Source organism: Amycolatopsis sp. NPDC059657 (genome assembly GCF_042734395.1).
Lineage (GTDB): Bacteria > Actinomycetota > Actinomycetes > Mycobacteriales > Pseudonocardiaceae > Amycolatopsis.
This window is the reverse complement of record NZ_JBHWEB010000019.1, coordinates 40,171-93,591: the sequence shown is the minus strand read 5'-3', so window position 1 is coordinate 93,591 and position 53,421 is coordinate 40,171. Positions and strand designations below refer to the sequence as shown.

Below are 53,421 nucleotides of genomic sequence, written 5' to 3'. Positions count from 1 at the left end.
GGTCAGCTGGCGTTTCTGCCAGGCGTTGCACATCAGCGTCGCGGTCTCCGACACCTGAATACCGCCGGAAGTCCACACCTTCTGCAGGAGGTCGAGCACCATGACCTCGGTCAGCGGCGCGGCAGTCGCGTTGGTGATCACGTTCGTCTTCGTCGCTTCCAGGATCCCGCGCGTCTTGCGGACCTTCGAGTTGTCAGTGGGCTCCTGGAACGTGCCGGTGATGAAGGTGGCTTCGACATCGCGGCCGATCTGGATCAGCGCCTGCCGGGTCTGCCAGTCCATCTCGTTCGCCACCGGGTTCGTGCCTGGAATCGAGGCGGCATTCGGGTTGGCCGAGCCAGTCGCGGCGAACATGCCCTGCTGGGTCGCCTGGCGGGTATAGGTGATGCCGATCGCTTCCTGGTGGATCTCCAGCACGTTGCGGTCAGTGCCCCGGACACGGGTGTCCGGGCTGGGCGCGTCCGCTCCTTCGAGTCGCTGCCGGTTCGCGTCCGGTGCGCGCAGGTCGTAGACCTGCCAGGTGTGCACGACGGCGTTGGCGCGCTTGCCGCCGGTCAGGCCGCCGATGGCGGACAGGAACGGCGTGTCGGTCGGGGTCAGGGCGAACAGTTCGCCGACGAAGTTGGGGCTGTTGTAGGTGTTGGCGATCGCGGCCACACCAGGCATAAACACTCCAAAGCGTTGGGAAACAAGAAAGAGGGGGATTGCCCGGCGGCTAGCGCTGCTGGGCTTGTTCGGCCAGGCGCTGGTTCTTCAAGGTGATGGCGGTGGCCCAGTCACCGGCCCGCTCGGCCTCGGCGATCCGCGAGTCGTAACCCGCCGGACCGGACTGGCGCGCACCCTGCGACGGGTCCGGCGCCGGACGCCGCACAGCGACGCCGTCGGCAGTCCGGGCAAGGTGCGGGCGCGCGAGCAGGACGGCGGCCAAGTCCGCGGTGATCGTGGTGGTGTCGATCTCCCCGCCCTCGCCGATGTAGCGATCCCTGTCGTCGAGGTAGCGGGGCGCGTCGGTCGGGTCGGCCCAGCCGCTGGCGGCGGCGCGGATCTCCGCATCGACCGCCTTGCGGCGGAGGGCATCAACTTGCTGCTCGGCGGCCTGCGCGCGGGCGGTCGCCTTCTCCGCGTCGCTCTGCTGTGCGGCTTCCAGCTCGTCCAGCCTGGTCGCCTTGGCCTTGTGTTCCTTGGCGGCCTGCTCGGCTTTGCTCAGCTTGCCCTGCGCCTTCTCGTACAAGGCCTTGTAGTCCACGATGGCATCGCCAGCCGGGACCGGTGAGGTCGCGGACTGCTCGGTAGCGGCAGGCGACGCGGCCGGGATGTCAGCGGCGGGCGCGTGGGGATCGGTCACGAATTGTCCTCCGAACTCGGGGGTGAAATGCGGTGCTACGGGGCACCGTCGCGTAGGTAGCCGAAGCGACGTAGCTGGTCGATCAGCTCGTTCTCATCGCGGGCCGTGTCGACCAGCTGCGCCGCTGTCGGCCGGACGACACCGGACGTTCGATACCGGCTGCCGGGGCGCTTGGACAGCTCACCGAGCTGGCGGCCGACGCCGCGCACGGTGGTCGCCTCATGGGTGTACTCGTGGCCTCCGGCGGTGTAGACCGCGCCCTTGCGCCGAGCGTTGACCACGCGGGAGATGTCAGCTCCGGCGCGGATCGCAGCGGCGTCACCCTTGCCGAACGCCTTGTCCTGCTGCGCAGGCGTCATCCGATCGAACAGCGCCCGCGGATTGTTATCGCGTCGGATGGTGCGCCACTGCTCGCGCGTGATGGCCTTCATGCCGCATTCGCACTGCGGATGGCGCTCGAAACCCGTGCTGTAGCGGTAGACCCTGCCCGCGAGCTGGATGCACCGGCCGCAGGCCGGAAGATGCACGATCCGTTCGTATCCGGCGATCTCCGGTTCGACGATCGCCGCCGCAGTCGAGGCGAGCCGTCCGGCGTCGGCGGTCTCCGTCGCCACATACCGCAACAACCGCGCCAGCCCCAGCGCGTGCGCCTCCGACGGCGGCACGTCCAGGGCGGCGGCGCGGCGGTAGTAGGTGTAGGCGAAGTCCACCAGCACCGGCAAGGTCAGGCCCGTGGCGGCGTAGCCCGCGAAAGCTCCGGCCACCAGCGTGGCGAGCGGAGCGGACACCGCCCCCGCCGCCGCGAGAGTGCCGGCGACATAGAGCGGCGCCAACGCGGCCGAGTCGATCTGAGCTTGTTCGATCGCGGCCACGACTTGCGGCCGGACCTCGTCCTGCCAGGCCCGCGGGCCGGAGCCCCTGGCGGGCAGCTGGGCCCACGCGGCCTGCGCCTGGTTGACGGCAGTGCGGAGGATGCGTTGCTGGTCGGCGTAGTAGGCCGCGTCCACGCCCGGTGCGGCCGGTGCTGTCATCGGGTGGAGCTGCCCACGTAGTCGGCCTCACGGAACTGCACGGCCCGCGCGGGCCGCAACCGCGACCCGACCCCCACACTCGGCCGCTCGGCAGGCGTGGCTTCGTCCTCGGTGGCGGGGTCGGGTTTGGTGCCGTACTCGGCGGCGAGATCCCCACCTGCGACTCGGGCGTAGGCGTCGCGGTCTTCGGTTTCCATGTCCCGGATCTGCGCGTCGGAGTAGCCCAGAGCGCGTCGGGCGCTGCGCCGGGGCAGCAGCTTGTCCGCGCTGTAGAGCTTGACCACCCCGTCGGCCTGCGCGGCGAACGTCGGCGTGGCCGGGTCGACCCACTGGGTTTCCACCCGCAGCGCCTCCTCCGGCACACGACCGTCACGCACATGCAGAACGCGTTGGGCGACCTGGTTCCAGCTGTCGCCGAACGAGCGCTGGCGGCGCTCAGCGCGTTTGATGTGGCGAGACTCCGAAGACCGGATGCCTTCGGCGCTGGCAGGGTTTTCGGTGCTGTAGCCGAGGAAGTGTGGCGGCAGGCCGGACAGGCTCGCGACGAGCCGCGCGAGGGCGTTGAGGGTGTTGTGGAAGTTCGACAGGTCCGCCTCGGGGAACTGGCCGACCGCGACCCCATCGTCCTTCGGCGACTTCGCCGACGCCCACAGCACCCCCGCGACGGCCTCCCACGGAGTGAGCGGGTTTCCTTTGCTGTCAACGAAATCGTCTTTGTCGAAACCGAGGGCGTAGCGGCGGGGCATCGCGTGGAACTCGGCGGACACCATCATGTCGGTGGCGATCTTGCACGCCGCGTCCGACAACGGCAGGATGCTCGCCAGCTCCGAACGCCCCAGCCGCGGAACCGCGTTGCGACGCCGCCGGGTGCGGGGCCGGTTCACCAGCGGCACCACCGGCACCACGCCCATGCCGTGACCGTCGCGGTCGGTCTCCTCCCAGACCTTGCCGCCGCTGTCGGAGGAGAACCAGATGGTCTCGTTCGGCAGGTACAGCGTCGCGTAAGCCTCGGACAGATCCCCGTCTCCGTCGTCGGCGTACTGCCGCTTCAACGCCGCCCGCACCTCACGGGTACGCGGGTCGAGATCGACGTGCACGTCGAACGGCGACTCGACCGTCACCAGCGGTGCGGACGGCTTCTTCTCATTGGTGCCGACGATCGCGAACGACCGACCCAGCACCAGCGCATCGATGTGCGCCTGCTCCGAATACAGACCCAGCCGGTTCGCCTGCCAGATGTTCCACAGCTCCCGGTCGGCGGACTGCTCACCGCCGAGCCGGAAGCCGGTCACGTCGAGGCGCTCGTCCAGGCTGTCCACGACGAGCTCTGGCCAGTTGACGACCACCTGGCGCACGCGGTTGTCCAGTCGACGCAGCAGCTCCGGGTGCATGTACGACAACGATTGCTCGCCCTCGTAGTACGAGTCGTATAGCTCCAGCTGGGGGATCTGTGCGTCGTGCTGCCGTGTGATTCTGTTGATCCACTGGCTACTAGTCAGCTCGGCAAGCGACGTCATAGGGGCATCACCGCCGATAGGCTGGAATCATGACGAGCTGGATCACCGCAGTCGTAGGCGCGATAGGAGCTCTAGCAGGCGCGTGGGGAGGTCAGTGGATCGCGGCACGTCGAGACGACCGGCGCTGGCAACGTGAAGCCGATCGCGAGGACCTTCGCTGGGAACGCGAACAGGCGAAGTTGAATCTCGACTCAACGTTAAAGTGGTCCGAGAAAAGACTCGAATTCTACGGCAAGGTCCTTGCCGTTATCGATTCTACATATATTGAGCTTCAGAATTTTGTCGGAATCAGATATCGGCAAGCCGCTGCGTTTTCTGACGGACTCCCCATGATGCCTCGCGATTTCATCGATGGTCACGTTGATGAGATCTTTCAATCGGTGAGGCTCATTGCATCTACTCGTTCGGTTGACCTGGCCGAAGAGCTGCTTTCCAATCTTAAAGTAACAATCTCTAAGCTTCGTCATCCTACGCGCGCAGCGACGCCTACGCACGACATGAATCAGAAACTGGTAAATAACTTTGGGCAACGAATCGAAGAGCTTCGTGAGCAGTTCCGAAATGACCTCGGCGTGAACAAGGTGTCTACCCCATGACGACCATCCTGCTCGATTTCGCAGGCTTTTGGCCACGCAAGCGCCAACCCGAAACCGCCATGGCCGCGGTAGGGACGGCGTCGATGCGCTTGCCTGTCTTGCCACGCTGCGGCTTGTCAGGACGGATCAGATCCGGTTCGCCAGGCGGATGGCGCACTTCCACGGAGTCGAAGCAGAACTCGGCTACCGGGTTTCCGTGGTGCGACCAGCCACGAGAGCGGGTGAGGGTCATGAGTTCGGTCATGCCGTGGGTCATGGCCTTGTACGTCTGCGGCACCGGATACATCGGTACGCCGGTCCGCCGTTCGAGCCGCTGCCGGACAGGTTCGCCGGACCATTCGTCGTAGTCGATCTCGGCGACGCGCAGCAGGCCGGTGTCGGCGGTGATGTCGTCTTCGATGACGTCGTAGTCGATGACCTCGCCGGGCGTGGTGGTGATCCAGCCTTGTTCGACCCAGCGGGAGACGCGGCCGTCGGTGTGCTCGTCCAGGAACGTCACTCCGGCCTCGGGCAGCCAGAACCGCCAGAGCGCGGAGACATGCCCGTCGACGCCGTCCGGCACGATCAGGCAGAACGCCGTCAGGTCCAACTTGGACGCGAGGTCGAGCCCGCCCCACGCCGGGCGTTTGGCGAGCTGCTCGCGTAGTCGAGCGGGTTCGTCGGCCTTGGTGCCCGTGCACAACAGGTAGAGGTGCATCGGCATCCACCGCGTCGACTGCGCCACCCACTGGTTGAGCCGGTACTGCCGGAACGCGTTCTCCTTGGCGGGATCGTTGCGCGCCTCGAGCGCCTCCTCCCGCAGCGCGGCGAGGGACAAGAAGTCCCCCAGGGCGGGGTTGGAGTGGTACCAGTTCGCCTCGTCCCACGGGTCGGCGTCCTCGGGCAGGTTGCGCAGGTACACGAATCGGTGCGGCGCCCGCGCCGGGTCGTCGGCGATCTTGACGCACTCGTCGTGCTCAGCCTTCGCGAAGCTGCTCGGGTCATCCCCGGCGGTCGTCGCGGCGAGCAGGAGTGGTTCGAGGCGGGTGCCCATGCCGGTGCGCATGGCGTTCCAGAAGTCCCCGTTGGGCTGGGTGAGGACTTCGTCGAAGATGACGCAGGACGGGTTGGAGCCGAGGTTGCCCAGGGCGTCGGAGGGGACGACGGCGTAGACGGAGTTGGTTTTCTCGTCGACGATGCGGGCGGAGTGCTCGATCACCCGCAACCGGCGCGAGAGCACCGGGGAGAGGGCGACCATGCGGGAGGCGACCTTGAACACCAGCTTGGCCTGGTCAGTATCGCGGGCGCAGCCGTAGATCTCCGCGGACTCGACGCCGTCGCCGACAAGCATGTACAGCGCGACGAACGCCAGCAGCTCGCTCTTGCCGTTCTTGCGGGCGAGCTCGATCCAGCCGATGCGGTAGCGGCGGACGTAGCAGTCGGCTTCGTCGTCGAAGCGGACTTCGCCGAACAGTGGCCGGACGATCCCGTCGCGCTGCCAGGGCGAGAGCAGGAAGGGTTTGCGGGCCCAGCGGTCTTTGGTGTGGACACAGATTTCGTGGCAGAACGCGACCGCGTGGTCGGCGCGTGGTTCGCAGAAGTGGTCGCCGCGTTGGCGGCACGTCCTGCCGTCGAAAGTGCGTCCGCACTCCGGCAGCCCCGAGCGACCCGGTTTCTGGGTTCGTGGTGTGCGGGGCTTCGAGCTGCCGGAGCGCGGCGTGCTTGACCGCGGGGCCCGCCGCGTGGGCGTGGCTGGCGAATCGGACTTAGGAGAGGAGGCGGCCTGCGCCTTGCGAGGTGTCGCCATCGCCCACCTCGACCTTGATGGACTGGCGATCAGACGGCGTCAAACCGAACCGAGCCGCATACGTCAGGAACGTCCGTTCTGCCTCGGCCTGCACCTGCAACGCCGGGTTCTTCATCAACCCAGAACCACCCTGCACCAGCAACGCTGAGCCGTTCACCAGCTGGGTCGCGGACTTATAGCGGCCGAGAGCTTCGCAGAGCACGAGGAACGCGTCGGTGTCCCAGGCTGTCAGCACACCGCGCTGCTGCAATGCGGGCGCGAGGCGTTCCCAGACGCCGCGCGCGGCGTCGCTGGCCCAGTCCGGGCAGGTGATGTCGGATGCGGGCGGGACGGGTTCGGTGTCATTGATGCGGTCTGCGCGGTCGCCGTGCAGGATCCGAAGAGCAGTGGGTTTTCCAACGGGACCACGCTTGCCCATGAATCCTCCTCGTATCACTCGCTACCCTGGTGAGATGACCACGACAGATGCGGCTATAGAATCGACGGCCGATTCAAGAAAGCCGAGAAAGTCAGGTAAGCCGTTCTCGGCCAAACTTGCACGGTGGCTACTTGGTCCAATTTACGAAACATTGGATACGGCGAGCGCATACGGCCTTGATCGTCGCGTGATCAAGGTGGCCAAGCGTCGGGCCATCACGTGGCATCTATTCATGTATGCAACGACATTCATAAGTGCTTTTGTTGGGCTTTGGATCCACTATGCTATCAAGGCTGTGACTGGAAGTATCTCCGGCCACATTATATCTCCCGTCGGAGGACTGCTCGCCCTCGCAATTTTAGCCGCACCGGTCATGCTTCTGTACTGCCTTTGGGTGACACGAGGGCGAGCCAATCTTATTCCGTGCCGAGCAAGCTCAGCTCTCAATCGTTGCTACGCAAACCTTGACGCTGTCCTGCGGCTCCAAAAAATTGAACTCGAAGGCTTGCGCGACTGGAGAAAGTACCGCATCGCACGCGAGCGCATCCAGCGCCTACTTCGGGTAGATGCTAATGCGCTCACGAAAATTCTTTCGGCTGTGGCTTCACAGCAAGGAGACGACGCCCTTGCCGAGCTTCAGTACCTAGGCAGATGGCTGTGCTGGACATCGGAAAATATCAACGACAACTATCGGGCGACGGTCGCCATGGAATGCACGCTGTCGATGATCGCCCATGTAAGTGGAACTCGACTGCACCAGATTCTAGTTCTCGAAGAACCGCCCGATGAAGCGACATTGAGGCCACTTAAGCGGCGCGAGCTAGTCGACAACGCTATTCGCCGCCTAGAAAGTCGGCTAGGACTCACGCTCGTTGCCGGTGTCGCAGGAGCGATAGCGGCGAGTTTCAAACTGTTCACCTAAACCGGGCGGCGCCACCCTGCACTGCTGGTGCCGCCCGGTGAGGCCGGTCAGCTGCCGGAGGTGCGGCCTCGGCCGGAGCTGGCGGCGCGGCGGCTGAACGCGCGCCGGACGCCCGCGACGGCACGTGCGAAACGTTGACGCATGGGCTACTCCTTTCCGTCGATGGTGTCGTTGTCGGTGGGTAGGGTGATCCCGAGGGTATGAGCAACGGCGTACCCGTCGAGGTACTTGTCTCCAACCGGCAGCAGCCGCGCGGCGGCGAGGAACGCGTCTTTGTCTTCGCGGGTTTTGAAGCAGACGGCGAACCAGTACTCGGAGTCGGTGGCCAGCTTGAACCGCTCGTCCTCGCGCTTGGTCCGCTCCCGGAACCCCTTCGCGAGCGCGTCGAGTTCGGCGTCGGAGTCCTTGGCCAGGTCGCCGGAGTAGTCGACGTCGGCCAGCGGGTCGGGTTCGGGTTCGGCGTTGAGCTGCGCGAGCAGCTCGTCCTGTGAGGTATGTCCGCCAATCGCGGCGCTGGCTTGGAGCTGGGCGAGGAGGTCATCGTGCGAGTCCACGGCGGAACACCTCCAGGTCAGCGAGCGGGAACCAGTCCAAGATCCGTTGGTAGTCGTCGGGTGCGTGCTGGCGGATGGGGTCGAGGAAGCGGAAGTCGAGGCCGTCGAAGGAGCGGCCGAACCACTCGTACTCCGGCGGCAGCGGGCACGCGTGCTCGGCGAGGGCCTGGCGGACGTCGGCGATGCGCCAGTCCCACACGATCGACACCCGCCGCAGGTGCTCGCGTTTCGGGCCGTGGGTGACCATCGCCATCCGGCGGTTGGGTGAGTCCGCGGCGCGGACCCCGTCGGCGTTCCAGGCGCCGGGGTTGCCGGTGTCGTCGCGGACGGCGTCGGCGATCTCCTGATACGTGGGTTCGGGGAACTGGGCGGCTTCGATGATTGCGCACCGCTCGGGTGGCTGGAACACGAACGCGTTGAGCCACCGGTAGAGCGTCGGGTGCGGCAGATTCAGGATCTTCTGCCCGAAGAAGTCCTCGTAGAACTTCAGCGAGTCCTCGATGAAGCGCAGACCGGGCACGAGGTACAGGTGGTACGGGACGACGGCGATGCCGGCCTCGCGCATCGCCAGCCACGCCGCGAGGCTGTCCTTGCCTCGGGAGAACCCGAGCAAAACCGGTTTCCCCTCGGCCGCGATCTCGGCCCGGATCTGCTCCGAGGGCGTGATGCCGTCAACGGTGATCGGCATGAGCACCACCTGCCCGTGTGGTAACCGGGTTTCCATTCGGCAACCTGGTTACCATCGCCAGGTGAGTAACCTCATCGAAAAGAGCGCGGCCGAGCTGGAGCGTGTGCTGGAGCAGATCGAGCAGGCCGCTGAGCAAGCCGCGGGATGGCTGGGTGAGCGGGATCGTCTTATCGTGCAAGCGAAAGCGCTCGGCGGCAGTCACCGGCAGATCGCGTCCCGTTCGGACCTCTCGCACGCCGGGGTCGGGAAGCTGATCGCCCGGGAAACGGCTCCGGGCAGCGGCTCGGCGGACGTGGGTTAGGCGTCGGCGGAAACTTGGCAAGACGGAAACGGGCCTCAGTGGCTTGTGCCTGCCGGGCTGGCTCGGGGGTGGTCCCCCTGGGTGCCTGCCGGGCGGGCCGGTGGGGCGGCTGAGCGGGTCGGTCACGGCTGGTTGAACCCTCCTCGGGTTCGGGGGTCGGTGGCAGTGATGTGGGCATGGCAGCGGCCACAGAGCCCCCGGCCACAGCTCGGGTCATCGGGGTCCAGCCCTGCGGCCACCAGCTCCCGGCGGATGCGCGGCCAGTGATCGGCCACGGTGGACGGCTGACTGCACGGATGCCCGGCATGAGCCGGGCATGTGGCCTGGTCACAGCGGCACACGGGATCGCGGGTGAGCACGGCCGGGCGGAATCGGGAGCGGTGCGCGGCGGCGTAGCCACGGTCGGCACTGGTGCCTCCGGCTCGGCGGGCCCTGGTGCGGCAGGCCGGGCAGCGGCCCCCGGTCGAGGTGATGTTCGGGCATCCCGGACGCGAACACGTGCGGGCGGCGCGGGCAGGCACACGCACCACCCCGATCCCGGTAGGCGCACGGAGCAGAGCCTCACCACCCCTGCGGGTGGTGAGGCTCTGCGGGTCACGGTGCTACTCGGCCGGTGCCGGTGCGGTGATCCACCGGGCGGGCATGTGTCCAGGCCGGAGTACGGCCACCCGGTCCAGCCCTGCCAGCATCTTCACCAGGTCAGTGACACTCAGCTTGGCTTGAGAGCACAGGAACTGGATCTCGGCTACGGCACTGGCCGGGTTGAGCACCACGGCGGCTACCCCGGAGTGCAGCTCTGCGGTGTGTGCGGAGTAGTCGGCCGGGTGAGTCCACTGCCGGGGCGGAAACCCACCCTTGCGGAGCCACTCGGCAAATCCTTGACCCAGCTCGGCCAAGCGGGTCTCATCCAGCGGGCGGCTCATCCGGTGATCGGTGATCAGGTCCCGGATCTCGGCCAATACGGCTGTCGGGTCCATGTCAGGCCACCTGGAAAAGGGTGAAAGCGGCTTCCTTGGTGTCCTTGGCCTTGCCCAACAGGGCCCTCTCAGCCCGGATGCGGGCTGCATTCTGGTCATCGCGGACCGGGGCGAAGTGGTCCAGGTATTCCACCACGGTCTGGTACCCAGACCAGTGCGTGCCCTTGGCTTTCTTGCCTTTGATGTTCTCATTGGTCTCACCCTTGAAAATCCCCATGAGGGTGGTGGTCAACAAGTCATCCCGGTCTTTCACGGCATTGTTCGAGTCCTGGTCCGGGGCAGGCCAGATTTCCCGGCACAGTTTCTCGAAGTCCCGGATGGTCAGATCGGCATTGATCATCTTCTCGGCCTCGTCGGCGAACGCGTCTCGGTAGGCAAAGCTGATCTTGAGTGCTTCTCTGGCCTCAAGGATGCGCTGTGGCGCGTTGGGCGAGTGCCGGACGGTGTAGCGGGACCGGAAGTTGTACAGGGCAGCGGCTTGGGTGTTGGCACACACCACCCGGACCGGGGTGATCAGGAACTCCGAGGACTTGCCGGGCCGGAAGTAGTTGAACCCAGCCAAGTTCAACTCCACCGGGTCAACGCCACCCACCAGGATGCCTTTGGGCAGCCGGGCGGTAATGAAGGTGTCGAGTCCACCCCGCAACGATCCGGCGGTGTCCACAATGGCCCCTGACTCATCCAGCAAAGCTTGCAGGGTCTCACCCATGACCTCGTTCGAGATCGGGGTGTAGTCCAGGCCGCCCACACTGAGCACCTCGGGCAGCCCGGTCACAGGGTGGGTGCGGACCACGGCCCGATGGTTGGGCACCTCCACGGCCATGGCGGTGTCATGCTCATCCACCATCCGGCTGTCATCCTGCCCGTCATGATCCCCGGTGACACAGAGGTCATCATGGCGGTCACCCTTGGGCTTGGAGCACTCCACACACTTACCATTCGGCACAGCGGCCACCATCGGCTCCATGCGGACATCCCAGTTGGCCAGCTTGCCCAACTTCAAAGCTTCCGGAACGGTCATCGGACCGGGGGCAACAATACCCAAACGGTGCCAGGCCGGAGTATTGGCGGACACATGAGCGGCGGTGCCATCTTCAAAGATTTCAATCTCATGAGACATGAGTGGGTTTCCTTTTGCAGAATCCGGTCACCTCGGAGCGGGTGAATCCGGGTGCTTGATGCAGACACCACAGATGCTACCGGAAACTGGAATCTTGTCTAGCATTTCTTTCTAAATGGAACGCAGTTGCTCCGTATTGATTGCTCGCGCGGCGAGAGCAACTCCGGCGAGCAGGAATACTGCACGGAAAAACACGTGAGGCCCGGTGGTGCACCACCGGGCCTCACGTTGTTCATTTCGATATCAGTGTCTGCATCAACCGAAAAGGAACGAAGCCCATTGTGCCCGAACCTGGTAGTCGTGTCGAGTACGTGATCATGGCCACCCCTGGTGGTCGGCGAAGCGACGCAAGGCCTCTTGGGCATCGTGGTCGGTATCGAGGTCGTCCTTGTCCAGCAGCATGGCGAGCCAGGTCAGCGTGGCGTGGAGGTCCTGGCGTTCCACAGAGGTGGCGGGTTCGGGCAGTGCTGGTGGCGTCCCGGTGTCTCCGGTGAGGTGGAAGTACAACTTTGCGTAGGCTTGTTCTGCCGAGGTCACCAGCCCATCACCCGTCGCCACAGTGCTTGGAACTGGGGTTTGCGGATGTGTGGCTCGATCGCGGCTTTCCATTGCCACAGCTGGGCGAAGCCGTCGCGGGTGAGGCGCATGCGGCGGCCGGAGGTGAACACGAGGCCGTCGGTGTCGGCTTGGGTGTGGTCTTCGATGGTGACGTCGTCGGGCAGCAGGCCTATGTCGAGGTCGAGGTAGGCGAGATACAGCACGCGCATGCGACGTAGATGCGTGGAGAGGTGTTCGTAGAGTTCGAGGTCGTGGCGTTGGGTGTCGTCGAGGCCGGCGCGGTAGCGGATGTAGGCCTCCCCGGTGAGCAGGTCGAATTCGGGGCTGGGCGCGGGGTCGGCGAGGGCGGTCATGGCCTGGCCTCGGCGATGAGGTCGCGGTAGTCCTCGGAGTCCAGCGCCCACAGGTCGGGTCCGACCATCCCGGAGCTGACGCGCTGTGCGGCGGCGTGCTCGTCGCACCAGGGTTCGGAGCCGTCGGTGTCGAGTCCGGTGCTGGGTTCGCCGCAGCTGGGTTCGGTGCAGGTGGCGCAGCTCTCGCATAGGTAGGGCCCGACGCGTATTCCCCACAGCGCGGTGTGGACCACGGCGAAGGTGGCCGGGGTGTCGTCGTTGACGCACAACGGTTGTGGTGTCATGCGGGGTTCGCCTGCCCGTCGAGGTGCACGCCGTCGCGGACGTAGCGGGGCCCGGCCCAGAACTGTTCGACGACGAGCCGGGTCGCCACGTCGAACAGTGGCCGTCCGGAGCTCGTGCGCGGCGCGGCGTCCCAGACGGCCCGTTCGATCTGCATCCACAGGTTTTTCGCGGCGGGTGCGCAGTTCGGCCTGTCGATGGTGGCGATCCGCATTCCGATCGGGCTGGGTTCGCCGAGCACGAACTCAGCGGGCAGTCCGCCGACCAGCACGTAGATGGTGTCGTCGTCGATGACGTGGACGCCGAAGACCACGCCGTCAGGTTTGTTGAGGTGTGTCGCGCTGGTGAGCGCGGCGTGGATGAGGCGGGCCGCGTCGGCGATGTCGGTTGCGGGGGCGTGGACCGCCCCGGTGGAGTCGGTCACGCGAAGTCCTTGTCGTCGTTGAGGGTGGTGACGCCGTGGCTGTGGTGGTCGAATTTCGCTGCCCAGACCGCGGGTTGCAGCCAGACGATGAAGCTGAACCAGGGATGTCCGTTGCCGCAGCGTGGAAGGTCACCTCGCACGGTGTCTTCGATCTCGCGGCGTAGCCGCAGCGCCGAGGCGGTGTAGTACTCGGGGGCGAGCTGCGAGTCGGCGGCCTTCTCGGTGTGCTGGCCGAGCAGGAACGTGTCATCGAGGCCGCCGACGGTGATCATCAGCGAGTCGTTGTTGACCACGTAGACCCGCACGTCGGCGTTGATCGGGATCAGCCCGAGTGCCCGGTCCAGTACGAGGACGGTGTAAAGGGAGTCGGCGGCCGCCAGGATCGGCGGCCGCCGATCACCGAAGTCGAGCCGGTTCACCGCAGCCACCTGACCAGCACCTGGCCGAGTGAGCGGACGCGCTCGGCCAGGTGGAAGTGGCGAACCGCGACGCGGCTGGGCTGGTGCGTGGCCTGTTGTTCGTCGGTGAGCAGCACGATCGAGCAGCGGGCGAACCGGTGAACCCCGTTGTGGACCCAGTTGTGGGACTCCACCGTGTCACCGACATTGCAGAGGACCATGTCGCCGAGTTCGGTGTCGATGTGCTCGTCCTCGACGCCGAATACCGCGATGTCGATCAGCCATGGCGACGCGGTCAGGTACCGGTACACCACGGCGGAGAATCGCAGCTGTTCGTAATCGTCGGGCAGGGTCGCGACGAGATGGCGCGCCAGCTCCGGCACAGAGGTCAGATGTGCGGTTTCGACGGCTCGTCGCCCGAAGAATTCGGAGTTCGGGCCTGGCCGGTCCTTCCGGCTCACAACAGGCTTGAGTGGCTTTTTTCTGTCCAGCAAGGCAAACACTCTCCACAGGTGATGGGATGCCCGGAGAATTGAATTGCGGCTGCAATTCGGACGGGCTCCATTCATCCTGTGTCAGAAATGGCCACCAGGGCAATCATTTTAAATGCAGTCATTGTCACTGGAGTAAACGCGGAAAGCGCGGCATCAATGAATTGTCATTACCTGGCGATTCGCGGCGTGGCCATGGGCGATGCGGGGCATGCGCGGGTGGCGGCACGCGGCGTGCCGGGAAGGGGGCCGGGGCCGCGCGCTGCCGGTGCCGTCACCCGGACATGACGAAGGCCCCGCCGCGCCGAGGGGGGAGGTAGCGCGTGCGGGGCCTTCTAGGGTCTATCACACGGCTGGCTGCAGATACAGCTCTGCCGAGCCCGACCAGTATGGCGCTCTCATGATCATGCTGTCAAGGCTATTCGCAGTCCAGGGCGAGGGTTTCCCGTTGCTGGGCCCGGAGAACCTGCCCGAGCCGCTCCCATGTGTCAGCGCTCCACCGGGTTTCGCACGCCGCGCACACGACGTCGACGCGCTCGGTGTTGATGCCGAGCGCGGGTTGGCGGACCCATTCGTCGTCGATCTCGGACCACACGAGGACGGTGGTGTGCCCGCAGGTGGGGCAGGCGTGGCCGCGTAGCCGGAACCGCGGGGGCGGGTCGAGCACGGCGCGGCCGGCGGCCACCCAGCGTTCGGCCTCGCGTGCCGCGAAGACCAGATAGTCGGGGTCGTCGAACTGCCACTGCTCGGCATACGAGGCCCAGACGCGGACCTGCCCGGCGAGGCGTTCACGACGGCTCGTCCCGAACAGGTCCCGGCCGAGCGCGGCCAGCGCGGTCCGCATGGCCTGGCTGATCTGCGCGACCAGCTCCAGCGCGTTGAGCGACGCCGGGGGCCGCGAGCCGGGCGCCGACGTGCCGGAACGTTCCGTGCCCGGTTCGGTGGCCTGCACGAGCTGGTCGAGCAGACACGGCGTGGCGGCGTTCTCGAGGGTTCCGTCGTCGCGGGTCACCGTGACCTGGGCGGGCTGGGTCAGCTGGTCGATCGCGGCGTCGAACGCCAGCCGGGTCATCACCGGGTCGATCGCCTGCTCGGTGCCGAGTGAGTCGAGGGTGTGGGTCATGGCGTGGTCTCCCAGTCGGTCGAGTGGCGGGTGGTGGCGGCACGGGTGAGTTGGGCGCGGCGCAGGCGTGAGGTGTGCATGCGGGTCACCGGGTCGCGGGTGTCGCGTACCCCGAGGCGGTTGCGGCTCAGCGGCGTGCACCTGCGGCCTTTCCTGGCTGGGCAGAACGGGCATGGCACCGTCCGCGCCAGCGCGCGGACGCCCGTCACGGGCACTGTCCCCGGCGGCGGTCGGTGCCCTTGAGCACGACGGTCGTGGCCATCTCGGTGAGCCGGGACGCGACTCGTTCGCCGAGGTGAGCAGCCAGCTGCGCCGGGGGCACGTTGCTGGTGAGCACGGTGGGCAGCGCGTTGTTGTACCGGTGGTTGATCAACCGGTAGTTGATCTCCTCGACCCATTCGCTGGACTTGGCCGCGCCGAGGTCGTCGAGCATCAGCAGCCCGACCTGCGCGTAGCCGGTGAACACCGCCTCGGAGTCGACTCCGGCGCGCGGGCGGAGTTCGGCGTAGAGGTCGGCGGTGGTGGCCACCGAGATCGTGTTGGGGAGCCCGGCCTCGACCAGGTAGCGCAGCGCGCCGAACGCCTGGTGGGTCTTGCCGCGCCCGGTCGCGCCGAGCAGCACCAAGGAATCCCCGTACACCGTGCCGCTCACCAGCGCCCGCCGGGCGGGCAGCAGCCGATCGCACCACGCCTTGACCTGCGGATCGTCGAGCTCGGCGGTGCGGTAGCGGGCCGGGGTGTGCTGTTGGCGGGCGCGGATCCGGCGGTCGCGCTGCTCGGCGTGCCACTCCTCGCGCAGTGCCGCCTCCCGCTCGGCCTGGGCAAGTTCGGCCTGCTCGTCGGTGAGCTCGGGTGCGGCGGCGTGGCGTCCGGACAGCCAGACCGCGGCCGTGTCGGAGATGGGGGTCGGGTTGCGGGTCATGGGTCACCGTTCCTGGGGTGCGAGCAGGGGCTGGTCGTAGACGGACTCGTCGTCGGGGTTGGCATACGGCGTCCATCCGCCGGTGCCGGTGGGGGCGAACATCGGCGGCGGCTGGTCGGTCCAGCGCTCGCCGGAAAGCCAGGTCGCCGGATGCGCGGTGTAGCGCGGGTCCTGGCCGTCACGGGCCGCCGCGTAGGCCGCCGCGCCGGAGATGACCTCCTCCGGATCGACGTTCGTCGTGAGCGCTTTCGCCCACGCTCGGCGGGCTTGGCCTTTGGCGACCTTGCGGGGGTAGGCCGCCCAGAACCGGCCGAACGCCGGATCCTCACCAGAAGTGTCCTGTGTGGACAGTCCGGCCAGGGTAGGCAATGCGATCACGTCGGCGGACGTTGTCTCGCTCTCTCGCGGCGCAGCCGCGAGAGTAGTGAGTTCTTTTGGTAGTTCTATTGGTAGTTCATTGGTAGTTACACCACCTCTGACCTGCGCGTGTAACGGAGTCGGCACCGTTACATGGCTCTCGGAGACCGTTACATCGACCTGCGAGGGCGTTACATCGCGCTCGGACGCCGTTACATCACGGTCTGCGGCAGCGTTACCAACGCTCTCGCAGCGCGTTACGTCACGGTCTGCGGGACCGTTACCAACGCACTCGGGCGCCGTTACGCCCTCGTGCGCGGAACCGTCGCCGCGCATGGCCTCCGCTGCGGTCGCCAGCTGCCGTTCACGGTGCCGCCGCACCCGCGCGGCGGTCTGATGCCGCGTGCGCTCGGCGCGCTGCGCTGCTTCGAGTTCGGCCTCCGGGCCGCGCCTGCGCGAGAGGTTGAGCTGCCACACCACCGTGGTGCCCCAGGACCCGGACATCGTGAGCAGTCCTGCGGTTTCCAGGCGCTGCACGGCTTTGTGCACCGTGCCCTCGGTCAGGTACGTCTCATCGGCCACTGTGGACAGACTGGGTCGTGCTATCCCTGCCTTGTTCGCGAAGGTCGCCAGCACCAGCAGCACATGGTGCGCGACCCGGTCGGCTTTGCCGTCGCTGCGGCGCACCACCGGCACCGCTTTCGCCCAGCGGATCACGCTATATCCCGCCGTCACAACAAAACCCCCTTGAAAGTCGAGTGATGAAACGCGGGCGCGCCAAAGACCGCCCGGACCGCACGCGCGAGCGCGGACAGCACGGGACAGAAACGGGCGAGCGGGTGTGGGTTGAAGGATGAGCCCGGCTTATCGGGTTGCAGGCTCGGCGTCCCCACGCGCTCCGGCAGGCAGAGCCTCAAGATCGAGCGCGTAGATCGGTTGCAGCTTGCCGCCATTACGCCCGGCCGTGTCAGTGCAACGCGCATATCGGCCCGTGGTGACGAGCAGACCGGCCGCGCGCAGCCGGTTGACCGTCGCGCCGATCAGCGGGCGCCGCACCCAGCCGGGCAGCAGTGGTCGCCACCTGTTCGCGGTGGTCTCCCGAAACGGGTCCGCCAGCGCGTCACCGACAATCGCGGTGATGATCTCAAGGACGTGCTCGGTGTTGCGCGGCTCGATGGTTAGCAGTGCCGCTATCGCCGCTGCCGTCTCCCTGTCGCCGGGTGTGCTTGTCGCGCGGGCCTGTGCGGCCATCGCCTCGGCCAGCGGTGCCAAGTCGGCGAACGCGGCGGTCATGCGTCGAGCAGGCGAAAGGTCCACACCTCGGAGATGTCGGTGCATTCCTGCGCGATCTCGGGGTATTTCTCCTTCAGGACGTTCTGGTCGAGCGCGATCCGCAGTGACGGCATGAACGAGACCACCGGCACGCCACGCACGGTGCCGACGCGCGCGCCTGCCGCCCGAAGGTGAGCCTTGAGGGCCGTCTCGTGCTCCTTGCGTTCCTTGCCCAGGCGGGCTTGCTCGGTCTTGATCTGGCGTAGCGACGCCTCCAGGTGCGCGAACGCGTCGATCGGCCAGGACCTCGGCGCGGGGGCGGCTGAGTCCATTCCGGACGCGGCGCGGACGTGGGGGGAAAGGTTTTCGGGCATGAGAAAGACACCGCCTCCTCGACGGTGGAGCTACCTCGGTGTAGATGAGTCCACTCAGGACCGCCACGCTGCGGCCGGACACACCAGAACGGATCAGGCTGTGGCGCTGGCGGTCGTGGTCACCGGACGACGCCCGGGGTCATGTACTCGACGATGGCGGTCTCGGGGATTTCGGGGCGACCCCGGCCCGAACCGACCCGCACCGCCGGGAGCTGCCCGTGCCGGATCATGCGGCGGACCGTCGAGACGCTGCGGCCGATCTGCTCCGCCGTCTGCTTCACCGTTCTTGTTTGCAACTCGGCGGCGACCGCCGGATTGGTACCGCTGACTGCCGCAGCGGCGGGATTGTCCTGCACACCATGCCTTTCGTCCACTGTGGACACATGCGCTGACCTGCTGTCGCACGCGTCCGCGAGCGCCCCCCTCGGGCACTTGCTTGATCATCTCCAAACTTGGCCGACCCGCTGTACGTCGCCAAGCGAAATGCGAGTACTGACCACATATGCCCACTTGTGCTCACCTATTCCCAACTAGACTGTGATCTAGGTCGCTCTTGTTTGCCCGATTGTCACGCTGTGCTGATCGGTGTGTACTCGATAGCCTGACCACGCACTCGGCCATCACTACTCCATTAGGGTGAGCGCGAGGGGTGTGGACGCCTGGGTGGCCACGCGACGTAGCGGGAAACGACTTTCAAGGGAGATCGACGTGTCCGACGGCACCGGGCCGCAATTGCGCTCCACCGAGCACATCGCCGCCCTGATCCGCGGCTACAGCGCGCCCCGCACGGTCGCCGAGGTTGAACGCGACGCCGGACTGAAGACAGGCTCGCTGGCCAACTACGTCAAAGCCTCCACCGCCCCCGCGCGCGTCCCGCTGCTGCCAGTGATGGAACGCATCGCCGACGCCCTCGGAGCCCCGCTGGTCGAGGTCTCCCGCGCGTTCGCCGCCGACTTCGACCTACCCATCTACGACGACGCGCCACTCGACGAAGACGAGTACGAGCTGCTCGCCGTCTACCAATCCCTGCCGCCGCAGATGAAACGCCTCGCCCGCAAAATCCTCTCCAGCCTGCAGGCCGAGAGCTACGTCACCGACCACGACGAGAACTGAGTAGAACTACCCAGTTCCCCCGCGCGCAACTACTCACTTTCGCCCAAATGGGTAACGATCAGTACGCGGTAGGTGATGGTCTGGGTAAGAGACATTGACGAACCATGCACCACCCGTCCGGCTAGGTGAATCCGGCCGACCGGCGTAGGGCCACCTTCGTAACCGTGCGTGTCACAACCGCGCGAGCACGGCGGCGGCAGCAAGGAAAGAGGAGAAAAGCGGTGCTCTACGCGATCGAACTCGGCGCGCCCATCGACGGGCCCTGGGAGCTCGACACCGACGAACAGGACCGCATGATCCTGCGCGTGCGCGCCCGAGTCCTCACCCCACGTCTCGTCGCCTTGATCAACCACCTCAACGCCGACGACCCCGCCCCCGATGAACTCAACCGCGGCCCCGTGCCCCGTCCCCGCGACGTCCCGCCTGAACCGGCACGCCCGACAGGTTCCGTGGGACGCGGCAAGACCAACCTGATCACCAGGATCATCGAGGACGCGTGCCGACAGGGCCGCTCGGTGATCATCATCGGTGAGCCGTCGGTAGAACTACTCACTTAACCGGAGTAGCACTACCCGAAGTGACTGGATACTCACCCGTTGCGCCTCTTCGGGCGTTAGAGTCGTGCGCGGAGGGTTCGACGGCTCCCTTTTTTGGGAGCCGCAGCAGGGGAGCAAGGATTTGGCGAATAGGTTCGCCTTCACCGTGAACACGGTGCAGGCGCAGATACTCGGGCGGGCGCACAACGTCGACGTGCGCCGGTTCCCCTTGGAGTTACCAGGTCTCGGACACGACCCGGCGCACCTGGTGACGCTGGCCGGCGTGGTGTCCCAAGAACTCGACAAGCAAGGTCTGTCGCGGCGTGGTCGGCTGTTGCCCGCCGCGAGGGAAGCGTTCGCCCTGTTCGCTGACGACCGGGTGTCGGTCGCGGTGACCGGGATCGACGGGACCGATCAGCACTTCGCCGCACTCGGCCTGTCCGACGGCGCGCAAGGGATGACCGTGTTCCAGTACGCCGAGCAGTACGTGTGGGAGATCGACCTCATGCCCGACGAATCCTGGATCCCGGACCTGGTGGCGCTGCTGCCGGAGCAACCGGCCGCGCCTCACCGCCCCTTGTCGGTCACGACACCGGCCACCGCCGCCAGCTCCGCCTACGCGACACGGCAGGCAGCCGAGCGCGCGCACGAGGAAGACGAGACCGCCGCGTTCGGCGGCATGCGCGTCCAGTCGGTGGTCCGCCCGCCGGTAAACCCGTTTCACCGCCGTGGCCGCAGCGACGCCGAGATGCTCGCCGACATCCTGAGCCAGCCCCGATTTGGATCCGGACGCTTCCTCATCAGCGCCCGCGACCGGCACGGCCGCAACCATGTCGCGGACCCGTTCGGCTGGCTCGACACCGACGACGGCCGCTACCTCGTGCACACCCACATCGAACCGGACGGCAGCCACACCACCAGCTACGCCTCTGCCGACCACCACGACGTCGCCGACGCCATCAGGACCGCCATCGGCACCGTCTACCAGCCACGCAGGGGAACCGAACGGTGACCCAAAACATCCGAACACGAGGACACCGCACTCGGGCCCCGGTTACGCTGGGCCAGCGGCGCTACACGATCAGGGAGGGATCATGAGCGGCACCACGCCCATCGACGGCCAGTCCGGAGTGTTCTGGGACAGCCTCGCCAGCGCGAACTTCATCGAAGCCGCGGCGACCGGCGGCTTCACCCTCACCAGCGACCACGCGGAAAGCCTCGCCAACGAACTCCAAGCCGGACTCGACACCGTCAACAAAGTCTTGGAGAACACGGCGATGCTGGAGCAGCCCCCGCCGATGACGGCGAGCCCGGCGGGCTTGTTCGTGTCGAAGGTGATGTACGACACGGCAAACGACGGACAGGGCATGCGCACCCAATTGATGAAGGCAAAAGAGGAGTTGCCCAAGTACATCGAGGCACTTCGTGTAGCGGCTAAGCGCTACCGCGAAACCGAACATGCCACAACGGCCGAAATCAACTCTCTTCACCCCGGACCCTAGGAACCATGCGCCGATCACACATCCTCACCAACGCGGGCCTCGCGTCCACGATGCTGCTCGCGCTCACGGCGTGCGGGACCGAGACCACGCCCGGCACGCCCACACCCGTACCGTCGCCCTCAGCGTCTGCCCCGGGAAGTCGTCCTCAGATTCCGACCGACCTTCCGAATCCCGGACCATCTACCAGCGCACCAAGCACCGCGCCAAGTGCGTTGGCGGGCATCAGCCCGTGCTCGGTCGTGCCTCCGACGGCCATTGCCGAATTGGGTGCAAGCGGTACGGGCGAAGAAAAGAAGCTCGGTCTCGCCCGCCACTGCGGATGGTATCCGTCGGGTAAGGAGGCTTTAGGTGTTGGCTTCTTCGATACGGCAGGGATTAAAGACGCTACCGGCCGGGGCGAGAAGACATCCGTAAAGGTAGGTACCGGTGCGCACGAAGCTGTCCAGCAGGATCGTGGCGGCGTGTGTGCGGTATCCATCGCCATCGGTGTGACATCGCGAGTTGATGTGCAAGTCGGGGGCTTTCCGCCTGAGTCATGCCAGAAGGCGAAAACTCTGGCAGACGCGGTGGAACCACTGCTGCCGCCGCAGACTAAGTAGGCGCGAGGGGGCCTGTGATGATGAATGATGTGTTCGGACTGTCGAATTCGGTGTCGGATCCGGCGAGTCCGGAGTACAACCCGCGTAGTCCGTTGTACGTGGTGACGGCTGATTCGTCGTCGAAGTACTACGTGGGCCCGGTCGCGCCTGTGACGGTGTCGGCTGAGCAGCTCCGGGAGCAGATCGCCACGCAGATGAGCGCTGAGGGCGGCTGGTTGAATCAGTTCCTCAGCGGCCTGGTCAACGAGAGCGAACTCGATGCACGGCTGCGGGCTCATCTCGAACGTGATGCCGATGGCCTCGCCCACGACCTACCGCCTCGCCAGCACGGAACCGCGCCGCAGACGGCGTGGGAATCGACCAGCCACGAGCACATGGACGCGGTCGTCAAGACGACGGCCGAGCCAGACGCGGTGGCTCAGTCCGCGCAAGGCTGGACCGAAGCCAGCCCCGAGCTGGCTGGTCACCAAGGCAGGCTCGCTTCCGCGATCAGCACCAGCTTGGAAGGCTGGCGAGGATCCGGTGGTGATGCCGCGCGGGCGCAGATCGCGCAGATCGCCCAATGGTTCAGCACCAGCTCGCGGGGCGCGGCGCTCGCAGGGCGGCAGCAGGATGTGCACGCGCAGGTTCTGGGTGAGACCAAGCAGCAGATGGCGGCGAACCCGCCCGTGCAGTTCTCGGCACAGGAAGCCAACGCCCGGCTGCAGACGATCACCGATCCGGTCGAGTACGGGCGGCAGTTCCAGGCGGACATGGACGCCTACAACCGGCAGAAGGCCGCGCAGGAGCAGGCTGCCCGGTACATGACCCAGTTTGACCAGACCCTCGGCGGTTCCTCGACGACGTCGGTATTCCCGACTCCGCCTCCCGCCGCTGAAAGCAGCGTCGGCGGAACGAGCGGGCCGCAGCCCGGCACGGGCGGTGGCCGTAAAGGCAGTGTCCCGAGCGGGGGCGGGCAGCGAGTGCCGACCGGCGGGGAGCGGGCGCCGAACCCGATCGGCGGGGCACCCGGCGCCGGGCCGAGCGGCTCGCAGTCTGGTGCGCAGGTGCCCGCGGCCGGCGAGGACGGGACCCATTCCGCCGCTACGATCGATTTGCCACACACGCCCATCACGCCAACACCCGTCCCGCCATCGGGACCGGGACCGGTCGCGGGTCAGCCTGGCCCCAACACCGGCACGGGTCCGTGGATCGGCGGCCCCGGCACGGGAACCGGTTCCGGAAGTCGGGTGGGTACTCCTGGTGGCTTCGGCGGCAAGACCGGTGGCGCGCCGAAGATGCCGGGCGGGGAAGGCTTGCCCGGCGGACGCTCCAGCGGCAGCACGCCTCGAGTTGCCGGAATCGGTGAACCGGTCGCCCGCACCGGGCCGGGCTCACCCGGCGGGAAAGGCTCGATGTCGCCGGGTGCCCCGATGGGCGGGCGTGGACGCGGAGGCAAGGAGGAGGACGAGGAGCACACCCGGCCCGCCTACCTGATCGACCACGAAACCCCGCAGATCTTCGAGTCCGACGAGAAAACCACGCCGCCGACCATCGGAGTGTGGAAGAAGACGGACAGGCCCGAGTCTTGACGCGCCTCAGCCGGAGTGGTCGGCGATGGCTCGGTCGATTACTCCGGCCAGCACCGCGAACGAACTCAGCGGGCTGGTCGGGGGCGTGATCCATTCCAGCGGCTGCTCGCCCCACTGGCTGGGCGGCAGCCAGATGAACTCGGTACCCCAGAGATGCGAAACCGTCGCGGGGACCAGCCACTGATCGCGCAGCGCGTTCAGCGGCAGCGTGAGGAACACCCAGCGCGGCGGCGGGCCAGACGAACGAAACACTGGGCACCGCTTGTAGAGCCTGTCCAACACGAGCTGGCCAAGTGATTCCGGCATCGAGATCGCATCGATCTCGTAGCGATGGGCCAGCCAGATCTTCTCCCTGGCCACCGTCACCTGCCAACCCACCTGCTGCTCGTAGAAGTCAGCGGCGTCGGCAACCGTGTCGAACTGCGGCACAAGGGCACCCTCGTCGCCGGGAAACTCAGGTTCGGTCATGAGCGTCGATCACCACCGGCAACTCCAACCGAAGCAACGCCACCACAACTTCAAACAGCTTCGCCAGCTCGGCGTACTTCTGCGGCGAACACGTCCCTTTCATAGTCGCGAACGCCACCTCGCTGACCTGCCACTCCACCACCCGCAACAGCGCCACGAGCTCCTTCTGCTGGCGGTTCATGGTGTGTTTCCAATGCCATCAACCAGCGCATCCCGCAAGGCAGCACGGAGCCTGCCCGCCTGCAAGGGTTTGAAGGAAGCAGTCTCACCGTTCGGTCCGCGCAGGACGATCCGCTCGCCCTGAATCGCGATCACCATGCTGCTGCGATGTCCTGCTGCGTCGCGGCAGCTGACACGGCACCAATTTGTCTCGCTGTCGCTTCGACGTTCGCGTCGGAGGCCGCGCGTATGCCCCATGGCCCACTCCTCAGTTTGGGGGCCCGCCCCGGCTGGGAACTGTGAGATGCCGGGACGGGCACGCAGGCAACATGGTCCGTCACCGCCTGCGCACATCTAACGTAACAGTGCACATGCAGGTTTACAACCACGGTGCCGTGCGATGTAGTGACCGTCCGTGATACACAATGTGCGGCTGGAGGTATGAATGTCGAACAACACGAGCCCAACCGTGCACAAGCGACAACTTGGTCTCGCGCTGACCGAACTCCGTGAACGCGCGGGGAAGGTCCGCGAAGAGGCCGCTGCGGCTTTGGAGTGCTCACTGTCGAAGATCAGCCGTATCGAGCATGGCGACGTTGGCGTGCGCCCGGCGGAGATGCGGGACTTGCTTGACCTCTACGAGGTCGCTGCCGCAGATCGCGTGGAAGTCGAAGAACTCGCGCGGCTCGCTCGTCAGCGGCGGCCACGCACGACCTACGGCTCGGCGATTCCCGACTGGTTCCGCAAGTTCGTCAACCTCGAAGAGGTCGCGTCTGAGGTCCGCACTTACGACAGCGAACTCATAACCGGGCTCCTCCAGATCGACGACTACACACGCGCACTCGTCGAAGCGACTCCGCTGCACCGGCCCGAGGACCTCGACCGGATTCTCGCCGCCCGCAGGGCGCGGCAGAAGCGAATCGCTGGCGACGCGCCGCTGCGTGTGTGGGCCGTGATGAGCGAAGGAGCCATCAGGCGAGTCGTCGGCGGCCCCGACGTCATGGCACGCCAGCTGGCGCACCTCACCGCGCTCGCCAAGCAGCCCCACATCACGATCCAAGTCGTGCCGTTCAGCGCCGGCGCCCATCCATCTACCGGATTCAACTTCAGCTTGCTGCGCTTCCCCGACGACGACGGCGCAGACATCGCCTACCTGGAGAACCTCACCGGCGCTTCATACCTCGACCGTGACCGACCGCAGGAGCTCAAGACCTACGAGATCACCTTCAACGCGCTGTCCGCAGCCGCCCTCTCGCCCGCTGACTCACTGAGCCTCGTCGATACTGTTCGGCGGGAACTGTGAGAACGCAACGAAAGGGGGCGCGGAGCTATGTCCTCCGAGCCGACCCGACTTCTATGGCAAAAGTCAAGCTTCAGCGGCGGTAACGGCGGTCAGTGCGTCGAGGTCGCTCAAGCCCCGGATGGCGGGCGCTACCTGCGCGACACCAAGGACCGGTCCCGGCCCGCGCACTACTTCACCGAGGCCGAGTGGGACGCCTTCCTCAAGGGCGTGAAGGCGGGCGAGTTCGACTGATCCGGTGAGTCAGTAGGTGTTCTCGTCGGTCCAGTCGGTCTGATCGAAGTCCTCGTCATCGTCGACGGGCTTGCGTCGAGGGCGACGTGCCTGCGCGGGCTTCGGCGTCGGTGCAGCGGGTGGCATCACCGGTGGTGTGGTCTTGGCCTCGGCCACGGCGTCACCGGTGCTGCCGCCGCCTTGCGCTTGGGGTTCGGGTGTGCCATTCGGCCAGACGCACGGCGATCCTGCAATCAGGAATATCCCCGCACCGGGGTGGGCTGTGAGTGTCATCTGGAAGGCGTCGGCGTTGTTCTCCACCCACAGGAATTCATTGCGCGGCTTCTCGTCAAGAACGCGAAAGTTATTGGCCAACCACCACGCGCGCAGGCTGTCGAAATACGACGGTATTGCCGCTTGCTGCAAGCCGAGGACCTTGTAGTCGCGGTTGGCCGTCACGCGGTTCTTCGGCCCATGGTCGGTCGGATCGGAGCACGACCCGGCACGCTCCTGGTAGTTCAGTTCCAGCTTGGCCTCGGGCGGAAGAACCTTGACCGCACGGGCGATGTATTCGTCAACTCGTTGGTTGGCTTCGGCGATCGTGATGGTCGGATGCATACCTGCTTCCTTGCTTCCACATGAGACGACTGAGACCAAGAGCCCTGCAAGCAGCGTCACGCGGATCAACCCGGACGTCACTGTCTTTCCCTGTGCCACGTTCCGTCTCCGACGTCAACTCGTTGGTTTCCCGGCAATGATGAGGCCTATGTTGCCCAGCGACTTCGAGTTCGGGTTCCAGTATTCGCTGTGCGCCTCCTTGCTGAGACCTCCCTGATAGATCGGGCCTGAGGTCCCAGCGTCTGATGAGAAGACCTGGCCGCCGAATTGCGCGGTGGCCGGGTCCGGTCCCAGCGCGATGTCGAGACCTTCGTCGCCGACTTCGAGGTTGGTCACCTTGATGATGTCGTGTTCGGCGACAGTGGAGTGGACATGCTGTCCGACCTGTGCTTGATCGACGCCGCGAAGGTGCAGTTCATTGGCGCTGTCCACGCCGACTCCGGGGCTGCCGACGAACGCCAGCTCGTCAGCATTGAGCCCACCGCCTTCACGAGCGGCGTGTCCGATGACAGTGCTGCCATAGCTGTGTCCGAGAACCGTGTTGTGCGACGGCGTATCACCGTCGTGGGTCGCCCGTAGGCCGTCCTGGAACCCGGCTAGCGCGCCCTTGCCGTTGTCCGCGTAGCTTTCACTGCCCGCGTTGGGAAGCTCGTTCGGCGCGTCATACCCCATCCACGTCACCACAGCTGTGGATGGCGAACCGGCTTTCGTCGCTGCGGCCACCATCCGGTCGGAGCGGTTGACATCGTCACCGATCGACGCCAGGCCCGAGCCCGTCCCCGGCACGTAGGTCGCGACATTCTTGGCCGTGTCGGGATTGCCGGAGGACACGATCGCCTTCCCGTCCCCTGCGATGTCCAACCCGATCAGGAATGCTTGCGGTTGGCCGTTGTCGGGCCGGTTGAGTCGGTTGTCGATGTTGTGCAGCCCCTTGAGCTTGGCCGTGATTTCGTCCAGCGCCGCCTTACCAGCATCGCCCAGGTTCCCCCTGGTCAGCTCGGCCTTTTTGGTTTCAAGCTTGCCGATCTCGCGTTGCAGGACAGCCCGGTTCGCCGAGTCCCTGTCGACGACCGGGATACCGTCAAGGTTGCGAACCAAGTCCGGGTTGTCGCGGAGAATGGTGGCCTTGGCAGTGTCGGAAAGGCTCGCCCACCAGGCCTTGTTATCACCCGGCGTACCACCTTCAGGCGGTCCGATGATCGACAGTCCGCTCTGCCGCGTCCCAGCGTCGGCGGCTTGAGCGAGGCTGGTCGCGTCCTGCTCGGTGATCTCCCCGCTCATCGCCTTGGTGAGAATCGCCGCGAAGTCTGCATCCACGTCAGCGGCCCGCCGCAGGATCTGCTCGACCCGATCGGCCAGTTCCACTTTGACTCGCGCCTGCTTCGCCACCACGTCCGGTGGTGGAGGCGGCCCAGCGGTCGGCGGGCGCACGACCGCGCCGTCCCCGCCGACGTGCCATCCGTTCACCCGCGCGAGCTCGTCGGTCTGCAGCACGAACTCGGCGATCCGCTCGACTGCGAGTTGCACCTCGTGCGCCGCGCGCCGGACTGCCGAGGCCTCGGCGACCCGCTGCTCCAAACCGGAAATCAAAGATCGGCCGCGCTGCCCGGCCGCGACAGCTGCGTTACCCATCCAGCCCTCGCGCACGATCGCGCTCTCGACGTCGTCGTTGGTCGCGATCAGCGCCTGGCAGCGCTGGTTGAGCGCGTCCGCCACCCCACCGATCGCTGCGGCGTTCCACTGCCGCACATCACCCCAGGACACCATCAGACCGGCCTCGCCCCGCCGCGCACGAGCACCTCATGCAGATCAGTCTGGGCATCCGCCTCGTTTGCCCGATAGTGCTGGGCAGCGGCCGTCAACTGGTCCGCATAGGAGCCCATATTTGTAACCCACACCGGCAACTCACGCGCCCACATCTCGCGGAGCAGCCGCGCTGCTTCGACCGACTGGCCACCCGGCAACCCCTGCCCGACCCCTGTCAGTGTGCTACCCAGGTCGACCGGGCTGACACTGTCCGCCGCTCGTTTTGCCGCACCCGACGCCTGCTCAATGGCGCCGATGACGACCTTGTACCCATCGCTCACAACGTCCCTCCCTCTGTGACCATCCGACCACAGATAGACGCAAGACGGGAGCCAGCCGTGCCGACGACCAGTGAAAATGAGTAGAACTACGTAGCGTCAGGCTTGCTGGCCTGTCTCCCAGCAAGCCCGACGCCCAGGTCGTCTATCCTCTGAACTGCGAAAACGCGACCTCGTAGTTTGTGAGTTCCAGTCGGACCTTGACTAGAACCGCCCGCAACGCTCACGACCCCAAACTTCGGGCGAGCCCTTATACGGTGGCGGGGTGACCGAGGAAGAGACGGCAGTCGTCGAAACGGTGCGGGAGTTCGTCGACCGCGAGGTCCGGCCGGTGGTCCGCGAGCTCGAGCACGCGAACACCTACCCGGAGCGGCTGATCGAGGGTATGAAACAACTCGGGGTCTACGGGCTGGGCATTCCCGAGGAGTACGGCGGCACGGACGTTTCGGCCGCCTGTTTCGTGCACGTGACCGAGCAGCTCGCGCGGGGCTGGATGAGCCTCGCCGGCGCGATGGGCGGGCACACGGTCGTCGCGAAGCTGATCGCGGAATTCGGGACACCGCACCAGAAACGGCACTACCTGCCCAAGCTGGCGACCGGTGAGATCAGGGCGACGATGGCCCTCACCGAGCCGTCCGGCGGCAGCGATCTGCAGGCCATCACCACGACCGCGCTGCCGCAGGACGGGTCCTATGTGGTCAACGGCGCCAAGACCTGGATCAGCAACGCGCGCCGCGCCGGGCTGATCGCGGTGCTGTGCAAGACGGATCCGCTGGCCGAGAAGCATCGGGGGATCAGCATCCTGCTGGCCGAGCATGGCGACGGGCTGACCGTGTCCAGGGATCTGCCCAAGCTGGGGTACAAGGGCGTCGAGGCCTGCGAACTGTCCTTCGACGGCTACCGGACGCCTCGCGAATCGCTGCTCGGCACCGAGGAAGGCCAAGGGTTCGCCCAGATGATGCGGGGGCTCGAAATCGGCCGCATCCAGGTCGCGGCGCGCGCTTTGGGCGTCGCCACGGCGGCTTTGGACGATTCGCTCGCCTACGCGCGGGAACGGACCAGCTTCGGCAAGCCGATCTGGCAGCTCCAGAGCATCGGTAACCTGCTCGCCGACATGGCCACGAAACTGACCGCCGCACGCCAGCTCACCCTGTACGCGGCCGCGAAGTACGACTCGGGCGCGCGTGCCGATCTCGAAGCCGGGATGGCCAAGCTGTTCGCCTCCGAGACCGCGATGGAGGTCGCGCTCAACGCCGTCCGGATCCACGGCGGCTACGGCTACTCGACGGAGTTCGACGTCGAACGGTATTTCCGGGACGCGCCGCTGATGATCGTCGGTGAGGGGACCAACGAGATCCAGCGGACCGTCATCGCCCGTCAGCTGGTCGAGCGGGGGAAACACTGATGCTGCCGCTGGACGGGATTCTGGTCGTCGCGCTCGAACAGGCCGTCGCGGCGCCGTTCGCCACGCGGCAGCTGGCCGACCTCGGCGCCCGCGTCATCAAGATCGAGCGGCCGGGTGCCGGTGACTTCGCCAGGAAGTACGACGAGACCGTGCACGGCCAGTCGAGTCACTTCGTCTGGCTCAACCGCAACAAGGAGAGCATCGCACTCGACATCAAGGAGCCGAAGGACCGCGAGGTGCTGGACGCGCTCATCGCGAAAGCCGACGTGTTCGTCCAGAACCTCGCGCCGGGTGCCGTCGAACGGCTCGGTCTCACCACGCACAAAAGGCTGATCGTCGCCAATATCTCCGGCTATGGCCCGGATGGGCCGTACAAGGAGAAGAAGGCCTACGACCTGCTCGTGCAGTGCGAAGCCGGCGTCGTGTCCCTCACCGGCACACCGGGAGAACCCGCCAAAGCGGGCATCCCGGTGGCCGATATCGCCGCGGGCATGTACGCCTACAGCGGGGTGCTTTCCGCGCTCTACGAACGCGAACGGACCGGTGAGGGCACGACGTTCGACGTCGCCATGCTCGACGCGCTCGGCGAATGGGCCGGATTCCCTTATTACTTCGCCAAATACGGCGGGACGGAACCGCCGCGCAACGGCGCCAAGCATGCCGCGATCTCGCCTTATGGTCCCTATCGGACCGCGGACGGGACCGTGTTCATCGGCGTGCAGAACGACCGGGAATGGCTCGCGCTGTGCGAATCCGTGCTGGGCCGGGCGGATCTGGCCACGGACGCGCGGTTCGCGACGAACACCGCGCGGGTCGCGCACGACGAGGAGCTGAGCAGGCTGATCGAGCTGGCGCTCGCCGGGCACTCATCGGCTGAGGTGGAACGTCGTCTGGACACGGCCGGCATAGCCAACGCCAGGATGCGCACGATGGCCGAGTTCGCCGCGCACCCACAGCTCGCCGCGCGGGGGCGCTGGGCCGACGTCGGTACGCCCAGGGGTGAGGTCACTGCTCTCCTCCCACCGGTCGACGTCCACGGCAGGCCGCCGAGGCTGGATCCGGTACCTGCTCTCGGGGAGCATTCGGCCGCGATCAGGGCGGAGCTCGGGCTGCCCGAAGACCGGTAGCCGCGGGGTGCTGACGTTCACGAATTCGACCTTCCCGCTCGCGGTGAGGAACCGTTTGCCCGGCGCGCCCAGCGCGGCGGCCGCCTCGTACCAGGACGGATGGTCCGCGTACAACGCGCTGACGCCTGGATGCCGGGTGGTCGGGCAAGGCCACCGGAGCGGCCCTTCGCTTGCTTCCAGGCGTGCCTGTGTCATGCCGCCCATCCCCGGTGTGTGCGCGACGAACTCCGCCCACAGCGTCGGATAATCCAGCCATTTCTCCGGGAACGCGTCGTGCCAGTACGCGGACCCGCGCACGGTGTCGGCGTCGCCGAGTGCCCGCGCGAGGCCGATCCAGATCTCCCAATCCGGCCGGGAAAGGCCCGTCCGCGGCACCGCCTGCCGTTGCCAGCGCACGGCCCGGCCGTCCGGGTGCCGGTACACGCCTTCGAATTCCAGCTCGCCGCACGAGGGCAGGATCAGATCGGCGTGATAGGCGATCTCGTCCATGGAAAGCCCGATATGGACGGAGAATTCGACCTCGCGCAACGCCTGGCGCACCCGCGCGCTTTCGGTGACCGTCTGCAGTGGATTGCCCTGGGTGATCAGCGCGCGCACCCGGTACGGCCTGCCGGTCAGCACCGGTTCCGGGCCTGGCGGGAGAGCTGGCGGCGTCGGCGGAACCGCCACGGTCAGCGGCGGCAGCCGCAGATCACCCGGCCAGGTGTGATGCATGAAGTTGCAACCACCGCCGGGCACTCCGACATTGCCGGTCGCCGCGGCGAGGAACGTCAACGCCCGGTAGGTGTCGAACGCGCCGCGCTGATGCGAGACGCCCGCGTCGCAGAAGATGGCCGCCCGTTCCGCGGCCGCGTACTCCTCGGCGACGCGCCGGATCGTGGCCGCCGGGAGCCCGGTGACCTTCGCCGCCCAATCCGGCGTGTACCCGTGGTCGCGCAGATGGTCGCGCAGCTCCTCGAAACCGGTCACCCAGTGCGCGACGAACCGCCGGTCCTGCCTGCCGGTCGTGATGATGTGCGACAGCATGCCGAGCACCAGCGCCAGATCCGTGTGCGGACGCGACGCGAGCCATTCGTCGGCACTGGCCGTGGTCGGCGTGCGGCGTGGATCGACGACGACCAGCTTGGCCCGTGCCCTGTCGCGGCGCAGGTAGTTGAAGACGCGCGGGTGCGTCTGCGCCTGGTTCGTGCCGAGGAACAGCAGGTAGTTCGACGAACCGAGGTCCTCTTGCCCGGTGGCGCCGTCGACGCCATAGCCGTTGGTGACCATGCCCAGCCCGAACGCCGAAGCGAGCGCGGCGCTGCCGGGGTCGACCAGTCCTGGCCCGTTGGGACTGCCGAGCAACGCGAACAGCCTCGACATCAGCGAGCCCGTCCCGTGCGCCCGGCTGCCCGAGGCCCAGGTGGCGATCGACCGTGCCTCGCCGTCGTCGCGCAGTGCCAGCAACCGCGCCGCGACCGCCGCGAAGGCCTCGTCCCACGAGATCGGTTCGAACTCCGATTCGCGGGAGCCCTTCGTGCCCGAAACCCGGCGCAGCGGCGTGCTCAGCCTGCTGCTGCCCGGACGGCAGGGCCCGGTCACGACGCGGTCCGGTGCGTTCACGCGAGTCTCCGCATCACGACGCCTGCCGGCATCCGCCTGGCCGAGGTCACCGGGGTGACATGGTCGGCGGCGAGCAGTCCGAACGCCACGCGCGGGTCACCGGCGAGGTCGCCGTGGGTGATGGCCGTGCGGCGCCACTGGCCCGTGAAGTCGGTGAAGAACCGCATGACCGCCGGTTCGCCGACGCTCTCGGGTTCGTGCGCGATGGCCAACGATCCGGTGCCCCGCAGGGTGTCCGTGCGGTGGCACGGCAGGCCTGGCCAGCGCAGCGCCGGGTCCAGGAACAGCTCGGTGGCCGCGTGCAACCGCCTCGCCCGGTCATAGGCGGCGGTGGTGAGCACAGCCGAGGCGCCGGAGACGTCCGCGATCGCGCCGAGGGTGGCGAACCCGATGCCGGGGGAGAGCGGGTCGGGCGCGGTCACCGGCACCGCGACCACTCCGGCGGCGAGGCAGCCCGTGAGCGCGACCAGGTAGTCGCGCTGGTGGGGATAGGCGAGCAGCAGCCGGTCGCCGGGGCCGAAGCCCCGCAGCCTTAGCCGGGTGGCGACGCGCTGGGCGGCGGCGTCGAGCTCGCCGGTCGTCACCCGTCTGTGCCCCTTGCCGCTGTCCAGGATGCACAGTGTCGAGTCAGGCTCCGCCGCGGCGGCCTTCCGGAGTGCCGGAATGATCCAGGTCGTCCCGATCGGGGTCATGGCGTCTTCCTCTCGCAGGGTCAGCGTTCGACTACTGCACGGTTGCGATCCGAAGAAGGTTCACGATTCGGGCTGGACCCGCATGTGAACGGCATGATCCATACCGCTCGCCCGTTCGTCGCCTGCTCGGGTCCATTCGGCCTGGTTCGGCGTAACGGAGCAGTCTTTCGCGGCATCCGGTGATCTAACGTCCCATCGGGAGTGACGTGTGCGGGCAGGGAGCCGGAGGATGAAACAGGATCTTGTCGAGAGGCTCGAAGCCCTCATCGACGTCGGCAGCGCGTGGGCCGACGACGTCGAGGCGCTGCGGGACTCGATCTCACGACAGGCAGGCGCCGGCGCCGCGTTGTCGATCGAACTCGCCGCGCGGCGAGCCGAACAGGCCTTCGTCGAGCTGCAGACCGCGCTCGATGACGTTCGATCGGCTGATGGCCGCCGCGCCAAGTAACCACTAGCCTGCCATGGGTGACGGTCGCGAATGGCCCCCAGCTCTGTTCCACCTGCGAGCGCAGGGGCATCAGGCCGCCCTACCAGCCGACCCTGCGGGTGCTGGCGGTCGATGACGAGCTGCCGGTGCTCGAGGAACTCGTGTACCTGTTGCGCGCCGATCCGCGCATCGCGTGGGCCGAAGGCGTTTCCGACGCGACCGAGGCGTTGCGGGTGCTGCATCAGGCGATCGGCAGCGGGCAGCCGCTCGACGCGTTGTTCCTCGACATCCGCATGCCGGGCCTGAACGGTCTCGACACCGCGCGCGTCCTTTCCCGCTTCGCCGAACCGCCTGCGATCGTGTTCGTCACCGCCTACGACGACTCCGCGGTCGAGGCGTTCGAGCTCAACGCGGTCGACTATCTGCTCAAACCCGTTCGCCAGGAACGGTTCGCCGAAGCCGTGCACCGGGTGCTGCACGCGGTGGCCGAACGCGGCGACCACGTCGAACCGGCGGCGCCGGAACCGCAGACCGAGTCCGAGGACGACACCATCCCGGTCGAGGTCGGCGGGCTGACCCGGTTCGTCAAACTCGGTGACGTCCGGTTCGCCGAGGCCGACGGCGACTACGCGCGGCTGCACACCGCGCAGGGCAGTTTCCTGGTCCGCTCGGCGCTCACCGCGCTCGAGGAACGCTGGCGTGACCTCGGTTTCCTCCGTATCCACCGCAGTCATCTGGTCGCGCTGAAGTACGTCGACGAGCTGCACGTCAACGCGGGCCGCGTGACCGTACGGGTCGGCGGCACGCTGCTCACGGTCAGCAGGCGGCACGCGAAGCAGCTGCGCGACGTCCTCGTCAGGCAGGCCAGGGTCAACACGCGGAACGGGTGAGCGGCGATGAACGAGCGCAAACGGGTCACCGTCACCAGAGCGTCCGCCTCGGCCAGGCCGCGGCAATATCCGGTGCGGCAGGAGATCGACGAGGAGACCGACATCGGCGGGCTGTACGTCGGCTCGCTGATCCGCGCGCAGCTGCGGCTCGGGATCACGGTGTGCCTCGCGGTCGGCGGGACACTGGCCGCGATCCCGGCGTTGTTCTGGATCTTCCCGGCGGTGCGCGAGGTCCGGCTGTTCGGCATCGGGCTCCCGTGGCTGCTGCTCGGGGTGCTCGTCTACCCGTTCGTCGTGCTCGTCGCGTGGATTCTCGCGCGCTGCGCCGAGCGAAAAGAACGCGAGTTCGCCGAGATGGTGGATCGGCTCTGAGACTTTGAACAACGCCTACAGCATCGTCGCTGTCGTCTTGGTCGTGCTCGCCACGCTGTCCATCGGCATCTACGGCCTGCGCGTTTCGCGCACCACATCGGACTTCTACGTCGCCTCGCGCACCGTCTCGCCGCAATTGAACGGGTCCGCGATCAGTGGCGAATATCTGTCCGCCGCGTCTTTTCTCGGTGTCGCCGGGCTGTTGTTCGCGTTCGGTTCGGACATGCTCTGGTACCCGGTCGGGTACACCGTCGGCTTCCTCTTCCTGGCCGCGCTGGTGGCCGCGCCGTTGCGGCGCTCGGGCGCCTACACGCTGCCCGACTTCGCCGAGGCGCGGCTGGAATCCCGGACCGTGCGGCGGATCGCGGGTGTGCTGACCGTCGGGATCGGCTGGATCTATCTGCTGCCGCAGCTGCAGGGCGCGAGCCTGACGCTGGCGACGGTCACCGGCGCGCCGAAGTGGGCGGGCGGATTGCTCGTGGTGGTGGTCGTGGTCAGCAACGTGGTCGCCGGCGGGATGCGCAGCATCACCTTCGTGCAGGCGTTCCAATACTGGTTCAAGCTGACCGCGCTGGCCGTGCCGCTGATCTTCCTGGTGTGCGCGTGGCTGATGCACGGCAAAGCCAAGCCGGACGCGGGCCTGGCCCCGGAAACCGGTAGCTTCTCGCCGTTCAACGGCATGCAGGAATACCCGGTCTACGTCATCTACGCGCTGATGATCGCGACCTTCCTCGGCACCATGGGGCTGCCACACGTGGTGGTCCGCTTCTACACCAACCCGAGTGGCCGCGAGGCGCGCCGCACGACGGTGATCGTGCTGGCGTTGCTCGGCGTCTTCTACGTGATGCCGCCGGTGTACGCGGCACTCGGCCGGATGTACAACCCGAACCTCCCGTCGGACGGCAACACCGACGCGATCGTGCTGCTGCTGCCGCGCTGGATGATCGGCGGCGTCGGCGGCGACCTGCTCGGCGCGCTGCTCGCGGGCGGCGCGTTCGCGGCGTTCCTGTCGACCTCGTCGGGGCTCATGGTCTCGGTCGCGGGCGTGCTGTCCGGCGCGCGCAACGTCCGCGCGTTCCGGCTGGCGACGATCGTCGCGGCCGCGGTCCCGTTCGCGATCACCTTGCTGGTGCCGGGACTGCCCGCGGCGAACGTGGTCGGGCTGGCGTTCGCGGTCGCCGCGTCGTCGTTCTGCCCGCTGCTGGTGCTCGGCATCTGGTGGCGCAAGCTGACCTCGGTCGGCGCCGCGGCCGGGTTGATCACCGGCGGTGGTTCGGCGCTGGTCGCCGGTGCGGTGACGATCGCGCGTGGCCAGGAAAGCGGGCTGCTGCACACCTTGCTCGCGTGGCCTGCCGCGTGGAGCGTGCCGCTCGGGTTCGGCGTGATGATCGTGGTCTCGTTGCTGACCCCGTCCCACCGCGCACCGGGCGCGGCGCGCATGCTGGCGCGGCTGCACCTGCCGGAAAGCGTGCTGGAAGGGAACAAACGGGTATGACGATCTTCCTGAGCGCGCTGGGCGGTGCGGCGGTCGCGCTGGTGGTGATGCTGATCGTCGGCCGGTACGCCAAGCGGTCGGGCTCGCGGCTCGGCACGGCCGCCGAACGGGCGACCTTCGAAACCCTGCACACGGCCTGGTCGGCCGCGCCGCCGCTGCGCGCTGGCCTCGTCCCGGCGACGGCCAGGAAGGCCGCCCGGCATCTGCGGACGCTGCTGGACACGCCCGCGCTCGCGATCACCGACGAGACCAGGCTGCTCGCCTGGGACGGCGTCGGCCAGGAGTGCCACGGCGGGGCGACCGCCGAATTGGCCAAGACCGTCTTCGAATCGGGCAGGCCCCAGGTGTTCGGCAGGGACAAGCTGGGCTGCGCCGAGCCGGACTGCCCGATCCGCTACGCCGTGGTCGCGCCGCTCGCCGTCGACGATCACGTGGTCGGCGCCATCACCGTCTACAGTTCGAACGCGTCCGCCGCGCTCGCCGGGGCGACCAACGAGGTCGCGCGCTGGGCGTCGGGGCAGCTCGAACTGGCGGAACTCGACCGTTCGAAGCGGCGGCTGCTCGAAGCCGAGGTGCGGGCGTTGCGCGCGCAGATCTCCCCGCACTTCATCTACAACTCGCTGACCGTGATCGCGTCTTTCGTGCGCACCAACCCCGAGCGCGCACGCGAATTGCTGATCGAGTTCGCCGACTTCACCCGCTACTCGTTCCGCCGCCACGGCGACTTCACCACGCTCGGCGAGGAGCTGCGGTCCATCGAGCAGTACCTGACCCTGCAGCGGGCGCGGTTCGGCGACCGGCTCAAGGTGACGTTGCGCATCGCGCCGGAGGTGCTGCCGGTGAACGTGCCGTTCCTCTGCCTGCAGCCGCTCGTCGAGAACGCGGTCCGGCACGGGATGGACGGCGAGGCGGGCACCGGGCATCTCACGATCGTCGCCGAGGACGTCGGCTCGGAGGCCCACATCTTCGTCGAGGACGACGGCTCGGGGATGGAACCGGACCAGGCTCGCCGGATACTCGCCGGCGAGGTCGACGAGACCGCGGGCATCGGCCTCGGCAATATCGACGACCGACTTCGTCAGGTCTACGGCGACGCGTTCGGGTTGGTGGTGGAGACGGCACCGGGCGCCGGGACCAAGGTCCACGTGCGCGTGCCGAAGTACCGATCGGGCGTCGGGCCCAGGTGAAAGCGCCACCTGGACCTGCGTGAAGGCTTGCTTACGTGGCTGAGCTCTGTCTGGATGCGCACCGTCATGCTCTCCTCCACGTCTCCGCCTTTGGGAAGGTTCTTACCTATTGGGTGAAACAGTCAACCCCAGTTCTTCGACGGCTTGGCGCAGCGCGCGCAAGGCGTTGTACGTCCGGGACTTGACCGTGCCCAGCGGGATACCGAGCTCGCGAGCCGTGTCCTTGATCGACAGGTCGCGGAAGTACAGCTGCGCCAGAACCGCCCGGTGTTCCGGACGCAGCCTGTCCATGGCCTCACGCATGGCGTGGGTCAGTTCCACCGACGCGATCTCGTCCTTCGCGACGGCGAACGTGTCGAGCCCGGTGTCGTCGACCTCCATCGGCCGCGCCTTGCGTGCGCGCCAGTGGTCGCAGACGAGGTTGCGGGCCACCGTGTAGAGCCACGGCCGGATCGAGGTGTGCCGGGTGGTCAGCGCCTCCGGCCGCTGCCAGGCACGCAGCAGCGTCTCCTGGACGATGTCCTCGGCGAGCTGGACATCCGTGCCGGTCAGCTTGCGCACGTAGCGGCGCAGCGCGGCTTCGTGTTCGTCCATCACTTCGCGCAGGGTGGCTGAGTCCATCTTCAGGTGCGGCATGCCGAACCCCTCCAACGGTCTCGCCGGACGCTCTGACCGGTCACGTTTCTGAAGGTAGGGAGACGAGCGTCACGTCGGTACGCTGATGAAGGGAATCCGAGACGAGCAGCCGGATGCGCGAGTTCTGCGGACGGGCGGTGTCCGACGAACGGATGGGCGGTCGGGTTCAGTGGTGAATCGGCACATCGGTGAACCCGGACGGGGTCCGGGGCCGTGTCACTGACATGAGGTTGAGCCGTATCGCGCTGGGACTGGCCGCGGCAGGGGTGCTCGCGGGCTGTTCGGCGGCCCCTGAGGGCCCGCTGGCGCAGGACTACGCCGACTTGCTGACCACGGCGCCCAGCCCGGTGCCCGCGTACGCGGCGGCCCAGGTCGTGAAGACCGACTGCGGCGCCAACGCCAACGGTCATCGCAACGTCGACAACTTCATCGCCACCCCGGGACAGCCTGGTGCGGCGCACCACGAGCACGAGTACGTCGGCAATGTGTCGACCAACGCCATGTCGACCGACGCGAGCCTCGCCGCGGCCGAGACGACCTGCCCCGACGGCAACCGGTCGACCTACTACTGGCCGGTGCTGCGGCTCTCCGGCGGCCACGGGCACGACCTGGGCGCGCCGCCGGTCCCGCCGTCCTCGGTGGCCATCAGTTACCGGGGCAGCCCGGCGGGCCCGGTGGTCGGCATGCCCCGGTTCCTGCGGATGAGCACCGGCGCCCCGCGCGCGTTCACCGAGCAGACGCCGTCACCGGCGAAGTGGAGCTGTTCCGGTCTCGAGGATCGGGTCCAGACCAAGTACCCGGTCTGCCCCGGCGGGGCACGCGTGGTCCGGATCTTCGACTTCCCCGGCTGCTGGGACGGCCGCAACACCGACAGCGCCAACCACAGGGCGCATCTGGCCTTCGCCGACGCGGCGGGCGTCTGCCCGGCGCGGACGTTCGCGATACCGCGGCTGCGGGTGGAAGTCTCCTACGATGTGCCACAGGGCGCGAAGTTCGCCATCGACTCCTTCCCGGAGCAGCGGCAGAATCCCGGCACCGATCACTCCGACTTCGCGAACGTGATGACCGACGACCAGATGGCGGCGCTGGTGGAGCGGCTCAATGGGGGGCGGCGATGAACACGCACGACACGGACTCACTCGGCGTCTATGTGCTCGGCAAGCTCGATCCGGCCGAGGCGAAGGCCGTCGAAGCCCACCTCGCCGCCTGCGCGGCCTGCCGCCAGGAGGTGGAGGAGCTGCGCGAAATCCAGGCGATGCTCGGCGCGGTTCCCGACGAAGCCTTTCTGGAAGGGCCTCCGGAAGACGAACTCGTGATGCCCCGGCTCGCCAAGCGGGTCCGCGACGGGCCCCGGTTCTTCACCCCCGGCCGCCTGGTCGCGGCTTCGATCGTGGTGGCGGCCATCGGCGGTCTGCTGCTCGGGCGCGGCACCGCGCCGACCGAGCAGGTCGCCTCACCCGCGCCGGCGCCCACGACCCAGCTCAACGCGCCACCGGCGGCAGGCACCAAGGTCGCTTCGGTGACCGATCAGGCCAGTGGCGCGCGGATGACGTTGCGGGTCGAGCCGGCGGCGGGCTGGGTGCGCCTCAACTTGGCGGCCGCGGGGATCAAGGCAGGCGAGAAATGCCGCATCGTGGTCGTCTCACGCTCGGGTGAACGGGTCGTCGCGGGCAGCTGGCTGGTCTCGCCGGACGCCGAGCGGGTGGGCAGCAACGTCGACGGCACCGCGCTGATCCCGATGGACCAGGTCGCGTCGGTCGAGATCGCCACGTTCGCCGGGCGGACGATGGTGGCCGCTCAGCTGTGAGTCCACAAAGGACTCAGGCGTTACGAGTCGTTGCGCTCCAACAGGGCGCGGCTCGCGAGGAGCACGAGACGGCAGATCTCGTCGGGGTCCGCGCTGGCCAGTGGTTCGCGGCCGGTGACGTCGCGGATCAGCCCGATGCCGAGCACCCAGGCGAGCATGAGGTCGGCGCGCAGGTCGGCGTCGGCCGCGTCGGTGAGCTTGGCGAGCGCGCGGGCGTACTCGTCGCCGAGCTGCTTGCTGATCGGCGAAGACGCGCTGCCGCTGCCGGTGGAGCGCAGGAACGCTTCGAGCGAATGGTCGCGTTTCTTCCCGTGCAGCTCAGGGGAAAGCACGCTGCGCAAGGCTTTCTCGAGCAGTTTCTCCGGCGGCGTCGACGCGATCTGTTCCCGTCCGCCGCGCGCGATGACCTCTTCGAAGAGCAGTTCCTTCGAGCCGAAGTAACGGAACAGCAATGCCTGGTTAGCGCCGGCGTGCTTGGCTATGTCGCGCACGGTGGTGCGGTCGAAGCCACGCTCGGCGAAGAGCACGGCGGCGGCGTCGAGCAACGCCTCTCGGGTCGCGGCCGCGTCTCGCTTGCGCGACAGTGGTTCTCCGGTCACTCTCCCCTCCCGGGGAAACCGTAACCCCTAAACCCATAGGGGGGTCATTGACCGGTCCGATGACCCCACCTAGCGTTGTAAGCAACTGCTTACAAGCTGTGACGGGGAGTGACCAGTGACCGCTACGCCGACCGATCCCGTTGCCTATCCCTTCCAATTCGGCGCAGGCCTCGAGATGAGCGAGCACTACGAGGCCGCCCGCGACACCGAAGGCCTGCTTCGGATCAAGATGCCGTTCGGTGAGCCCGGCTGGCTGGCCACGCGCTACGCCGACGTCCGCCAGGTGTTCGGCGACAAGCGGTTTTCCCGCGCGCTGGCCAAGCAGTACGACCCGCCGCGGATGTTCCCGACCGCGCTGGAGACGGGCATCCTCGCCGAGGACCCGCCGGACCACACCCGGCTGCGGCGGCTGGTCGCGCAGGCGTTCACCAAGCACCGCGTCGAGAACATGCGCCCGTGGGTGCGCGAGCTCGCCGAAGGCCTGCTCGACGATCTCGTCGCCAAGGGCAACACCGCCGAGCTGGTCGAGGACTACGCGCTGCCGCTGCCGGTCGCGGTCATCACCGAGCTGCTCGGCGTCCCCGACCTGGACCGCCCGAAGTTCCGCAAGTGGAGCGACGGGTCGCTGTCCACCGCCCAGCTGACCGTCGAGGAGGCCGTCGCCAACCGCAACGGCCTGCGCGACTACCTGGCCGAGTTCATCGCCGACCACCGCGAGAACCCCCGCGACGACCTGATGTCCGCGCTCATCCAGGCCCGCGACGTCGAGGACCGGCTGACCGAGCTGGAACTGGTCGACATGTGCATCGGCCTGCTGATCGGCGGCCACGAGACGACGGCGTCGGAAATCCCCAACTTCGTCTACGTCCTGCTGGAGCACCCGCAGGAGTGGAAGCGTTTGCTGGCCGAGCCGGAGCTGATCCCGAGCGCGGTCGAGGAGCTCACCCGCTACGTCCCGCTCGGCGCCGGCGCCGGTTTCGCCCGCTATGCCAGCGAAGACATCGAAATCGGCGGCATCGTGGTGAAGAAGGGCGAGGCGGTGATCGGCGCGGTCGGGTCCGCCAATCGGGATCCGCGTCGCTTCGAGGACCCGGAAACCCTGCGGCTGGACCGGGAAGACAACCACCATCTCGGCTTCGGCCACGGCATCCACCACTGCCTCGGCGCGCAGCTGGCCCGCATCGAGCTGCAGGAGTCACTGCGCGCGCTGCTGACGAAGATGCCCGATCTCCATCTGGTCGGCGACATCGAGTGGAAAACGCAGAGGCTGGTGCGGTCTCCTCGTAGAATGCCGGTGGGATGGTGATGATCTGTGACTTGGCACCTTGAGGTCGACGCGCACACCTGCATCGGCTCTGGCATGTGCGCCGCATTGGCGCCTGAGTGGTTCGAACTGACCGGCGAGACGGCGACCGCCCGTGCCGCCGAAGTCGACGAGGACGAGATCCTCCTCGACGCGGCCGACTCCTGCCCGGCGATGGCCATCGCCGTCGCCAACGCGGCAGGCGAAGAAATCGGGCCCCGGCCTTAGCGAGGTCGTGAGTGGTATTGCCGGTTAGAACCGGCCGTACCACTCACGACCCCTTAGGCAGGCTTGAAAACCCCGTGTTCGGTCACGACCGCCGTGACGAGCGCGGCCGGGGTGACGTCGAACGCCGGGTTGAACACGGCCGCGCCGTCGGGCGCGACCTGGGTCCCCGCGAAGTGGGTGAGCTCGTCCGCGCGGCGTTCCTCGATCTCGATCTCCGCGCCGGTCGCCATCGTGGTGTCCACTGTGGACGACGGGGCGACGACCACGAACGGGACGCCGTGGTGTGCCGCCGCGATCGCCAGCGAGTAGGTGCCGATCTTGTTGGCCACGTCGCCGTTCGCGGTGATGCGGTCCGCGCCGACGAGCACGCAGTCGACCATGCCGCGTGACATCGCCAGCGCCGCCGCGCTGTCCGGCTGTACCCGGTACGGGACCCCGGCTTCCGCCAGTTCCCATGCCGTCAGCCTGGCACCTTGCAGCAGTGGCCGGGTTTCGTCCACCAGCACCGATTCGACCAGGCCGCGTGCGTGCAGATGCCAGACCACCCCCAGCGCGCTGCCCCAGCCGACCGTCGCGAGGCGGCCCGCGTTGCAGTGGCTGAGCAGCCGCAGCGGACGGCGCGAGCACGCCGCCAGTACGACCTCCGCTGCCTGACCCGACGCCTCGCGGTTGAGTAGCTCGTCTTCCTCCAGCAAGGCGAGAGCCTCGGCGAGCACCGCGTCGGCGCCGTCGCCGAGCCGGGTGAGCGCCCGCGAAACGCCCCAGCGCAGGTTGACCGCCGTCGGCCGGGCCGAGGCCAGTCGTTCCGCCTCCGCAGGGACATCCGAGCCGTTGAACGCCGCCAGCGCGACCCCGAGCGCGCCCGCCGCACCCAGCGCGGGCGCGCCGCGCACGGCGAGGCGCCGGATGGCGTCGATGAGCTCGTCGACCGTGCGCAGCGTCAGCGTCCGGTACTCCGACGGCAGCGCGACCTGGTCGATGATCACGACGGCGCCGTCGGCCCAGTCAACGGTCCGCCGCATTACAGGCCCGCCAGCAGATCCGTCTCGGTGATGCCGGGGCCCTGATCCTCGCGGATGAACCATTCGGTGCCGAAGCTGGCGGCGAAGCGGTCGTCCGGCATCGACAGGAAGAACGACTGCTCGCTGATCTGCGACGCGTGCGCGCGCATCGCGGCCCGCTTCTCGGTCAGGTGCGCGGTCACGTCCACCTCGCAGGTGAGCTCCGACTCCGGCTTGCCGAACACGAACTCGCCGCTGTCGAAGTCCGGCGCGTCCTCCGCCTTGATCTGGCCGGACGCCACCGCCTCCGCCATGCCGCGGCGCATGGCGTCGCGGTTGATCGTGCTCTGGTAGACCCGGGGCGTGCCCGCCAGCTCGGCCGCGCGCTTGCCGACGCGGTGCACCTGGATGTGGTCGGGGTGCCCGTAGCCGCCGTTGTCGTCGTAGATCGTGAGCACGTCGGCGTTCTCTTCACGCAGGATCGCGGCGAGCTTCTCGGCGGCCTCCTCGATCGGCGCGGTCCAGAAGGTGCCCGGCTCGGTGTTGGTCGGCTCGCCCATCATGCCGGAGTCGCGGTACCCCAAGAACTCCACGCGCTTGACGCCCAGTATCTCCGCCGACGCGTGCGTCTCGATGACCCGACGCTCCCACAGCTGTTCGCCCTCAGCGAGAAAGCCGTCTTCGACCTCGCCGACCTCGCCGCGGGTGCCGACGACGAGCACCACGCGGTGCCCCTCGTCGGCGGCCTTGCGCATCACGCCACCAGTGCCGATGCATTCGTCATCGGGGTGAGCGTGGAATGTGACCAGAGTTGCCATAGTGCAGAAGCTACCTACACAGGCAGGGTCCGTGCCAGGAAGCTTTCCGTGAGCGACCAAGCCGCTTCCGCGGCGGGCGCGTCGTAGAAGATCGCCGCGACGTGGTTGTGGAACGCGTGCCCGGCCTCCTCCTGGACGTGGATCTCCGCGCCCTCGTGCCCGGCGACGGCCTCCTCGACGCGTTTCACGCCCTCGCGGGCGATGTACGGGTCCTGGCCGCCGAAGTGGAACTGGATCGGGCAGGTCACGCGGTCGAGTGCCCCGATGGTGTCCGGCACGGTCGAGCCGTAGAACGACACCGCGGTGTCCGGCGATCCTTCGGCAGCCGCGGAGAACGCGAGCGAGCCGCCGAGGCAGAAGCCGAACACGCCGACGCCGCCCTTGACCTCGGGCAGCCCGCGCAGCAGGTCGGCGGTGGCCAGCACGTCCGCCAGGCCGAGGCCGAAGTCGAACTTCCCGACCACGGCCATCGACGCCGCGATTCCGGCTTCGTCGTGCGCCGACGACCACTTCGGCTCGAAGCGCCAGAACAGCTCCGGCACCGCGACCACGTAGCCGAGCTTGGCGAGATCCGCCGCGACGGACTTGAGGTAGTCGTCGAGTCCGAAGATCTCCTGGATCAGCACCAGCCCCGGCCCGCTGCCGGACTCGGGCAGCCAGACCGGCAGGTCGAACCCGCCATCGGCCACGGTGACGCGTTCGGTCCGTGTGCTCAACTCAGTCTCCCAGCGTGGTCGCGATGACGCGGTCGCGGAAGTCCGCCACCGGCACGTTCAGCTCACCCAGCGCGCGCGAGGCGACCGTGCCGGGGTCCGCGATGGTGGCCAGCAGCAGATGCCCGCCGGAGATCAGCTTATGGCCGGTGCCGGTGGCCTCGTAAAGGCCCTGTTCCAGCACACCCTTGGCCTCCGTGCTGAACGGGACGTGTCCTTGGGCAGGCTCCTCGTCGGCAGGCGCGAGCCGCCGGACGACCTGCCGCGCCTCGTCGATGTCGATACCGAGCTCGTAGTGCGCCAACGCGGCCAGGAACAGGTGTTCGTTCCCTATGCGCTGATGCCCGAGCTTGCGCGTCTCGTCCTGCGCTCCGGCGACGACCTTGCGTGCGGATTCGGTGAACTTGTGGAACACGGGCCCCAGCATGTCAGGTCGGCTCAGCGCTGGAAAGCGGTTGCCCGAAGCGGCGCTCAGCGAAGCGCTGGCCGGTTTGCCCTGATTTGACGGATCCCGTGGGCGGGATCTTGAGGTTTCCTCCCGGGCGCGGCTTAGTAAGAAGATCCGCCGCGCTAGGGAAGGAACTTCCTGTGCTCGCGAGAAGAACGCTCATCGTCGCGGCGGCTTTGCCCGTCGCGCTGCTGCTCACCGGCGCGATCGTGCCCGTCACCGAAGTGGTGAGCGGGCACGGGAACGCCCCGTCCGACAACGCCTACGTGAGCCGCGACGGCCGGTTCGTCGCGTTCCAGTCCTTCGCGTCGAACCTGGTGCCCGGCGACACCAACAACGCCTCCGACATCTTCGTCCGCGACCGGCAACTCGGCACGCTGACCAGGGCCAACGTCACCGCGTACGGCGGCCAGGCCGACGCGGGCGGCTATGAGCCGTCGATCTCCGCGGACGGCCGGTTCGTCGCCTTCACGTCGAACGCGCGCACCCTCGTGCCCGGCAGGGAGAACGAGGGCCTGGACGTCTACGTCAAGGATCTGCGCACCGGCAAGCTGACCGTCGCCAGCCGGACCCCGGAGGGCGTGTGGGCCGACAATGTCTCGTATCTGGCGGAAATCGCGGCCGACGGACGGTCCGTCGTCTACTTCTCGGTCGGCTCGAACCTGGTGCCCGGCGACGTGAACGGCGCGCCGGACGTGTTCAGGACCGACCTCGTCACCGGCAAGATCTCGCTGGTCAGCGTGACCGCGGACGGGGCGCCCGCGTTCGGCATGTCGGACCGGCCGACGGTCAGCGCCGACGGCCGTTATGTGGCTTTCCGTTCCAACGCGGGAAATCTGGCACCCGGTGACGGCCGAGGCCGCTTCGACGCGTTCGTCAAAGACCTCAAGACGGGCAACGTGACGCGCGTCAGCACGGCGGCCGACGCCGAACGCCCGCGGATCAGCGGCGACGGCTCGGCGGTCACGTTCAGCTCGGCGGCCGCGCTGATTCCCGGTGACACCAACGGTTTCGCGGACATCTACGTCAAAGACCTCCCGAGCGGCAAGCTCGTCAGAGCCAGTGTCACCGCCGACGGACGGCAGGGTGACGAACTCGCGTACCGGTCGGCGCTGAGCGCGGACGGCCGGTTCGCCGTGTTCGAGAGCAAGGCCTCGAACCTCACGCCCGGCGACATGAACAAGGACTTCGACGTCTTCGTCAAGGATCTGCGCACCGGCGCGCTCACCAGGCTCGGCGCCGGAGCCGGGCCGGTGATCAGCGGCGACGGCCGGTCCGTCGTCTTCGACGGCCAGGGCCAGGTCTTCCACAGCAGGCTGCCGAAACCGGACGCCGACCCGTTCGCGAACGCCATCGCGTCGGCGTCGAACGTGCTGCTGCTGAACGGAAAGCACGCGCTCGGCGCGCCGGACGGCAGGACCGCGACCGTCATCGGGCTGCTGGGCGGCCGCTTCACCCTCGACCTCGGCGACGAGGAAGAGGGCGTCGGCGACCTGGAGATCCGAGGCCGGTGCCTCGGCTCCGTCCACGTCGATCTCCTTGATGCGCAAGGGAAAAAAGTCGGGTCGAGCCGGTTCTCCGGGCACCTGGTCCGGCACGCGGGCGCACCTTATCGCTACATCCGTTTCAGCATCGGCCTCCTGCAGACCTTGAGCGTCGACGGCGTGCGAGCGTCCTAAACGGACACTCGCAGTTCGGCCAGTATCTCGGGGCCCGCCGTGGTGATCTTGGCGATCGCGCTCTTGCCCCAGTACCAGTAGAAGGCCGCGCCGATGGCGATTCCCAGCGGCAGCCCCAGCCAGCACAGCACGATCAGGTCCTGGGTGTACCCGACGACCTCGAGAATGATCACCGGGATGGTCGCCAGCAGTGCCAGCAGCTCCATGCCGATCATGGGCAGGATCTTCGCGCAGCCGGGGTTGCCGCCCGAGGCGAACGGGTTCGAGCTCTTGCGCTGATCCGGCAGCGGATAAGGCGCCATGGCGGATTGCTGGACCACAGAACCGGCTCCCGCGAGCACCAGCGTGGCGAATAAGGAGAGCACCAGCGGATAGGTGGAGGGATGGCCGGTGACGGCGGGGAGCACGAGGCAGCACGCCAGGCCGATCGACCCGACGATGAGCAGCCAGGCCAGCTGCCTGCCCCGGACGTCGGCCCGTATCGCGCCGGGGGTGAGCAAGGTGTGCCACATGCCGCTGCCGTCGAGGCCGTACAGGTTGGAGGTGTAGAGCGGGACGTAGAAGGCGAGGCAGACCCCGGCGAACGAGGCGAACCTGGCCGCCGACCCGTCGTAGAGCGAGGGCCCGATCATGATCGCCGGGCCGATGATGATCGCGGTGAACATCGTGGTGCGGCGTCGCGCGTCACGTCGCCAAGTCAGCAACTCCTTGCCCACCACCGCGCCCAGCGGTGTCGACGGCAGCAGCGTGCGGCCGGTCCGCTTCGCGCGCGACTTGGCCACCCCGTGATCTGCCGGACGGGTCACGCGCCAGGCGAGCATTTTCGCCCAGACCAGCAGCAGCCCGGCGAGCAGCACGACCATGGCCGCCGCCAGCAGCAGCACGGTCTGCCAGTTCCCGTCCGCGGCGGCGCGCACCGCGACGGCGCCCCAGCCGGACGGCAGCGCCCGCATGACCGAAGTGAACTCGCCCGCCCTGCCGTCGATGATCGCCGGACCGAGTGTGTTGAGCAGGTATTGGAGGCCGACCCCGGACAACGCGAACAGCGCGACGAGCACCAGCGCGAGGTCCTTGCCCTTGCGCGTGCTCAGCAACGCGCCGAGCAGCCCGGTGACCACCCGGTACATCAGCACGACCAGCACCAGTTGCAGCACGGTGAACACGAGCCCGACGAGCGCCGCGCCACCGCCGAGACGCTGGCCGTAGAAGAACAGCCCGGCGAACGCGATCAGCGAAACCAGTGTGGTCACCCCGACGAAGCTCGCCGCGAGCAGCCCGGTCGCCAGCTTGCGCCCGCTCAGCGGCAGCAGTGAGAAGTGCTCGGGCCGCAGCGTCTCGTCGCCGCCCATCATGACCGGCCCGAGTATCCAGCCGAGCAGCCACAGCGCGTAGATCGACGCCAGCAGGTCGACCGAGGTGCCGGGGTTGGCGAACGAGACCGTGCCGTAGGAGAGCGTGATGATCGCCGCGATGAGCCCGAGCACGCCGCCGATGATGGTCCCGGCCTTGCGATTGCCCCGCAGCGAGTGGCGCATCACGCGCAGCTTCATCCCTACGAAGACGCCAACCACGACAGCCCCTCCGCCCCACCGGTCCGCCCGCCGACGATGTGCACGAACGCGTCCTCGAGACTGCCCTCGCCCCGCACCTCGTCGACCGCGCCCGCCGCCACGACCCGCCCGTTGCTGATCACCGCGACGTGACTGCACATCTGCTCGACCAGCGCCATCACGTGACTCGACAGCACCACGGCGCCCCCGGAGGCCACGAACCGCTTCAGGATCGTGCGGATGGTCGACGCCGACACCGGATCGACCGCCTCGAACGGCTCGTCGAGCACCAGCAGCTTCGGCGCGTGCAGCAACGCCATGGCGAGCCCGATCTTCTTCCGCATGCCCGCCGAGTAGTCGATGACCAGCGTGTTCGCCGCGTCGAGCAGCTCAAGCACACCGAGCAGCTCGTACGCGCGCTCGGCGACGGTCTGCGCGTCGAGCCCCCGCAGCGTCCCCATGTACGTGAGCAGCTCGCGCGCGGTGAGCCGCTCGGGAATCGACAACCCGTCCGGCAGCACGCCGACCTGCGCCTTCGCCTGCTCGGGCTCACCCCAGACGTTGACCCCGAAGATCCGGGCATGCCCGGCGTTCGGCCGCAGCAGCCCGACGGCCATGGACAACGCCGTGGTCTTGCCCGCCCCGTTGGGCCCGACCAGGCCGTAAAAAGACCCGGGTGGCACCTCGAGGCTCACGTTGTCGACCGCGAGCTTCGCACCGAACTGCCGATACAGCCCGTACATCCCCAGCGCCGGAATCATGCGCTTCCCCCTCATCGAGTCGCTGGCGCGACCCTACGCCGGGTATACGCGCGGCGCGGGGGTTTCGGTTGCCTCGCCTACCTAAGCGTCGTGAGTGTTTTCGCCGGTTAGAACCGGCCGTACCACTCACGACCCTGACCAGCACAAAGCCCCGCCTGGAAGACCGGGCGGGGCTTTGGACAGGCTTGCGGCTTTACTCGCCGCAGGTGATCTTCGGCTGCGGGTTGTACTTGACCGTGCGGGTGCTGCGGCTGACCTCACGCCCGGTCGCCGCGTCACGCAGGACGCGGGTGTCCGTGGTCGTGAAGCCCTGCGCGCCGTTGCTGGCGTGGCAGTTCTCCGCGGGACCGGCCTTGGGCTGCGGCTCGGTCAGGTTCGAGCGGTCGCCGGGGATCGACTCGACCTTGTAGCGCTTGGTGCCCCACAGCTTCACCGTGAGCGACGACGGCGTCCAGATCGTCTGGATCGCGACGCCGGTCTGGCTGTCGTTGGTGAACTTCAGGTCGATGACGCTGCTGCCGTCGTGGTTCTGGAACACCGTCGCCTCGCGCGCGGCGGGGTAGCGGCTGATGTAGTAGCTGTGCTCCTTGTGCCCGGCGTCCTTCATCCCGGCGAAGTACGCGGCGTTGTAGAGCGTCGTCGCGAACTGCGAGATGCCGCCGCCGACCTCGCGGCCGGGTGCGCCGTCGGAGATGACGCCCGCCTCGACGTAGCCCTGCTTGGTGCCGCGCGGTCCGGTGAAGCCGTTGAGCGAGAACGTCTCGCCCGGCTTGACGATCGCGCCGTTGACCTTGTTCGCCACCACGTGGATGTTGGTCCCGGAGTCGGCGGCGAAGCCACCGGTGGTGAACTCGCCGATGACCTCCTTCACGCCGAGCTCGTTGGCCTGCTCGGTGGTCACCTTGGCAGGCGTGTCCTTGTAGGTGGCCTTCAGCTCGCGCTTGTCGGCCAGCTTGAGCACGTCGACCATCGGCTTGAGGCTGACCTCCCAGTCGACGCCCCTGCCGTCGACGGACGGCTCGACGGTGGGTTTGCCGCCCTCGAAGACGATCGACGCCTCTTTGCCCTCTTTCTCGGTGGACTTGAGCTGCGGACCGGCGGCCTCGACGACCTTCTCCTGGTCGATCTTCGGCGCCAGCGTGATCGGCTCGAAGCTCAGCGCCGCGGCGATCTGGGCGGGCTCCAGCTTGGCGTCCTTGCCCTCGCCCTTGATGGTCAGCGGGCCCGCGACGGCGGGCTTGGCGATCTGCTCGAAAGCGGCCTTGAGCGCGTCCGGGTTGGTCTGCACCGGGGTGAGCGCGACGGGGAGTTCGAGTGCCTGCCCGGCGGCCCAGTGCGCGAGCACGGCCTGCGTGGCGGCGGGAACGTCGAGTTTCTGGCCCTGCTTGGCCTCGACCAGTACCGGCTCGGCCTCGTCGAAGCGGATCGTGCCCTCGATCGGGTCACGGTCCGTCTTGGCTCTCAGCTGTTCCAGCGCCTGGCCGAGCTTGGCGTCGTCGGCGTGCGTCACGACGCCGACCTCACGCGACGAGAAGAACGAAGCGATCCTGGTGAACGGGTTGAGCGGCTGGCTGCCCGCCTGGTCCAGCGTGCCGGGCCAGTCGAGGGTGAGCCCGGAGGCCTTCGGCGCGAGCTGGTCGGTGACGTCGCCCGCCTTGACCTGCACGGGGCTGCTCAGCCGCGGCTCGATCTTGGCGCGCAGCTCCTTCTCGGCGCTGTCGCGGCTCATGCCGCCGACGTCCACCCCGGCCACGGTGACCCCGCGCGGCACGCTGCCGCCGCTGATCAGCAGGTCGGCGCCCCAGAGCAGCACAAGCCCGCCGAACACCGAGCCGCCGATGATGGCGGCCTTACGCTTGTTGAAGCGCTTCTTCGGCGGAGTGGGCTCGATTGTGGGAGGCTCCTGCGTCAGTACCGAAACGGCAGGCAAGATGTCCGTCTGCTCGGCGCTTGACCCGGGCCAGTACGAATCCGGCAACTCTCTCAACCCTCCACGATCAGCTCGGGGTTGCCGATCGCCGGTGTTCAAGATACGGGCACGCCAGAAGGCCCCTGACACTCGCCCGGTTGGGGGATGCCCCCTGAGGACAATCGATTACCGGGCGTCCGGTTCCGGGTTCGCGCCGGCCTTGGCGAGGAAGTCGAAGTCACAGCCCTCGTCGGCCTGCGTGATGTGCTTGGCGTAGAGCGAGCCGTAGCCGCGCTCGAACGGCGGCGGCGGTGGCTCCCACTGGGCTCGCCTGGCCTCGAGTTCGGCGTCGTCGACCTCGAGGTGCAGCCGTCGCGCGGGGACGTCCAGCGTGATCAGGTCGCCGTCGCGTACCAGCGCCAGCGGGCCGCCGACGAACGACTCCGGCGCCACGTGCAGCACGCAGGCCCCATAACTGGTCCCGCTCATCCTGGCGTCGGAGATGCGGACCATGTCACGCACACCCTTGGCCAGCAGGTGGTCGGGGATCGGCAGCATCCCGTACTCCGGCATGCCTGGCCCGCCGAGCGGACCGGAACCACGCAGCACCAGCACCGAATCCTCGGTGATGTTCAACGAGGGGTCGTTGATGCGCTTTTTGAGGTCCCTGTAGTTGTCGAACACGACCGCGGGACCCGTGTGGGTGAGCAGGTGCGGCTCGGCGGCGATGTGCTTGATCACGGCGCCGGACGGCGCGAGGTTGCCGCGCAGCACGGCGACACCGCCTTCGGCCGCGACCGGGTTCTCGCGGGTGCGGATGACGTCGTCGTTGTGCACGCGGGCGCTGGCGAGTGTCTCGCCGAGCGTCTTGCCGCTCACCGTCATCCGGTCCGTGTGCAGCAGGTCGGTCATCCGCGAGAGCAGGCCGGGCAGCCCGCCGGCGTAGTAGAAGTCCTCCATCAGGAAGTCGCCGCCGGGACGCACGTTGGCCAGCACCGGCACCTGGCGGGCGATGGCGTCGAAGTCCTCGATGCTCAGCGGGATCTGGCTGCGGCCCGCCATCGCGATCAGGTGGATCACCGCGTTGGTGGAGCCGCCGAGCGCGAGCACGGTGGCGATCGCGTCGGAGTACGCGCGCTTGTCGAGCACCTGCGAGATCGTGAGGTTCTCCCACACCATGTCCACCACGCGCGCGCCGCTCGCCGCGGCCATCCGGTGGTGCGCCGAGTCGACCGCCGGGATCGAGGCGGCGCCGGGCAGCGTCATGCCGAGCACCTCGGCGGCGCTGGTCATGGTCGAGGCGGTGCCCATGGTCATGCAGGTACCGGGGGAGCGGGCGAGGCCACGCTCCAGTTCGGACATCTCCTCGTCGCCGATGAGGCCGGCGCGCTTGTCGTCCCAGTACTTCCACATGTCGGTGCCGCTGCCGAGGATCTCGTTGCGCCAATGGCCCTTGAGCATCGGCCCGGCGGGCACGAAGATCGCCGGGAGCCCGGCGCTGGCCGCGCCCATGAGCAGCGCGGGCGTGCTCTTGTCGCAGCCGCCCATGAGCACGGCGCCGTCGATCGGATAGGACCGGAGGATCTCCTCGGTCTCCATCGCGAGCAGGTTCCGGTAGAGCATCGGCGTCGGCTTCTGGTAGGTCTCCGACAGCGTCGCGACCGGGAACTCCAGCGGGAAGCCGCCCGCCTGCCAGACACCGCGTTTGACCTGCTCGGCACGCTCACGCAGGTGCATGTGACAGGGGTTGATGTCACTCCACGTGTTCAGGATCCCGATCACGGGCTTGCCAAGGTGCTCTTCGGGGTTGAATCCTAGTTGCCTGCTCCGCGCCCGGTGGCTGAAGTCGCGCAGCTCGTCGCCGCCGAACCAGCGGTGACTACGGAGGTCTTCAGGCTTCATCATTGAGCTGATCCTGCCACTCTCCTGGACTGTGTGTAGTCCCTAAAGTATGGCATCTCATATATCATTTCTGCGACTGTTCACCGCCGGAACATTCGGACGGCGTCTTGCCAGTAGATTTGGCACTATCTGCGAAAGCCGTCGGGAGCCGGAGATGACGATGTCTGGGACGTTCAGCCTGCCCGCCTCACGCACCGAAGTGGTGCTTGAGGAAATCCGCCGAGGCATCCTCACCAGGGAGCTGTTACCCGGCCAGCCGCTGGTCGAAGCAGAATTAGCGGCCAAGCTCGGCGTCTCGAAGACGCCGGTGCGCGAGGCGCTCAAGGTGCTGTCCAATTCGGGTCTCGTGACGTTCAGCCCGTACAAGGGCGCTTCGGTCTGCGTGGTGGACGCCGAACTCGCCAAGGCCGTCTACGACGTCCGGCTGGTGCTGGAGCCCGAAGCGGTCCGCCGCACGGTCGAACGCCGCGACCCGGCGCTGCTCGAGGACGCCGCCGAAGCGCTGAAAGAAGCCTCGGCCGCCATCTCGGACCGCGACCAGGCGGCGTTGAGCCTGCTGAACCGCCGCTTCCACCGCGCGCTCTACAGCGGGTGCGGCAACCCGTTGCTGGTCACCATCCTCGACGACCTCAAGGACCGCGCCGCCTTGATCAGCATCGTCGGCTGGGAAGCGAACCCCAGCTGGCGCAAGGAATGGAACGAGCACAAGGCGATTCTCGCCGCCGCCAAGAAGGGCGACGCCCAGACGGCCTCGGACCTGCTGCGCAACCACGTGGCCGACTTCCTCGACCGCATCGTCGCCGCGATCGGTGACTAGTGCTCGTGAGTGTTGGCGGCGGCGGGGGCAGTGGGGCACACACACGACAGCGGTGGGGGGGGCGGGGGGGGTCACGGCCCC

The 53,421-nt window shown here is 67.6% G+C and carries 64 protein-coding genes and 1 pseudogene (1 of these 65 only partly in view); 24 read left to right on the top strand and 41 right to left on the bottom strand.

The window, feature by feature from the left end:
- The 4 genes in view from ACFV15_RS13420 to ACFV15_RS13405 are tightly spaced (at most 49 nt apart) and all read right to left on the bottom strand, a layout consistent with a single transcriptional unit that may run on beyond the window.
- Positions 1 to 666, bottom strand: the 5' portion of a protein-coding gene (locus ACFV15_RS13420) for a DUF5309 family protein (protein ID WP_378350493.1). Its footprint begins 321 nt before the window's first position; the window shows 666 of its 987 coding nt (coding positions 1-666); the start codon lies at positions 664 to 666; its stop codon lies off the left edge, out of view.
- Positions 667 to 715: 49 nt separating this feature from the next.
- Positions 716 to 1,345, bottom strand: a complete 630-nt coding sequence (locus tag ACFV15_RS13415; RefSeq protein WP_378350492.1) for a hypothetical protein — start codon at positions 1,343 to 1,345, stop codon at positions 716 to 718.
- Between the two features lie 35 nt (positions 1,346 to 1,380).
- The gene (locus tag ACFV15_RS13410; RefSeq protein WP_378350491.1) at positions 1,381 to 2,376 is read right to left on the bottom strand and encodes a hypothetical protein; all 996 of its coding nucleotides are present in this window, start codon (positions 2,374 to 2,376) and stop codon (positions 1,381 to 1,383) included.
- On the bottom strand, positions 2,373 to 3,893 hold the full coding sequence (locus ACFV15_RS13405; protein ID WP_378350490.1) for a phage portal protein: 1,521 nt from the start codon (positions 3,891 to 3,893) through the stop codon (positions 2,373 to 2,375). Before ACFV15_RS13405 ends, ACFV15_RS13410 begins: the two co-directional genes overlap by 4 nt.
- A 29-nt stretch (positions 3,894 to 3,922) precedes the next feature.
- Between ACFV15_RS13405 and ACFV15_RS13400 the strand changes: the two genes are divergently transcribed.
- Positions 3,923 to 4,489, top strand: a complete 567-nt coding sequence (locus ACFV15_RS13400; protein ID WP_378350489.1) for a hypothetical protein — start codon at positions 3,923 to 3,925, stop codon at positions 4,487 to 4,489.
- Here ACFV15_RS13400 and ACFV15_RS13395 read toward each other — a convergent pair.
- A complete protein-coding gene (locus tag ACFV15_RS13395) occupies positions 4,479 to 6,275 on the bottom strand; it encodes a terminase large subunit (RefSeq protein ID WP_378350488.1) in 1,797 nt (598 codons plus the stop codon). The two genes, ACFV15_RS13400 and ACFV15_RS13395, sit on opposite strands and share 11 nt — an antisense overlap.
- Entirely contained in the window at positions 6,235 to 6,693 is a 459-nt protein-coding gene (locus ACFV15_RS13390; protein ID WP_378350487.1) for a phage terminase small subunit P27 family, read from the bottom strand. The genes ACFV15_RS13395 and ACFV15_RS13390 overlap by 41 nt, the downstream gene beginning before the upstream one ends.
- A 34-nt stretch (positions 6,694 to 6,727) precedes the next feature.
- Between ACFV15_RS13390 and ACFV15_RS13385 the strand changes: the two genes are divergently transcribed.
- Complete coding sequence (locus ACFV15_RS13385; protein WP_378350486.1) at positions 6,728 to 7,615, top strand: hypothetical protein; 888 nt, start codon at positions 6,728 to 6,730, stop codon at positions 7,613 to 7,615.
- A gap of 146 nt (positions 7,616 to 7,761) precedes the next feature.
- Here ACFV15_RS13385 and ACFV15_RS13380 read toward each other — a convergent pair whose 3' ends face one another.
- A complete protein-coding gene (locus ACFV15_RS13380) occupies positions 7,762 to 8,169 on the bottom strand; it encodes a hypothetical protein (RefSeq protein ID WP_378350485.1) in 408 nt (135 codons plus the stop codon).
- Complete coding sequence (locus ACFV15_RS13375; RefSeq protein ID WP_378350484.1) at positions 8,153 to 8,857, bottom strand: hypothetical protein; 705 nt, start codon at positions 8,855 to 8,857, stop codon at positions 8,153 to 8,155. The genes ACFV15_RS13380 and ACFV15_RS13375 overlap by 17 nt, the downstream gene beginning before the upstream one ends.
- Before the next feature lie 61 nt (positions 8,858 to 8,918).
- On the opposite strand from ACFV15_RS13375, the gene ACFV15_RS13370 reads away from it, so the two are divergent.
- Positions 8,919 to 9,158, top strand: coding sequence for a hypothetical protein (locus tag ACFV15_RS13370; RefSeq protein ID WP_378350483.1), 240 nt, complete (start codon positions 8,919 to 8,921; stop codon positions 9,156 to 9,158).
- Between the two features lie 602 nt (positions 9,159 to 9,760).
- On the opposite strand, the gene ACFV15_RS13365 is transcribed toward ACFV15_RS13370, so the two are convergent.
- The 15 genes from ACFV15_RS13365 to ACFV15_RS13295 form a co-directional block, all read right to left on the bottom strand.
- Positions 9,761 to 10,135 (bottom strand): hypothetical protein, encoded by a 375-nt coding sequence (locus tag ACFV15_RS13365; RefSeq protein WP_378350482.1) that lies wholly within the window; start codon positions 10,133 to 10,135, stop codon positions 9,761 to 9,763.
- Position 10,136: 1 nt separating this feature from the next.
- Positions 10,137 to 11,255, bottom strand: a complete 1,119-nt coding sequence (locus ACFV15_RS13360; protein ID WP_378350481.1) for a DUF932 domain-containing protein — start codon at positions 11,253 to 11,255, stop codon at positions 10,137 to 10,139.
- Between the two features lie 315 nt (positions 11,256 to 11,570).
- Positions 11,571 to 11,792 carry a hypothetical protein gene (locus ACFV15_RS13355; RefSeq protein ID WP_378350480.1) on the bottom strand — a complete coding sequence of 74 codons (222 nt, stop codon included), beginning with the start codon at positions 11,790 to 11,792 and terminating at the stop codon, positions 11,571 to 11,573.
- Positions 11,789 to 12,166, bottom strand: a complete 378-nt coding sequence (locus ACFV15_RS13350; RefSeq protein WP_378350479.1) for a hypothetical protein — start codon at positions 12,164 to 12,166, stop codon at positions 11,789 to 11,791. Before ACFV15_RS13350 ends, ACFV15_RS13355 begins: the two co-directional genes overlap by 4 nt.
- Positions 12,163 to 12,450 (bottom strand): hypothetical protein, encoded by a 288-nt coding sequence (locus tag ACFV15_RS13345; protein ID WP_378350478.1) that lies wholly within the window; start codon positions 12,448 to 12,450, stop codon positions 12,163 to 12,165. Before ACFV15_RS13345 ends, ACFV15_RS13350 begins: the two co-directional genes overlap by 4 nt.
- A complete protein-coding gene (locus ACFV15_RS13340; protein WP_378350477.1) occupies positions 12,447 to 12,872 on the bottom strand; it encodes a hypothetical protein in 426 nt (141 codons plus the stop codon). The genes ACFV15_RS13345 and ACFV15_RS13340 overlap by 4 nt, the downstream gene beginning before the upstream one ends.
- On the bottom strand, positions 12,869 to 13,300 hold the full coding sequence (locus tag ACFV15_RS13335; RefSeq protein ID WP_378350476.1) for a hypothetical protein: 432 nt from the start codon (positions 13,298 to 13,300) through the stop codon (positions 12,869 to 12,871). Before ACFV15_RS13335 ends, ACFV15_RS13340 begins: the two co-directional genes overlap by 4 nt.
- A complete protein-coding gene (locus ACFV15_RS13330) occupies positions 13,288 to 13,764 on the bottom strand; it encodes a hypothetical protein (RefSeq protein WP_378350475.1) in 477 nt (158 codons plus the stop codon). Before ACFV15_RS13330 ends, ACFV15_RS13335 begins: the two co-directional genes overlap by 13 nt.
- A gap of 415 nt (positions 13,765 to 14,179) precedes the next feature.
- Positions 14,180 to 14,884: a hypothetical protein gene (locus ACFV15_RS13325; RefSeq protein WP_378350474.1), complete on the bottom strand. Its 705-nt coding sequence runs from the start codon at positions 14,882 to 14,884 to the stop codon at positions 14,180 to 14,182.
- On the bottom strand, positions 14,881 to 15,093 hold the full coding sequence (locus tag ACFV15_RS13320) for a hypothetical protein (RefSeq protein ID WP_378350473.1): 213 nt from the start codon (positions 15,091 to 15,093) through the stop codon (positions 14,881 to 14,883). The genes ACFV15_RS13325 and ACFV15_RS13320 overlap by 4 nt, the downstream gene beginning before the upstream one ends.
- Positions 15,090 to 15,806, bottom strand: a complete 717-nt coding sequence (locus ACFV15_RS13315) for an ATP-binding protein (RefSeq protein ID WP_378350472.1) — start codon at positions 15,804 to 15,806, stop codon at positions 15,090 to 15,092. Before ACFV15_RS13315 ends, ACFV15_RS13320 begins: the two co-directional genes overlap by 4 nt.
- Positions 15,807 to 15,809: 3 nt before the next feature.
- Positions 15,810 to 16,898, bottom strand: coding sequence for a helix-turn-helix domain-containing protein (locus ACFV15_RS13310; protein WP_378350471.1), 1,089 nt, complete (start codon positions 16,896 to 16,898; stop codon positions 15,810 to 15,812).
- 129 nt (positions 16,899 to 17,027) lie between these two features.
- Positions 17,028 to 17,456: a hypothetical protein gene (locus ACFV15_RS13305; protein WP_378350470.1), complete on the bottom strand. Its 429-nt coding sequence runs from the start codon at positions 17,454 to 17,456 to the stop codon at positions 17,028 to 17,030.
- Positions 17,453 to 17,809 carry a hypothetical protein gene (locus tag ACFV15_RS13300; protein WP_378350469.1) on the bottom strand — a complete coding sequence of 119 codons (357 nt, stop codon included), beginning with the start codon at positions 17,807 to 17,809 and terminating at the stop codon, positions 17,453 to 17,455. Before ACFV15_RS13300 ends, ACFV15_RS13305 begins: the two co-directional genes overlap by 4 nt.
- A gap of 119 nt (positions 17,810 to 17,928) precedes the next feature.
- Complete coding sequence (locus ACFV15_RS13295; RefSeq protein WP_378350468.1) at positions 17,929 to 18,183, bottom strand: helix-turn-helix domain-containing protein; 255 nt, start codon at positions 18,181 to 18,183, stop codon at positions 17,929 to 17,931.
- Between the two features lie 334 nt (positions 18,184 to 18,517).
- Between ACFV15_RS13295 and ACFV15_RS13290 the strand changes: the two genes are divergently transcribed.
- The 6 genes from ACFV15_RS13290 (at position 18,518) to ACFV15_RS13265 (ending at position 23,130) form a co-directional block, all read left to right on the top strand.
- Positions 18,518 to 18,922, top strand: coding sequence for a hypothetical protein (locus ACFV15_RS13290; protein ID WP_378350467.1), 405 nt, complete (start codon positions 18,518 to 18,520; stop codon positions 18,920 to 18,922).
- 221 nt (positions 18,923 to 19,143) lie between these two features.
- Positions 19,144 to 19,479 carry a hypothetical protein gene (locus tag ACFV15_RS13285; protein ID WP_378350466.1) on the top strand — a complete coding sequence of 112 codons (336 nt, stop codon included), beginning with the start codon at positions 19,144 to 19,146 and terminating at the stop codon, positions 19,477 to 19,479.
- Between the two features lie 121 nt (positions 19,480 to 19,600).
- A complete protein-coding gene (locus ACFV15_RS13280; RefSeq protein ID WP_378350465.1) occupies positions 19,601 to 20,470 on the top strand; it encodes an ESX secretion-associated protein EspG in 870 nt (289 codons plus the stop codon).
- A gap of 82 nt (positions 20,471 to 20,552) precedes the next feature.
- Positions 20,553 to 20,960, top strand: a complete 408-nt coding sequence (locus ACFV15_RS13275) for a hypothetical protein (RefSeq protein WP_378350464.1) — start codon at positions 20,553 to 20,555, stop codon at positions 20,958 to 20,960.
- A gap of 5 nt (positions 20,961 to 20,965) precedes the next feature.
- Complete coding sequence (locus tag ACFV15_RS13270; RefSeq protein ID WP_378350463.1) at positions 20,966 to 21,559, top strand: DUF3558 family protein; 594 nt, start codon at positions 20,966 to 20,968, stop codon at positions 21,557 to 21,559.
- Between the two features lie 17 nt (positions 21,560 to 21,576).
- On the top strand, positions 21,577 to 23,130 hold the full coding sequence (locus ACFV15_RS13265) for a hypothetical protein (protein ID WP_378350462.1): 1,554 nt from the start codon (positions 21,577 to 21,579) through the stop codon (positions 23,128 to 23,130).
- A gap of 6 nt (positions 23,131 to 23,136) precedes the next feature.
- On the opposite strand, the gene ACFV15_RS13260 is transcribed toward ACFV15_RS13265, so the two are convergent.
- From ACFV15_RS13260 to ACFV15_RS13250, 3 genes are read right to left on the bottom strand one after another with little or no spacing between them, the layout of a single operon-like run.
- Positions 23,137 to 23,598 (bottom strand): hypothetical protein, encoded by a 462-nt coding sequence (locus ACFV15_RS13260; protein WP_378350461.1) that lies wholly within the window; start codon positions 23,596 to 23,598, stop codon positions 23,137 to 23,139.
- Complete coding sequence (locus tag ACFV15_RS13255; protein WP_378350460.1) at positions 23,585 to 23,779, bottom strand: hypothetical protein; 195 nt, start codon at positions 23,777 to 23,779, stop codon at positions 23,585 to 23,587. Before ACFV15_RS13255 ends, ACFV15_RS13260 begins: the two co-directional genes overlap by 14 nt.
- A complete protein-coding gene (locus ACFV15_RS13250; RefSeq protein WP_378350459.1) occupies positions 23,776 to 23,916 on the bottom strand; it encodes a hypothetical protein in 141 nt (46 codons plus the stop codon). The genes ACFV15_RS13255 and ACFV15_RS13250 overlap by 4 nt, the downstream gene beginning before the upstream one ends.
- 286 nt (positions 23,917 to 24,202) lie before the next feature.
- On the opposite strand from ACFV15_RS13250, the gene ACFV15_RS13245 reads away from it, so the two are divergent.
- Together ACFV15_RS13245 and ACFV15_RS13240 are read left to right on the top strand one after the other, a co-directional pair.
- Positions 24,203 to 25,060: a helix-turn-helix domain-containing protein gene (locus tag ACFV15_RS13245; RefSeq protein WP_378350458.1), complete on the top strand. Its 858-nt coding sequence runs from the start codon at positions 24,203 to 24,205 to the stop codon at positions 25,058 to 25,060.
- A 27-nt stretch (positions 25,061 to 25,087) separates the two neighbouring features.
- The gene (locus ACFV15_RS13240) at positions 25,088 to 25,291 is read left to right on the top strand and encodes a DUF397 domain-containing protein (RefSeq protein ID WP_378350457.1); all 204 of its coding nucleotides are present in this window, start codon (positions 25,088 to 25,090) and stop codon (positions 25,289 to 25,291) included.
- 9 nt (positions 25,292 to 25,300) lie between these two features.
- Here the strand turns inward: ACFV15_RS13240 and ACFV15_RS13235 are convergent, their stop codons facing one another.
- From ACFV15_RS13235 to ACFV15_RS13225, 3 genes are all read right to left on the bottom strand, one after another.
- Complete coding sequence (locus ACFV15_RS13235; protein ID WP_378350456.1) at positions 25,301 to 25,888, bottom strand: hypothetical protein; 588 nt, start codon at positions 25,886 to 25,888, stop codon at positions 25,301 to 25,303.
- 114 nt (positions 25,889 to 26,002) lie between these two features.
- Entirely contained in the window at positions 26,003 to 27,604 is a 1,602-nt protein-coding gene (locus tag ACFV15_RS13230; RefSeq protein ID WP_378350455.1) for an alpha/beta hydrolase, read from the bottom strand.
- A gap of 50 nt (positions 27,605 to 27,654) precedes the next feature.
- On the bottom strand, positions 27,655 to 27,975 hold the full coding sequence (locus ACFV15_RS13225) for a hypothetical protein (RefSeq protein ID WP_378350454.1): 321 nt from the start codon (positions 27,973 to 27,975) through the stop codon (positions 27,655 to 27,657).
- 262 nt (positions 27,976 to 28,237) lie between these two features.
- Here ACFV15_RS13225 and ACFV15_RS13220 point away from each other — a divergent pair, with 262 nt between their 5' ends.
- Both ACFV15_RS13220 and ACFV15_RS13215 read left to right on the top strand, forming a co-directional pair.
- Positions 28,238 to 29,377, top strand: coding sequence for an acyl-CoA dehydrogenase family protein (locus ACFV15_RS13220; RefSeq protein ID WP_378350453.1), 1,140 nt, complete (start codon positions 28,238 to 28,240; stop codon positions 29,375 to 29,377).
- On the top strand, positions 29,377 to 30,504 hold the full coding sequence (locus ACFV15_RS13215; RefSeq protein WP_378350452.1) for a CaiB/BaiF CoA transferase family protein: 1,128 nt from the start codon (positions 29,377 to 29,379) through the stop codon (positions 30,502 to 30,504). The genes ACFV15_RS13220 and ACFV15_RS13215 overlap by 1 nt, the downstream gene beginning before the upstream one ends.
- Before the next feature lie 333 nt (positions 30,505 to 30,837).
- Here the strand turns inward: ACFV15_RS13215 and ACFV15_RS13210 are convergent.
- Together ACFV15_RS13210 and ACFV15_RS13205 are read right to left on the bottom strand one after the other, a co-directional pair.
- Positions 30,838 to 32,085, bottom strand: a pseudogene (locus tag ACFV15_RS13210) (molybdopterin-dependent oxidoreductase); the annotation flags it as partial.
- A 17-nt stretch (positions 32,086 to 32,102) separates the two neighbouring features.
- Entirely contained in the window at positions 32,103 to 32,798 is a 696-nt protein-coding gene (locus ACFV15_RS13205) for an AMP-binding protein (RefSeq protein ID WP_378350451.1), read from the bottom strand.
- A 229-nt stretch (positions 32,799 to 33,027) separates the two neighbouring features.
- On the opposite strand from ACFV15_RS13205, the gene ACFV15_RS13200 reads away from it, so the two are divergent.
- Genes ACFV15_RS13200 through ACFV15_RS13180 form a run of 5 tightly spaced genes read left to right on the top strand, consistent with a single transcriptional unit; the run spans position 33,028 to position 37,169 of the window.
- Positions 33,028 to 33,246 carry a hypothetical protein gene (locus ACFV15_RS13200; RefSeq protein ID WP_378350450.1) on the top strand — a complete coding sequence of 73 codons (219 nt, stop codon included), beginning with the start codon at positions 33,028 to 33,030 and terminating at the stop codon, positions 33,244 to 33,246.
- A gap of 17 nt (positions 33,247 to 33,263) precedes the next feature.
- Positions 33,264 to 34,115, top strand: coding sequence for a LytR/AlgR family response regulator transcription factor (locus ACFV15_RS13195; RefSeq protein WP_378350449.1), 852 nt, complete (start codon positions 33,264 to 33,266; stop codon positions 34,113 to 34,115).
- Positions 34,116 to 34,121: 6 nt separating this feature from the next.
- Positions 34,122 to 34,487, top strand: coding sequence for a hypothetical protein (locus tag ACFV15_RS13190; RefSeq protein ID WP_378350448.1), 366 nt, complete (start codon positions 34,122 to 34,124; stop codon positions 34,485 to 34,487).
- A gap of 4 nt (positions 34,488 to 34,491) precedes the next feature.
- Complete coding sequence (locus tag ACFV15_RS13185; protein WP_378350447.1) at positions 34,492 to 35,982, top strand: cation acetate symporter; 1,491 nt, start codon at positions 34,492 to 34,494, stop codon at positions 35,980 to 35,982.
- On the top strand, positions 35,979 to 37,169 hold the full coding sequence (locus ACFV15_RS13180) for a sensor histidine kinase (protein WP_378350446.1): 1,191 nt from the start codon (positions 35,979 to 35,981) through the stop codon (positions 37,167 to 37,169). Before ACFV15_RS13185 ends, ACFV15_RS13180 begins: the two co-directional genes overlap by 4 nt.
- A 102-nt stretch (positions 37,170 to 37,271) precedes the next feature.
- Here ACFV15_RS13180 and ACFV15_RS13175 read toward each other — a convergent pair whose 3' ends face one another.
- Positions 37,272 to 37,805 carry a sigma-70 family RNA polymerase sigma factor gene (locus ACFV15_RS13175; RefSeq protein ID WP_378350445.1) on the bottom strand — a complete coding sequence of 178 codons (534 nt, stop codon included), beginning with the start codon at positions 37,803 to 37,805 and terminating at the stop codon, positions 37,272 to 37,274.
- A 224-nt stretch (positions 37,806 to 38,029) separates the two neighbouring features.
- Here ACFV15_RS13175 and ACFV15_RS13170 point away from each other — a divergent pair, with 224 nt between their 5' ends.
- Entirely contained in the window at positions 38,030 to 38,923 is an 894-nt protein-coding gene (locus ACFV15_RS13170; RefSeq protein WP_378350444.1) for a DUF1996 domain-containing protein, read from the top strand.
- Positions 38,920 to 39,612 carry an anti-sigma factor family protein gene (locus tag ACFV15_RS13165; protein WP_378350443.1) on the top strand — a complete coding sequence of 231 codons (693 nt, stop codon included), beginning with the start codon at positions 38,920 to 38,922 and terminating at the stop codon, positions 39,610 to 39,612. The genes ACFV15_RS13170 and ACFV15_RS13165 overlap by 4 nt, the downstream gene beginning before the upstream one ends.
- A gap of 20 nt (positions 39,613 to 39,632) precedes the next feature.
- On the opposite strand, the gene ACFV15_RS13160 is transcribed toward ACFV15_RS13165, so the two are convergent.
- A complete protein-coding gene (locus ACFV15_RS13160; RefSeq protein ID WP_378350442.1) occupies positions 39,633 to 40,211 on the bottom strand; it encodes a TetR/AcrR family transcriptional regulator in 579 nt (192 codons plus the stop codon).
- A gap of 115 nt (positions 40,212 to 40,326) precedes the next feature.
- Between ACFV15_RS13160 and ACFV15_RS13155 the strand changes: the two genes are divergently transcribed.
- Positions 40,327 to 41,517: a cytochrome P450 gene (locus ACFV15_RS13155; protein ID WP_378350441.1), complete on the top strand. Its 1,191-nt coding sequence runs from the start codon at positions 40,327 to 40,329 to the stop codon at positions 41,515 to 41,517.
- 6 nt (positions 41,518 to 41,523) lie between these two features.
- Complete coding sequence (locus tag ACFV15_RS13150) at positions 41,524 to 41,742, top strand: ferredoxin (protein ID WP_091294476.1); 219 nt, start codon at positions 41,524 to 41,526, stop codon at positions 41,740 to 41,742.
- 53 nt (positions 41,743 to 41,795) lie between these two features.
- On the opposite strand, the gene mtnA is transcribed toward ACFV15_RS13150, so the two are convergent.
- Genes mtnA through ACFV15_RS13130 form a run of 4 tightly spaced genes read right to left on the bottom strand, consistent with a single transcriptional unit; the run spans position 41,796 to position 44,689 of the window.
- Positions 41,796 to 42,764: an S-methyl-5-thioribose-1-phosphate isomerase gene (mtnA, locus tag ACFV15_RS13145; protein WP_378350440.1), complete on the bottom strand. Its 969-nt coding sequence runs from the start codon at positions 42,762 to 42,764 to the stop codon at positions 41,796 to 41,798.
- Complete coding sequence (locus tag ACFV15_RS13140) at positions 42,764 to 43,561, bottom strand: PIG-L family deacetylase (RefSeq protein WP_378350439.1); 798 nt, start codon at positions 43,559 to 43,561, stop codon at positions 42,764 to 42,766. The genes mtnA and ACFV15_RS13140 overlap by 1 nt, the downstream gene beginning before the upstream one ends.
- Before the next feature lie 14 nt (positions 43,562 to 43,575).
- On the bottom strand, positions 43,576 to 44,277 hold the full coding sequence (locus ACFV15_RS13135) for a dienelactone hydrolase family protein (protein ID WP_378350438.1): 702 nt from the start codon (positions 44,275 to 44,277) through the stop codon (positions 43,576 to 43,578).
- 1 nt (position 44,278) lies between these two features.
- Positions 44,279 to 44,689 (bottom strand): Clp protease N-terminal domain-containing protein, encoded by a 411-nt coding sequence (locus ACFV15_RS13130; protein WP_378350437.1) that lies wholly within the window; start codon positions 44,687 to 44,689, stop codon positions 44,279 to 44,281.
- A gap of 173 nt (positions 44,690 to 44,862) precedes the next feature.
- On the opposite strand from ACFV15_RS13130, the gene ACFV15_RS13125 reads away from it, so the two are divergent.
- Positions 44,863 to 46,401, top strand: a complete 1,539-nt coding sequence (locus ACFV15_RS13125; RefSeq protein WP_378350436.1) for a TolB family protein — start codon at positions 44,863 to 44,865, stop codon at positions 46,399 to 46,401.
- Here the strand turns inward: ACFV15_RS13125 and ACFV15_RS13120 are convergent.
- From ACFV15_RS13120 to araD, 4 genes are all read right to left on the bottom strand, one after another.
- Positions 46,398 to 47,972, bottom strand: a complete 1,575-nt coding sequence (locus ACFV15_RS13120) for a hypothetical protein (RefSeq protein WP_378350435.1) — start codon at positions 47,970 to 47,972, stop codon at positions 46,398 to 46,400. The genes ACFV15_RS13125 and ACFV15_RS13120 overlap by 4 nt on opposite strands.
- Positions 47,954 to 48,712, bottom strand: coding sequence for an ABC transporter ATP-binding protein (locus ACFV15_RS13115; protein ID WP_378350434.1), 759 nt, complete (start codon positions 48,710 to 48,712; stop codon positions 47,954 to 47,956). Before ACFV15_RS13115 ends, ACFV15_RS13120 begins: the two co-directional genes overlap by 19 nt.
- Positions 48,713 to 48,905: 193 nt before the next feature.
- A complete protein-coding gene (locus ACFV15_RS13110) occupies positions 48,906 to 50,690 on the bottom strand; it encodes a VanW family protein (protein WP_378350527.1) in 1,785 nt (594 codons plus the stop codon).
- A 117-nt stretch (positions 50,691 to 50,807) separates the two neighbouring features.
- Positions 50,808 to 52,526, bottom strand: a complete 1,719-nt coding sequence (gene araD, locus ACFV15_RS13105; protein WP_378350433.1) for an L-arabinonate dehydratase — start codon at positions 52,524 to 52,526, stop codon at positions 50,808 to 50,810.
- A gap of 157 nt (positions 52,527 to 52,683) precedes the next feature.
- Here araD and ACFV15_RS13100 point away from each other — a divergent pair, with 157 nt between their 5' ends.
- Positions 52,684 to 53,340 (top strand): GntR family transcriptional regulator, encoded by a 657-nt coding sequence (locus tag ACFV15_RS13100; RefSeq protein WP_378350526.1) that lies wholly within the window; start codon positions 52,684 to 52,686, stop codon positions 53,338 to 53,340.
- The last annotated feature ends 81 nt before the right edge of the window (positions 53,341 to 53,421 follow it).

Excerpts from the sequence above, each read along its gene's own strand:
- ACFV15_RS13410 (WP_378350491.1), bottom strand. The coding sequence starts at position 2,376 with ATGACAGCACCGGCCGCACCGGGCGTGGACGCGGCCTACTACGCCGAC.
- ACFV15_RS13405 (WP_378350490.1), bottom strand. The coding sequence starts at position 3,893 with ATGACGTCGCTTGCCGAGCTGACTAGTAGCCAGTGGATCAACAGAATC.
- ACFV15_RS13400 (WP_378350489.1), top strand. The coding sequence starts at position 3,923 with ATGACGAGCTGGATCACCGCAGTCGTAGGCGCGATAGGAGCTCTAGCA.
- ACFV15_RS13395 (WP_378350488.1), bottom strand. The coding sequence starts at position 6,275 with ATGGCGACACCTCGCAAGGCGCAGGCCGCCTCCTCTCCTAAGTCCGAT.
- ACFV15_RS13390 (WP_378350487.1), bottom strand. The coding sequence starts at position 6,693 with ATGGGCAAGCGTGGTCCCGTTGGAAAACCCACTGCTCTTCGGATCCTG.
- ACFV15_RS13385 (WP_378350486.1), top strand. The coding sequence starts at position 6,728 with ATGACCACGACAGATGCGGCTATAGAATCGACGGCCGATTCAAGAAAG.
- ACFV15_RS13375 (WP_378350484.1), bottom strand. The coding sequence starts at position 8,857 with ATGCCGATCACCGTTGACGGCATCACGCCCTCGGAGCAGATCCGGGCC.
- ACFV15_RS13365 (WP_378350482.1), bottom strand. The coding sequence starts at position 10,135 with ATGGACCCGACAGCCGTATTGGCCGAGATCCGGGACCTGATCACCGAT.
- ACFV15_RS13360 (WP_378350481.1), bottom strand. The coding sequence starts at position 11,255 with ATGTCTCATGAGATTGAAATCTTTGAAGATGGCACCGCCGCTCATGTG.
- ACFV15_RS13350 (WP_378350479.1), bottom strand. The coding sequence starts at position 12,166 with ATGACCGCCCTCGCCGACCCCGCGCCCAGCCCCGAATTCGACCTGCTC.
- ACFV15_RS13345 (WP_378350478.1), bottom strand. The coding sequence starts at position 12,450 with ATGACACCACAACCGTTGTGCGTCAACGACGACACCCCGGCCACCTTC.
- ACFV15_RS13325 (WP_378350474.1), bottom strand. The coding sequence starts at position 14,884 with ATGACCCACACCCTCGACTCACTCGGCACCGAGCAGGCGATCGACCCG.
- ACFV15_RS13315 (WP_378350472.1), bottom strand. The coding sequence starts at position 15,806 with ATGACCCGCAACCCGACCCCCATCTCCGACACGGCCGCGGTCTGGCTG.
- ACFV15_RS13305 (WP_378350470.1), bottom strand. The coding sequence starts at position 17,456 with ATGACCGCCGCGTTCGCCGACTTGGCACCGCTGGCCGAGGCGATGGCC.
- ACFV15_RS13300 (WP_378350469.1), bottom strand. The coding sequence starts at position 17,809 with ATGCCCGAAAACCTTTCCCCCCACGTCCGCGCCGCGTCCGGAATGGAC.
- ACFV15_RS13275 (WP_378350464.1), top strand. The coding sequence starts at position 20,553 with ATGAGCGGCACCACGCCCATCGACGGCCAGTCCGGAGTGTTCTGGGAC.
- ACFV15_RS13270 (WP_378350463.1), top strand. The coding sequence starts at position 20,966 with ATGCGCCGATCACACATCCTCACCAACGCGGGCCTCGCGTCCACGATG.
- ACFV15_RS13265 (WP_378350462.1), top strand. The coding sequence starts at position 21,577 with ATGATGAATGATGTGTTCGGACTGTCGAATTCGGTGTCGGATCCGGCG.
- ACFV15_RS13260 (WP_378350461.1), bottom strand. The coding sequence starts at position 23,598 with ATGACCGAACCTGAGTTTCCCGGCGACGAGGGTGCCCTTGTGCCGCAG.
- ACFV15_RS13255 (WP_378350460.1), bottom strand. The coding sequence starts at position 23,779 with ATGAACCGCCAGCAGAAGGAGCTCGTGGCGCTGTTGCGGGTGGTGGAG.
- ACFV15_RS13250 (WP_378350459.1), bottom strand. The coding sequence starts at position 23,916 with ATGGTGATCGCGATTCAGGGCGAGCGGATCGTCCTGCGCGGACCGAAC.
- ACFV15_RS13245 (WP_378350458.1), top strand. The coding sequence starts at position 24,203 with ATGTCGAACAACACGAGCCCAACCGTGCACAAGCGACAACTTGGTCTC.
- ACFV15_RS13240 (WP_378350457.1), top strand. The coding sequence starts at position 25,088 with ATGTCCTCCGAGCCGACCCGACTTCTATGGCAAAAGTCAAGCTTCAGC.
- ACFV15_RS13235 (WP_378350456.1), bottom strand. The coding sequence starts at position 25,888 with ATGCATCCGACCATCACGATCGCCGAAGCCAACCAACGAGTTGACGAA.
- ACFV15_RS13215 (WP_378350452.1), top strand. The coding sequence starts at position 29,377 with ATGCTGCCGCTGGACGGGATTCTGGTCGTCGCGCTCGAACAGGCCGTC.
- ACFV15_RS13205 (WP_378350451.1), bottom strand. The coding sequence starts at position 32,798 with ATGACCCCGATCGGGACGACCTGGATCATTCCGGCACTCCGGAAGGCC.
- ACFV15_RS13200 (WP_378350450.1), top strand. The coding sequence starts at position 33,028 with ATGAAACAGGATCTTGTCGAGAGGCTCGAAGCCCTCATCGACGTCGGC.
- ACFV15_RS13190 (WP_378350448.1), top strand. The coding sequence starts at position 34,122 with ATGAACGAGCGCAAACGGGTCACCGTCACCAGAGCGTCCGCCTCGGCC.
- ACFV15_RS13180 (WP_378350446.1), top strand. The coding sequence starts at position 35,979 with ATGACGATCTTCCTGAGCGCGCTGGGCGGTGCGGCGGTCGCGCTGGTG.
- ACFV15_RS13175 (WP_378350445.1), bottom strand. The coding sequence starts at position 37,805 with ATGCCGCACCTGAAGATGGACTCAGCCACCCTGCGCGAAGTGATGGAC.
- ACFV15_RS13170 (WP_378350444.1), top strand. The coding sequence starts at position 38,030 with ATGAGGTTGAGCCGTATCGCGCTGGGACTGGCCGCGGCAGGGGTGCTC.
- ACFV15_RS13165 (WP_378350443.1), top strand. The coding sequence starts at position 38,920 with ATGAACACGCACGACACGGACTCACTCGGCGTCTATGTGCTCGGCAAG.
- mtnA (WP_378350440.1), bottom strand. The coding sequence starts at position 42,764 with ATGCGGCGGACCGTTGACTGGGCCGACGGCGCCGTCGTGATCATCGAC.
- ACFV15_RS13140 (WP_378350439.1), bottom strand. The coding sequence starts at position 43,561 with ATGGCAACTCTGGTCACATTCCACGCTCACCCCGATGACGAATGCATC.
- ACFV15_RS13115 (WP_378350434.1), bottom strand. The coding sequence starts at position 48,712 with ATGATTCCGGCGCTGGGGATGTACGGGCTGTATCGGCAGTTCGGTGCG.
- araD (WP_378350433.1), bottom strand. The coding sequence starts at position 52,526 with ATGATGAAGCCTGAAGACCTCCGTAGTCACCGCTGGTTCGGCGGCGAC.
- ACFV15_RS13100 (WP_378350526.1), top strand. The coding sequence starts at position 52,684 with ATGTCTGGGACGTTCAGCCTGCCCGCCTCACGCACCGAAGTGGTGCTT.